This window comes from Streptomyces sp. Wb2n-11 (genome assembly GCF_001049855.1).
Classification (GTDB): domain Bacteria; phylum Actinomycetota; class Actinomycetes; order Streptomycetales; family Streptomycetaceae; genus Streptomyces; species Streptomyces altiplanensis.
Map to the genome: position 1 here is coordinate 1,496,838 of NZ_CVPB01000001.1, position 57,671 is coordinate 1,554,508.

The window sequence follows — 57,671 nt, forward strand, 5'->3', positions numbered from 1 at the left end:
TACTTCTCCATGTGCTCGCGGAGGGGGATGGCCACGTCGTCGGTCAGTTCGACCCACCGGTCCTTCGGGTCCTCGTCGTCTCCGCCCTTGGGGAGGGCGTATACGAGGAACGAGCCGTCGTGGACTACTTGCCGTTGCACGTGCACCATGGCGCCGTCCGGATGTGCCCAGTCGATATCTTCTGGTGACAGGCCGAATATCTCTCCTTGCCGAAGACCCAGGCCGCGACCACAGTCGACGAGAGCTTTATAGCGGTCGGGAAGTTCGGCACGGATCTTCTCGGTGTCCTCCCATGTCAGGGTCAGCTCTGCCCGGCCGCCACCTCCTCGCTTCGGCTTGGCGTCCTGCACCGATTTGGCGAGGCACGGATTTTTGTGTATCAGGCTGTCGTCCACGGCCAGGTCAAAGACAGCCCGAAGATTGTCGAAGACCAGGCGCAGCGTGGAACTTTCGAGCAGCCTGCGACGGTCGTGCAGCCAGTCCAGCAAAGATGAGGCGTTCACGTCCTTTACGCGCATCTTCCCCACTGCGGTAGGAACGACGTGCAGGTGAATCCGCTCCTTGTGGCGTCGGTAAGTCCGTGGATTCTTGTGTTCGTGCCCCCTAAGCCACGTAAGGGCGAGTTCGCCGACCCTGACCTCGCCGGCACGAGGGTTGATGTACGAGCCGTCGTCCACTCCGGACCGCATCTTGGTCTCGTGCCTGCGGGCTTCGACCTCGGTGCGGAACAGCTCCGTCTGCTGGACATCTTCCCGGTCGCGCCATCGGGCCTGCCACCGCTTCCCCGTCCCGTGATCCCGCGTCGGGACTTTGCCGTGTTCCTTGCAGGTCGACTCCCCGCCTTTCGGGCGCGACTTGTGCCAGCGGTCGTACGGCATCGACTCAACTCCTAGTTTCCAACGACCCTTTGAGTCTATTTGTGGACTCTTTTTAATCAGGGCCATCGTCGACGGCGAGGTCGTCTGCCCGTTCATCGCACCCTGAGTTAATTGGATGTTGATCCAGGCGAGCTGAAGATGTCAAATGCATTCTTGGGGTCTTCGCGACAAAGGGGGGTGGAGTGGTAGGGAAGATTTCACCTAGGCGAATGCTCGCTGAGGGTTCGACGAGGGCTCGCCGAACCCTCAGCTAGCATTCGCCGGTGTCCTTCGAGAGTTCGCAAGAGTCGTAGGTGTTTCGTCAAAAGTCCCTCTGTTTGGTCCGGCCGGAATTTAATGCAAACGTTCCGTCTACCACCACGGCGGAGTACCGCTCACGTGGTTTTTTTGCCCGCTTCGAACCGTTCTGGAGCGCCCATGCGTCGAACCACTGCCCGCGCGGAAGAAGCCGCTGGCGGCGCGGGGGACCGCTGTCCCTTGATGAGCGCGGAGGAGTTGGCTGACTTCCTGGGCGTACCGCTGAACACGGTCTATATATGGAATCACCGACGCCAGGGGCCGCGAGCCCACAAGGTCGGACGCTATTTGCGCTACCGCTGGCCGGAGGTAGAGGCATGGCTGCAAGCTCAAGCGGTGAATCGCGCGACCTGATCGGCCAAGATTGGCTGGCGCCCTTGTCCTTGGTCGGGCGACAGAACCCGGCGTACAGCCCGACTCGTCTGCCGCCACCTGCGTCGGAGACCCTTTCTGGTCTTTCGGGGGCTTGCCGCGTTAGGCGGTGAAAAGTCCCTCGGAAGTCCCTCGGACAACACTGAAAGTCCCTGAAAAATCCCTGGCGCGGGGGCGCGGAGGACGCCTCCGGCCTGGGGTAATCATGTTTCCTCTGGCCTCAGCGCGCGGCCTGTGGGAGCCGGGCGCAGCGGGTTGCAGCGCTCGTCATCGAGACCTACCGGAATCCCCGCGCCGCCTGAGCTCAATTGAGCACTACTGCGGGAGGGCGAAGCGGAGCCGCATCCTCGTGCTGACGAGCTCGTAACCAGCCAGGCCCGGGGCGCCGAAGGGATTAGGCAGAGGGGTGATTCGGCGGCGAGTGCGGTCCAGGACATCAGAGACGTACACGATGATGTACGTCTCGTCCGGGCCCAGGTGAGAGGCCCGTTCCACCTCGGAGTCGCCAAGGATGATCTCGCCACTGCTGCCGACCGATGCCTTGACCTCGTACAGATACGTCCGCTCCCCGTCATGGATGCGGAAGTCGTATCCCAGCCTGTCGTCCCCCTGGCCGCCGGCGATGACGTGGGAACGCAGGCCAAACTTCCAGGAGGTCTCCTCGGGAACCCCGAACCGCTCCCTCAGCCAGGCGCCCACGACCGCTTCACCGGCGAGACCGATGGCCGTGGTCTTGTCCTGATCGGTGGCTGGGGCACGGTAGCCCCCGGATTTGCCACCTGACCCCGGTGTCTTGCGGGGCCTTGGCACGACCGGGGGGAGGGCTCCTGTGGGCTGGGCGGGGGTGGCGAGTTGCTCAGCCGTCAGGTCGCCGGCGACCGCCCGGGCAAGTTCTCTCAGTTCGTCCGGACGGGTCGGCAGGGGCCTGCCGTTCAGCATGACGTGCGGCCCCGGTTCCCCCGCAGCTGAGCCGGGCCCCGAGGTCGTTCCGGGCCCGGAACGCTGCCCGGGAAGCGGCACGTGGGGCTTGTCAAGTCCCAGCTCGGCTCGCCGGTCCGTCGCCGGCATCCCCTGTGGCCAGTAGCCGTGGCCGTTCAGCCAGTCGACGAGCACCGGCGAGGTGAGGGCCTCGAAGTCGAGTAGACCCTCCTCGTCCAGTTCCTGGACGAGGTCGGCGGCACCCGGCAGGGAGGGCACCGACGCGGAGCCCTCGCGCCGCGTCCACTCGTCGATGAGGCCGCGCAGCCTCGGCAGCGACCGGTGGACTGCACCGATGGACGCCTCGCGGACCTCCGCCAGGGGGCGCAGGACGATCCGGCGGCGGGGAGGGGCCGGAAGCCGCGCCGCAGCCCAGGCGTCCGCGTGGACCTGGAGCAGCTCGGACGACAGGTTCCACAAGGTCGTGTGCCATCCGGGGTCCGGCTGGAGTCCTGATAGGGCGCGCAGGCGGAGGTACCCGGCAAGGGAGCGACCCGACCGGTACACGCCCGCGTGCGCGTCACGGACTCGCTCGGCGAGAGCCGCCCGGTTCCGTTGCAGCCATGCCTCGAACTGCTGTCGGTGGCGAGCCTGGTTGTCGAGCATGGGCAGCCCCAGCGTTCGCCATGCCTGGTTGGCGTCGGCCAGCGGGATCGAAAGCTCGCTCAGCTGTCGCTGCCGGTCGTCATCGTCGAGCAACCCCAGCAACAGCTCCGCACGGTCGGGATCGAGCCGGCCCGTCAGCCAGTCACGCAGTTCCGAACGGTCGTGGAAGCTCTCCAGGCAACGCTGCAGCTCCTCCGCGAGGTCGAGGTCGACGCAGGCGAGTAGCGGGACGAGCAGGGCGCTGCCAGAGCGCTGGGAGGCGCGGTCCGCCAAGACGAGCTCCAGCCTGCGCAGGGGCACGTCGAGCGCGGCCGCGATCCGCTCGTCATCGATCTCCTCCGTCTGCGGGCAGCTTTCCTGCAGTTCCATGAGCGCCGCGCGCAACCCCTTGGCCAGGTAGGGCGCGCCGACCAGACTGGCCAGCCCGGTCGCCGCGTTCCGCAGCAGCCGCCACTTCGTGGGCTCTCCCGTGTGCAGGACGACCAGGCAGGGCCGCTCGGGGTCCTGATGCAGCAGCGAGCCGTCCGCGGCGGACTCCTCGACGCGGTGTCCCGCGACCCAGACGACGGCCTCCCGGGCCACGGTGAACTCGCAAGCCTGCAAGCGCCGGAGCACCTCCGGCAGCGGAACGGGGTCAGGGCGCGAGGCTCGCTCCTCGTCGAGGTCCACCGCCGCCGCGACGAACGTGCGCAGCCACGGCCCGGCGTAGGCCAGCAGCGATGCGCGGGACGCCTGGTCGAGAAGCAGGGCTCCCACGCGGATGTCGGTCTCGGCCTCGCTCGCCCGGCGAACGGTGAATACCGCTCGCGCCTCCAGATACCGGTGGATCCGTAGGCCGAGAGACCTGTCCTCGATCGGAAGGAGGGGAACCGGGACACGTTCGAGGAGCTTCCCGTTCTGTGCCCCTTGTGGATCGGGTACGTAGACGGTCTCGACCTGCGGCTCACCGCGCAGGGCCTCCAGAACACCGGCCCGCGCGACGAGCAGGACGTCCAGCGGATGGGCGAGGCGAGAGGCCGAGGTTCCGTCCGGTGCGGAGAGTACCTCAGACCACGCCTGCTCGTACGCACGGCTCATGGCGTACCGGTGCACCCCTTGGCGAAGGTGACCACGCTCCTCCACGAGGGCGGGCAGGTGACGGATCCGGTCGGCCGCGGTCCGCGGATCGTCCCAGGCGCGGATGCCCAGCAGGCGCAGCCTGTCGGGCATCGCGGGGGAATGCCGTCGACGCAGCGTGGGGGGAACCACGGTGAGGTACTCCGGCGGCGTCTCCTGGGAATGCCACCACCACGCCGTCGAGGCCGGGGCGAAGGTGATCCCGTCTCCCTGAGCCGGCATCTGGGGGATCCACGGCGCTTGGGTGAGGAAGGCGGATACGGGTGTCGGCCATGGAGTGCCGTGTCCGTCCGACACGGGACGGACGAACCTCGTCTCCAGATCGCTGTCCGGCCAGGTCGCAAGGCCGTGTGTGATGATTTCCGCGTACAGGCGACGGCTCTGCTCGTCGAACTTGGCGTAGTCGTACTGGCCGGGGAGTACGGGCAGCGCCTTGCGATACGGATGGTATTGGACGGTGGCGTGGGCGACGGACCGCAGATTGGGCCAGCGTGCGGCGGTGGCGCGCCATTGCTCCAGGAAATCGACGCCCGCGTCCTTATGCCACATGCCGGCGAACCATCGGGGCGTGTTGAGCACCTCCCCCCGGACGCCGCCCGAGAACACCTCGTAGCGGGGCCGTAGCCCGTGGCGCACGCCTTGGCGTTCCAGGAACCGCAGCATGGTCTGGGGCGGCAGCTCCGTGTCCCCGCAGATCTCCTCGGGCGTCCGCACGAGCCGGCCGGCGGTCGTCGCCAACACGGGAATGCCCGTTACACCGTCGAGGAAGCGGGTCAGGGTCTCGTCGATGGAACGGTGGTCCCCGGGCCAGCCGGTCCCGAACATGGCCTGGACGGCGACCAGCCAGCCACCACGGGTCGGTACGTGCAGGTTCTGCAGGGTGGGCACCCTGCGCCCGGCCCGCTCCAGTGCGGTCGCCACCGAGCAGAGGTACCGAAGGCACTGGAGCCGTACGCCCTCGTCCTGGCCGTTCGCCCCGGTGGCCGCCGTGACCACACGGAACACGGCGTCGGAACCGTACTCCTGGACCAGACGCTCCGATTGCAGCCAACGCCGCCCCATGGCCCGGCGCTTGGCGCGCTTTCCCGACCAGTCGACCGACTCGTGCACGAAGGAGACGTGGTCCGCCAGTCCCGTCGGCAGGGCCGGGAGTCCGGACGCGACGTCGGCGCCTCGTTCCAGGAAGACACCCTCGCCGCCGGCGGCCGCGAGGGTCATCGCGGAGCTGAGAATGATCTTTTTGCCCTTCAGGGCCGAGCCGTTGGGGAAGCAGACGGACAGGTCGTAGTAGAAGTCGGCCCACCAGCCGGGGTCGAAGAGGTTCTTCAGGGTCTGCTTCGCCAGCCTTTCGGCCCACCGGGCGACCCGCGCCGGCTCCGGGGCGAGAGAGAGCCCGCGGACGTCGGCCAGCGCGGAGAGGCGGCGCAGCCGGCCGGAGTGGAGCCCGGGGTCGACGAGATGCATCACCCCGGTGGCGGCGACGGAGTCCGGGGTGAACACCCTGGCGGTGTCCTGGCACGTCCACAGGAATCCGTACCGGAAGGAGGTTCGCACGCCGACCGGGGCGAGCACGGGCATGAAATCGACGTGGTCCAGGTTCTGGCCAAGGGCGTCGAACGCCTCTTCCAGCCGGTCCAACCCCCTGCTGTTCCAGCACATCAGGTCGGCCAACGCCTCCGCCGGAAGCTGCAGGCGCCCCTCGCCGGCGAGTAGGACGGCACGGGCACAGGCCGTCGCAAGGGTGTCCAGGAGAAGGTCGTTCCAGGGCATGGCCTCGTTGAAGGACCGCCGGTTCAGTTCGGCGAAGAACGGCGCGTTGACAAAGCCGTTGAGCGGCGAGGCGATCTGATGCCCCATGGGGAGGAACGTATACAAGCGGCCTCGGTCCAGCGGATCGCCGACCGGAACGGCCACACTGACCTCGGCTTTCTTCTCCCACACCGCCCAGTCGGGGCGCAGGGCCCCCTCGTCGACGGAGGCCGCGATGGCCGTCCGGGCCAGCTGCTCATCGACCTTGGCCCGCACCAGGATCAGGCGCATCCCCCGGCGCAGGACGACCTCCTGAACGGTGATCCCCTGGTAGCGGTAGAGCTGGCGAACCGAGCGGTCGTAGCTCTTGCGCTGGGTCTTGCCTGCCGCCCTGCGGCCGAGGGTCACCCGTTCCAGACGGTCTAGGAAGAGTTCGAAGGGGGCCGCATCGTCCATCAGTTCATCGAGCTGCGCCCGGGCAGTCTTGGCCGCCTCCGGCGAACGCAGCGGAAGTCGGACGACGGTGACGAAGCCCCGCCGCCCGAAGCGCTGGGCGGCCAGCGGCACCTCGTCCAGGGGGATCGGCACCTTGAGCCGGAAGAGGTTGTCCTCCAGGTGCGCGGCCAGGTCCTCCCGGTCGGGGTCGACTTGGCGGGCCAGCCAGATGAAGTCGCCAGGCAGGGCGAAACGAAAACAGAAGCCATCGAAGGTCTTGGATCCGGTCCGGGAGACGCTGTACAGCTCGGGTGCCTCGGTGAGCTGGAGGACGCTCTTGAAGCCGACGCCCTTGTGCCCGATGCCTTCGTCGGGGCGCTTGCCGGAGAGGCCAATGCTGCACAAGGCGGTGAAGTCCCGCGTGCCAAGGGCCTGCCCCCGTTGGCCACATATAGGGTGCCGTGCTCGCCCTCGTCTTCGTCGAGGAGAATCTCGACGCGCCCGTCGAGAGTACGTGCGGGATGCGCGTCGTGGGCATTCTGCAACAACTCGATCAGTACGCGCCCCTGATACTCAGGGGCGATGATCGTCTCGGCGATGGCTTTGAGTTCCCGGGCGGACTGCCGGCCGTCCTGCCAGTCTCGCAGGCAGCCACGGGCTTCCATGAGCGCACGGTCCGTGACTGTCCTACGCCAGGTAGCCGACCTGCGAGACCGCGTGGCCGCAACCCGCATACGTTCAGCCCCCGCCATGCCGCACCCCCGATACAACAGACAAGTGATCTTATCAGCGCGTCGAAGGCCTGCATCGAGCCTCCTGGAGGGCCTGAACCGGACACTGACAGGGTGGGCGACCTACTTCCGCCACGGCGCGGCGAAGCGGACCTTCAACGCGGTCGATCACCATGCGTGGCACCGCGTCGCGATCTGGCTCCGCCGCAAACACGGCATCCCCAGCAGCCAGTTGAAGGAATTCTGTGACCTGAGTCTCCCCTCACAGTGTGGAGTCCTTGACTGCAGGGGAAGTTGAGAGTCATGGCGGAGAAGCGTCGGGTGTTCAAGCCTGAGTTTCGTGAGCGGGCTGTACGCATCGTGACCGAGACCGGGAAGCCGATCGGCGAGGTGGCCGATGACCTGGGGATCAACGAGACGACGCTGGCGAGCTGGGTCTCGCGGGCCAAGCGGGCCGAGAAGGGCAAGCCGGCCGAGGTGGATGCGGAGATGGCGCGGCTGCGGCGGGAGAACGCGCAGTTGAAGAAGGACAACAAGGAGCTGGTCATGGAGCGTGATGTCCTCAAACGCTGCATGGTCCTGTGGGTGAAGTAGCTGTGGCGGACCCGGCCGTCGTGGCCGGGGCGATCAGTCTGAGTCCCCGTGCAGAAGGAGACGCCGCCGGGGCAGGAGGCAACGTGCCGGTCGCTGCTGGTGGTGGTGGCGTCCATCATGTCCGCGAGGGTCTCAAGGTCGTCGGCGAACTTGCGGAAGTCCTTAGCCTTCGCGCGGGCCTCGGCCGCGTCCGTATCCGTTTCGCCCAGACCGATGTCCGGCTGCGAACCGGAGAAGTCCAGCAGACGCGCGTCGAGAAGTTCACGGCCGTCGTTGCCCATGACGACATGCCTGGCTCCGAGGTGTGCGTCGTGAATATCGGCCTCAGTGCACCAGTCAGGATGGGCCGTGCACGGTTGCTGGCGGTCGTCTTCACGACTGCCGCCGGGTGGGAGCGCCGAAGGGGTGCCAGCAGGATGGGAGGTCAGGGTGGTGAGGCTCTTGGTGTCGGTACTGCCTGCGGTGGTAGCTACGGTGATGCTCCTCGTCGCAGATCGAGCGGGTCGGAGGCTGCGCCTGGTGGGCGTAACAACTGCTGGTCTCGCGACCCGTGGTGCTTCGGCCCCCGTTGTTGTTCAGCCTTGCTCAGTGGGAGCAACCCGGTCGCTGTTCGAACAGCACTAGCTCAGGGCTGGCCGCTCAGCGGTATAAATCGCACTTTGCTTCCGGGTGGTGCTATTGGAGGCGCTTGAGGCGGCTTGTGCAGCCGGTGAGCAATGCCACGGACTACTTGGATGACGTCTTTTCGTGCCCGCCGAACGGTGCGACGTGTCTTGGCGTTGCGGCCCTGGTCGGTATGCCGAGCATGTACTCCATGTCGAGCTGCCCGCCGGAACGCTGCTTGGGCCCGTCTTCCCACACGATGAGGTTCCCGGGGACGATCAAGGGGGTCCAGCCTTGGATTGTCAGAGCAGGTGCAGGTTAGGGGCCTGTGCTGCGCTCGCGTACTCAGGCAGTGCGACGACCGTGACGCCGGCGTCTTCAAGAGTCTCGACGCCTTCAGCGTCGGCGACGAACGTGTCGGGCTCGTTCCATGCGGTGACGACGCGGCGGAGGCCCACGTCGCGGATGAGCTGGGCGCAGGGGCGAGGTCGGGATGCCCGTCTGGCGCAGGGCTCCAGGGAGCTGTAGATCGTCGCGGTGGCGAGCCGGGCGTCCTCGGCGGGGAGCTTGGCGAGGGCCCCTTCCTCGGCATGGTCGTGGGGGTCGCTCTCACGGGAGTAGCCGCGGGCGAGTTCGGTCCCGTCGGCCGCGACGACGACTGCCCCCACGCTGAAGGCGGTCTCCGAAGATGGGCAGAGAGCGGCCAGCTCACAGGCGAGGATGAGCCAGTTCCGGTCTGCGGTGTTGGGCTCGCGGCCGGTGCCGGGGGCGCCGGCTGAAGAGGTGGTGCTCATCGGGGCTCCGTCGAGGTGTCCTTGGGGGCGTACCTCAGGAGTACCACGTCACCGATCTGGCGGGTCTCCAGGAGCCGGAGGCGGGCGGCGGGGCCGCCAGGGTAGCTCGCGGAGCCGAGCATCCTTACCGCATCGAACTGGCCGACCAGGAGCGGGGCGATGACGAGTTGGAGTTCGTCGGCAAGAGCGGCTTCGAGGAGCTGTGTGTGAACGGTGCCACCCCCTTCGACCATGAGCCGCTTGACGGCGTACGCGTCGCCGAGGATGTCGAGCGCGGCCGGCCATACGGCCTCGGCGGGGACGCCCTGAACGGTAGCCAGGTCACCGAGGTTGGCGCGAGCTTTCGTGGTGGCCTTGTGGCCCACGGCGAGGACGAGCTTGTCTCCGCCGTGGTGCCAGAACTTCCAGCTGGGGTCGAGGTCGCCCGTTCCTGTGATGGTGACCTTCAGCGGATACTCGGGCTCACCGGCGGCGACTCGGGACGCCCTGCGTTCCGCCGAGTTGACGAGGAGGCGGGGGTTGTCGGCGCGGAGTGTGCCGGCGCCGACAAGGATCGCGTCGACACTGGCTCGTACGGAGTCGACGCGCTCGAAGTCCTGCTTGTTGGAGAGCAGGAGCCGGTCCTCGCCCGGGCGGGTGTCGAGGTGGCCGTCGATCGATACAGCTGCGGACAGCAGGACGTACGGGCGGGGCACGGTATCTCCAGGCGGTGTACGCGGGTGAGTCAGGCGGGATGCAGAACGATGCGGTCGAGTGAGGCGCGGAACTCGGCGACGCCGTCCTCACCGGTTGCGGGGGCCAGTGCCTGGTCGAGCCGGTCGAGCTGTCCGAAAATGCGGGCAGATCCGGTCTCGGCGGCGATCCCGACGGCCTGCCCACCGATTCGGGCAGCGAGGGTCACGTTGCCTGTGCCCGCATGGGCACGTGCAGCGCGAGCGAGGTAGACACCGCGGTCCCGGCGATATGCGGACGGAAGCACTGCGAGGGCGCTGTCGAAGCCTGCCGCGGCCTGCTCATACTCGCCGAGTGCGGCGAGGGAGCGAGCTCGGGCGGTGCTGATGTACGCCGCATCGAGCCAGGAACCCCAGACACCGTCGGAGCCCGCGCGCCCGAGAATAGCAAGCGCGGTGTCGTAAGCCCTGTGGGCTTCGCTGCCTTCACCGAGTACGGCACGCGCGTGGGCCTCGTGCAGAACGGCGATGACTTCGAGGCGGCTCCCGGGTCGGGCGGTGCGTCGGGCGGCTGCGGCGAGGCCGAGAGCGTCGGCAGGATGACCGGTGTCGACAGCCAACTGTGCCTTACGGCCGAGGATGTACGCGGTGAGATCGGTGTCGCCGGTGATGTGGGAAGCGTCCAGTGCCTTCGCGGTGTGGCCGTGGGCGGTGCGCTCGTCGCCGATGTCCTGGGCGAACCAGCCTGCCAGCTCTTCGTATCGCGTCTCCAAGGCGAGAAGCTCGATGGCGTCGGTGCCACGAGCGGATCGACGTCTTGTGGCAAGGGAGACGAGGTGTTGTTGCAGGGCGGGCAACACGTGCCGGGGGCCGATGAGGTTGTCGGTCTGGATCATGACCCGGCGGAGTTGCGCGAAGTGCTCGAAGGGAGACCCCATGTCGGCGAGTTCGGTGGCAGCCGCCGGCGTCGCGGCCGGCATGACTGTCGCAGCCAGGCCGGCGATCCCTGATGCGAGAACAACGCGGCGGGGCACGGGCACGAAGAGGATCCTTCCGTGGATGCGGGCGGGGACGACGACCGTGTCCGTGTCGTCTCCAAGCGAGCCTGCCCGCACGACCGCGTTCATGGCCAGGGTCTCCGGGACGCTGGCCCCATGACCCCGTGTACTGGCCCCATGAGTCGCTGTCCCGGCTCTGGACACCGGGACAGAGCAATCCTGGGGGGCCTCGCGCTCCGCGCTGTCCCAGCCACGAACCAATGCACCGGCGGCATCGAGGATGTCGTCGAGAGTGATGGCCGCATGTTTCGGGACGGGACGTTCAGCGCGCTCGAAGCGCCCGAGATGTGAACGGTCGATCAACGCCCGGCGAGCCAGAGCCTGCTGCGACAGCAGACGGGCCTCGCGGAACTGACGTAGCTCGTACCCCCAGCGGTGCCATGGGCCGGCGTCCGGAGTCAGCTCGTTCGGCTGCTGCCCCACGCTTCCTCCTCCACCGTGGACTTTCGTTCACCCGCGGTCGATGTCAGCGTTAGGGGCGGCTCTCCATGGGGCCTGCGGAGCCAGCGTGTGAGGCTCCATCGAGGGCCTGCCCACCGGGGTTCCGTACCGCTTTCATCGTCGGTACGAGCTGATCACACGGTATCCGAACGGCGCCTGGCACGGACCTGATTCACGTCAGTAGCGAACGTAGTGGTCGGTCGGACCGAACGCATTGCGCAACCGTCGGATGAGCCCTGCGCGGGCTGAGCGCGATCTAGGGAAAGGCGACCATGAAGACACATAGAAGCCTGGGCGACATGATCGCCGTCTCCAGTCCACGGATCAGCCTGATGGGATCCCGGGACCGAACGGACACCGACACTGCTCGAACCCAGGAGTGGCACCGCAAACCCGCCCCGCTGGAGCGTCCGGCGCGCAGCGGCGAGCTTGTCCGGCTCCGTCAGCAGTTCCGTCGCGAGGCGACCGAAAGGTGCGACCGCCGCTCCGGTGATCGCCGTCTCCGGGTGTTGGCGTACAGCTTGGTGCTTAGCAGGAATGCCAGGCCGGATGAGGACTGGAACACCCTCCAGACCGAGGCTGAGCAGCGTGGCTACGCAATGGGAGCGAGGTTTCACGACGTAGCCGTTCCCGTGACCACGACGTGCCTCCCCGGCTCGGGTGCCGGCTGTGGCGTCTACGCGCCGCCCTGGAAGCGCCCTGGCTGGGGGGAGGTCGAGCGACTGATCCGAGGCGGCTTCGCGGACGGCGTGATCGTCCTCGACCGGCACAACATCAGCTCCGATGACGACGAGTATCGCGCTGTGATCAAGGAGCTGGGTGAGCGGTACCAGGCATTCATTCACCTCGTGATCCCCGAGGAGCTGTCCGGTCCGACTTGAAGGCGACCGTTGCGGTGGATGGATGCGAAGGGCTGGGGCTGGAGACAGGTCAGTGCTCAGGTTCTCCTCGTCGTCACCGTGTTCGCAGTGCTCGTCACCGTCTACCAATCCGCCTGATCGGAGGGTCGTTTTGACGTTCGAGGGATATACCGACCAGGCAACACATTTCCTGCCGCTCCGTGAGGTGGGACTCGACCTTTCCATCGTGCCTGCAGGTGACCCGCAGGGCGCGGCATGACCGCGATCAAGGAGACCTGCGCGCGCAGTGGTCGTCTCACCCGGATCCCTGCTTCGTTGTCGAGTGGGGGGAGAGAGACCACTCACGCTCGAGGGCGACCGCACTGCCACCACCCTGGGGCGCTTCTACGGCTACAGCGAAGCAGCCATAGCGACCTTCATGGGGCGGTGCCACAAGTCCCCCTCTTCGGCCGTGCCCGAACCGTGTTCCCCCACGGCACCGTAGCTGGCCGAAGAGGGCCCAACTTCCCACCCGAGAGGACGAGCACCATGTGTGCGCACAACCCGCCGTGCCCCACGGCCATGGCTCCCGACAGGGAGGCCGCGCGACCCGTCGCGCACCGCCCTGAACAGGGCTGGAGCCTGCTGTGCAACGGAGTGCTTGTCTTCGAGGACACCGGAGAACTCCTCCCCGACGGCCGTATCGTCGCCCCCCACCGGCCGCTCGCGCTCACGGTCGGAAGCGCGGCATGACGATCACCGCAGCCGACCTGGTCGTTCCGTACATCACCGCTCGTGAAGGCGAAGAGGCGGACTCCCTCCTCAACCTGAACGTACGCGTCGGTCCTGACCGGCGCCCGCGGCTCGGGTACAAGGACGAGGCAGCGCCCGACCGAGATCTCCGCGGCGTGCTGTGGGCCCGGTACTCCATGGCACTCGGCTTCGCGGGACAGCCCACCGGGAGCCCGAGGTGGCGGCTGGTGCACCCGCTCCGCCAGCGCATCACGATGGCGCTCCTGCGCTGCCAGGTGTGCACGGTCCCGCTGAAGCGTAGCGACGGAATCCTCTTCGTAGAGACGGCCGACGACGGCGACGACCACACCGGGCCGGTGAAGACCGCGCAGCCGCCGGTGTGTCTGGAGCACGCCCGGATGGCGGCCCGGCGGTGCCCCCGGCTCAGGAGCAAGGGACACGTCGCCCTACTGGCCACGCGGTTCCCGCTCTACGGCGTCATCGGCACCTCGTACCAGTACACCGCCGACGGCATTCAGCTCCTCGCCGCCTCGGACGCTCCCCTGCCCTACAACCACCCCCAGATCGGCTGGTTCCTCGCCTCTCAGCTCGTACGCGAACTGCGGGAATACGAGGTCGTCAGCCTGGACGATCTTGTGCCCGCCGCATAGACGGCTGCTCGACGGTCCTGGGCAAAGGACCGGACCGTCGAGCGGCACCCCAGAGCTTCCCGGCCCGACCATCGGACCGGGATGGCCAGAACATGAACCCATGGCGTAGCCCCGTCGCTACGCCACGGTCCTCAGTGCGCTGGCAAGCACCACCTGTCCTACACACCAACGAATCACCTGGAGATGTCATGACGCGAATCGTCACCAAGAGCACCACCCAGGTCCAGGAGCCGGCGGCCGGCGGCCAGTCGGACGGGTTCGACCTGAACGTCTCCCTCCTGGAGGTGTCCGACGCGGCCGGGCTGACCGTTCTGACCGACGACGGGTGCGGCAGCTCCTGCGGTGCCTGCGTCACCTTCACTGACTGACCCTGACCGTCTGAATCCGGCCATCAGGTCATGAACCGCGGTCGGTGCTGTCGCGCTACTCGGCGCGTCGGCTCCGACCGCCCCTCCAGACGCACGAAGGGACACGTCACGTGGCTTTACCCCCAGCGTTCAAGGCGGGCACGACTGCCCTGGTGCGCGCAGCCGCTCGACCGTCGGTGACCCAGCTTCCCCTGCCGGACTTCGACGACCGGTCCTTCCGAGCCGAGGAGTTGGAGGAGGTCACCACCGGACGCCTCGCCTGGATTCGCAGCATCTGGCACGACCCGGGCATCGCGCAGGCCCTCCGCCATGCCAGCCCGGTTCTCGCCGCCGAAGTCGAGGTCCTGGAGAGTGCTAACTCCCCGTCTACCCGCGAAGTCCGCCGCGTTGGAGTGTCGGTGGCGCGCTACCTCCTGCGCGCGCTGCACCGGCCCACACCGTTCGGACTGTTCGCCGGAGTCACCACGGCCGCCTTCGACGCCGAGCCCCACGCCCGCTGGGGCCAGAACCACGTGGTCGTGGCCCACGCCGGTGCGGAGTGGGTGGGGAGGCTGATCGAGCAGTTAGAAAGGAGCGGAGAGCTGCTGCCGCTCCTGTCGGTCGTCGTGAATAACACCACCTTCGAGCGCGACGGCAGTCTCGTCGTCCCCTACCAGGACGACGGGCCGACTGGTCAGCGGCGAGCGGTCGAGGCGTCCGTCGAGCTGTCGGCGCCGGTCCGGCTTATCCTCCGCGCGGCTGACGCGCCGATCCGGATCGGGGAACTCGCCGAGAAGCTGATGGCCGAGTTCCCGGCCGTGGCCCCGGAGCGCGTCAAGCGGCTCCTCGCGGGCCTGGTGCGGCGGCGCGTGCTGATTACCAACCTCCACGCGCCGGCGACCGAGACCGACGCGCTTGGTCACCTCGTCACCCAGCTCGACGCGGTCCGTGCCGAGGACATTCGTCTCCTGGCACCCGTCGTCCGGGAGCTGCGCGCCGTCCACGCCGGGCTGGAGCAGTGCGGCACCACAGAGGGCCGGGACGCCGTAGCGACCCGGATGCGCGATCTGGTGCCGGGCCTCCGCCGTCACCCGCTCGCCCTGGACCTGTGCCTGGACGCCACCGTGGTGCTCCCCGATCTGGTCGCCCGCGAGGTCGAGCGCGCCGCCACGATCCTCACCAGACTCTGCGCCCGCCCGTACGGCACCGAGCCGTGGAACGAGTACCACCAGCGGTTCTACGAGCGGTTCGGCGTCGGCACCATGGTGCCGCTTATGGAAGTTGTCGCAGACAGCGGCGTCGGCTACCCGGACGGGTACCCGGGCAGGCCGACCGGCGAAGGCCGCCGGCGCCTGTCGCCGCGGGACGACGTGCTGCTCCGCCTCGCCCAGGCCGCCGCGCTCGACGGCCGCGACGAGGTCGTGCTGACCGACGAGACCGTGGCCGCCCTGGACCGAGGCCCGCAGGAACCGCGGATACCGCCCCACTTGGAGGTGAGCGTGCGGCTGCACGCGGCCAGCCTCGCCGAAGTCCGCCGTGGGCGGTTCACCGTGGAGTTGACCAGCGTGTCACGCGGAGCCGGGGTTACCGTCGGACGCTTCCTCAGCGTCCTCCCGGCCACACAACGCGAGTGCTTGCGCGCGGAGTTGGCTGACCTGCCCACGGCTGACGAGGGCACGGTGGCGGCGCAGCTTTCCTTCCCCGCGCTGCTGCCCGACACCACCCATGTCACCCGAACCCCGTGCGTGCTGCCGTTGGTGATCAGCCTGCAAGAGCACCGCGCCCCCGACGTCGCAGTGCTCACGCCGGCGGATCTGGCGGTGGCGTGCGACGGGCGCCGGATGTACCTGGCGGCTCCGAGCCGCGGCGTGCGCGTCGAGGCCGTGGGCATGAACGCGCTGAACCTCGCCGAGCACACCCCGCCCCTGGCGCGGCTGATCACCGAGGTGTCCCGGGCGCAGAACGCCCAGGTCACCCGGTTCGACTGGGGCGCCGCCGCAGCGATGCCGTTCCTCCCACGCCTGCGGTACGGCCGCATCGTGCTGGTCGCGGCCCGCTGGCGGCTGGAGGCCGGCGACCTCCCCGACCGCCATCGCCCCGGGGCGGACTGGGACGCGGCGCTGTCCGGCTGGCGGGAGCGCCGGCGCCTGCCGCAGCACGTGCACCTCGTCCAGGACGACCGGCGCCTGCCGCTCGACCTCGATGAGCCCGGCCACCGGAGCCTGCTGCGCCAGCACCTCGACCGCGCCGGTAGGGCGCTGCTGACGGAAGCCGCTCCTCCCGAGGCGGACGGCTGGAGCGGGGGCCGGGCCCACGAGATCGCGGTACCCCTCAAAGCGGTCCGTCCTCCGGCCTGGCCTGCGCTGCCCACGCCGACCACCGCCCGCACGCTCTCCCCAGCCCAGATCCAGACCCCGGCCACCTCCCCGGTGCTCCTCGTAGCCCTGTACGGCGCCCCGCGGCGTCAAGACGCCCTGCTGACTCGGCACGTGCCCGACCTGATGCGGCGCCTCGGCTCTCCTCACTGGTGGTACGTCCGATTCCGCGACCCCCAGCAGCACCTTCGCCTGCGGATCGCACTGCCGGACCCGGACGACTTCGCCGACACCACCCACATGGTCAGCGCCTGGGCCGACGAACTGCGGACCGCCGGGCTGCTGGCAGACCTGCGCTACCCCACCTCCTACCGCGAGACGGGCCGGTGGGGCTCCGGACCGGCATGGGACGCGGCCGAGGCCGTGTTCCGCGCGGACTCCCTGGCCACGGTGGCGCAGCTCGCCCAGCCTGTCCGGCCCGCCCAGCGCCCGCTCGTGGCCGCGCACTTCTTCGCCATCGCCTCCGCCCTTCTCGGCGGCCCGGACGCCGGCGCGCGTTGGCTGATCGACCACATCGAGCCGACCGCACCCAATCCGGTACCCCGCTCGCAGTTCACTGACGCCGTGCGGCTGGCAGACCCGCGCGGTGACTGGGCGGCCCTGCGGTCAGCGCCCGGCGGCGCCGCGATCGTGGACGCCTGGGCCGAGCGCACCGCTGCGCTCGCCACGTACAGGCCGCACCTGTCTGGCCCGCACGCCGACGGCATCGCCGTGGACGGCGTGCTGACCTCCCTGCTGCACGTCCACTTCGTGCGGCATGTCGCGGTGGACTTCCCCGAGGAAGAGGTCTGCCTGTACCTGGCCCGCGCCGCCGCCCTGGCCTTCACCGCCCGCGCTGGGAGGCGACCGTGACCCACACCGCAGCCGCGGTGGCCGCCGCCATCGCCGACCGGCTCGCCCACCCCGACCAGGCGCCGACGGCGGCCACTGACGACACCAACCGGCAGCACCTCGCCTACGGCCCGACAGGCATCGCCCTGTTGCACATCGAACGCGCCGCGGCCGGGCTTGCCCCCTGGCAGCGCGCCCACGACTGGCTGGCCGCCTCGACCCGCGAGCCCTTCACCGGCGGCCCGGACAGCCACCCCTTCTACGGCGCCCCGGCGCTCGCCCATGCCGTGGCGTGCGCCGCCGACCAGCTTCCGGACTCCTACCGGCGCGGCCTCGATGTGCTGGACCGGCAGGTGACGGCAGACGCCCGGCGGCGCCTTGACGCCGCGCACCGCCGGATCGAAGCCGGGCAGCTTCCGGCACTCGCCGAGTTCGACGCCATCCGGGGCTTGAGCGGGTACGGCGCCTACCTGCTGCGCCGCGACCCTGCGGGCGCGGTGACCCGGGCCGTTCTCGACTACTGCGTGCGCCTGACCGACCCGGTCACCGACAGCGGCGAACGCCTGCCGGGCTGGTGGGTTCCGACCGGGCCGTCCGGCAGGCCGGGCGACCGCTTCCCTGGTGGGCACGCCAACCACGGCATGGCACACGGCGTCGGCGCGGTCCTCGCGCTGCTGGCGCTTGCCGCCCGCCGCGGCACCACCGTCACCGGCCACCATCAGGCGATGCGCACCATCCTGGCCTGGCTGGAGCAGTGGAAGGCGCCCACCGGGCGCGGCACCGCTTGGCCGTACTGGATCAGCCGCGAGGAACTGCGCAGCGGCCGGCCCGCGGCCGCGGCACCACGGCGGCCGAGCTGGTGCTACGGCACCGCGGGCTTGGCCCGTGCCCAGCAGCTCGCCGCGCTCGCCCTCTGCGACAGCGACCTCCAGGTCGAGGCCGAGGCCGCCCTGCTGGACGCGCTGAGCGACCGCGTGCAGCTTCGCGTCACCACGGACAGCGGCCTGTGCCACGGCTTCGCCGGTTTGATCCACATCGCGGCGCGTGCCGCCGCCGACGCCGACCGGGCCACCGCCGGCCAGCTCCGCGCCATCATCCCCGCCCTTCTCACCATGCTGGTCCTGCCCGGCACCGCCCCGGACGACGCCGCTGCCCTGTTGCTGAAGGACGCGGCGGGCGCCGGTCTCCTCGACGGCGCCGCCGGAACCGCGCTGGGACTGCTCACCGCGGACAGCACGGACCCGCCCCGCACTGCCTGGGACGCCTGCCTACTCACCGCCTGAATCCGACCGAAGGACTTCTCGATGCGCCCCGACCGCTGGCAGCAGCACAACATCACCTTCCCCGACCGGGACACGGGACAGCGCGCCGTCACCGAACGCCTCGCCCCGGCGCTGCTCGCCGCCGAGGCCGACGGGCAGCTCAGCGGCTGGTGGTTCATGAACAAGCAGCCCTGGCGCCTGCGGTACGTCGCCGACGAGCCCGCCCCGATCGTGCTGGCCCTGCTGGACGATTGGATGGCCGACGGCACCGCGCAGTCCCACATGACCGGCATCTACGAGCCGGAGACCGAGGCGTTCGGCGGTGTGGACGCCATGACGGCCGCGCACGCCCTCTTCCACGAGGACAGCCGCCACCTGCTCACCTATCCCATCAAGGACGGGCACCTGGGGCGGCGCGAGACCGCCATCCTGCTGATGAGCAGCCTGATGCGCGCCTCGGGTCTCGACTGGTTCGAGCAGGGCGACGTGTGGGCGAAGGTCTCCGCACTGCGCCCCGGTACCGGCACGCCCGGGTCCCCGCGCCTTACCTCGGCAATGCGGACCCTGATGACCACCGAAGCCCGCAGCCTGTGCCGCGAGCGCGGGCCGCTGGACGGCCACGGCGACTGGGTCGCCGCCTTCGAGCGTGTCGGCACCACGCTCGCCTACCTTGCCGCCCAAGGCGACCTGACCCGCGGACTGCGCGCCGTCATCGCGCACCACGCCATCTTCCACGCCAACCGTGCCGGTCTGCCGTCCGCCGACCAGCACATCCTGTTCAACATCGCACGAGAGGCAATCATGGGTTCGAGTGAAAACACCGCGTCAGCAACAGAATCAGGCTTTGCGGCCCATAGCGTCAGCACGGTGAACACCGACACACTCACCGCCCCCGGGGCCAACGCCGAACAGCTCCGCAATGCCCTGGTCGACCAGATCAAGGCCGACGGCCACGCCCGCACCCCCGCGGTCGAAGCCGCCCTGCGCACCGTGCCCCGGCACCTGTTCGTCCCTGACACCTCGCTGGCCGACGCCTACGACAACAGCCCGGTCAACGTGAAGTACGACCCCGAGGGCACCTCGATCTCCTGCGCCTCCCAGCCAGCCGTCGTCGCCCTCATGCTGGACCAGCTCGAAGCCCAGCCGGGCGAGCGCATCCTCGAACTCGGCGCCGGCACCGGCTACAACGCCGCCTTGATCGGCCACCTCGTCGGCCCGAGCGGACACGTCACCACCATCGACGTCGATGACGACCTGGTCGAAGGCGCCCGAGCCCACCTCGCAGCCGCCGGAGCCACCAACGTCGAGGCCCTGACGCGCGACGGCGCCCTCGGCCACGCCGAAGGCGCCCCGTACGACCGGATCATCGCCACCGTCGGCGCGCACGGCATCCCCCACGCCTGGCTCGACCAGCTCGCCGAAGGCGGCCGACTCGTCACCCCGCAGCGGCTCACGGGCAGCGTCTCGCGCTCCATCATCTACGTGAAGCGCGACGGCCGGTGGCAGTCGGTCGGCTCGGAGATGAACACCTTCATGCCGCTGCGCCGGGGCATCGCCGACGACGACCGCCGCGCCGTGCCGCTCAGCACGGACGGCGCCGTGCGCCTCCAGGCCCCGGCCGGACTGGCGCTCGACGCCGATGCCCTCGCCGGTGTTCTTGACCAGCCGCGCGTCGAGGAGTGGACGGGGATGACGGTCCGCGCCGGGGAGTCCCCGGAGTGGATGGAGCTGTTCGTCTCTTGCGTCATGCCGTCCGGGCTGATCCGGATGCTCTTCCCCCGGACCGCCAAGGGCACGGTGCTCACCGAGGACCCCTACCCCTCGGCCACGGCCGCCGTCGAGAAGGGCGCCATCACCTACCTCGCGCGGCGTCCCTCGGAGCAGAAGACCCCGAGGGCGACAAGCTCTGGGAGTTCGGCGTCATCGGCCACGGCCCCGGGGGCGATGAGCTGGCCGCCAAGGTCGCCGACACCGTCCGTACCTGGGACCGCGAGTACCGCGGCCGGGACGCCACCTTCGAGATCCTGCCGCTCGACGCGCCCGCGGACGAGCAGCCCGGTGTCTTCGTCCTCGACACCCCGCTGAACCGCGTCCGCGTCACCTGGCAGTAGCTGATCCGCCTGCGTGGTGCCCGCCGACCGGCCGGCGGGCACCACGCGGCCCTTCCCCGCTCCTCGTCGTCTTCACCCCCGGGGGACCTCATGGACCTGAACGGACCCATAGCGCAGCGCTTCCCGCTCATCTACCGATTCCGACCCGCCTGTATGCCCCTGCCCCGGCGCGTGCACGGTCTGGTCGAACTCGCCGTCGCCGCAGCCGCAAAGGCGGACCAGGGACTCGCCTCGGCCGTCTACAACCAGGCCGCCCTCATCGCCTCCGACCTCGGGCTCCCCGACCTCGCACGGAAGATGTGCCACCAGCACGCCGCCGCCTACCTCCACGCCGCTCCCTTGCCCGGCATGACCGCGATCCGCGCCCTCGAACCCGTGGTGAACCTCGCCCGCCTCCAGATCCGCGCGGGCGCCGCCGACGACGGGCGCCACCGTCTGCTGCACCTCTTCGACGCTGTCACGAACAGCACCAGCGCTCAGTTCGAAGGGGTCCACGTTCCGGCCGACCTCACCCTCACCGACACCGACCGCCACGAGGTGCGCACCTGGCTGTGAAAGGTCGTCCTGGCCGACGGCACCCGCACCTTGAGTACGGCCGGCCGCTGGACGGAAGCTCTGGCCCACATCGAGGAACACCGGGGCATCGGGCAGCGAATGCTGGACGGCCGCCAAGTCGCCGTCCTGGCCGCCCTCAACCACACCCCCACCGACGCCGCCGCGCTCATCACCATGACCACACCCGGAGAACGCTGGGAGAACGCCGTCACCGGCTGCCTCGACGTGATGTGCAAAGAGGCCCTTCGCGGCCCGGCCGTACCCCTCCTCGACACGCTGGTCGAGGACTACGTCGAGCACCAACCCGACCAGGGCATGACCGTCTTCGACACGCGCCTCGGCCTGACGATCCTGGACCTGCTGGAGCCGCACCAGGAAGATGCAGCGCACCGGATGATTGCGGAGCTCCACCGCCGGGCCGCCGCGGCGACCGACGGCTACGCCGCCCGTGAATGTCTGGCTGACCACCGGTTCACCAGTCTCGCCGAGCCGCGCCAGGTCGAGGCGGCCCAACGGCTTGTCCGTGCATGCGCGCTGGGGAGCGGCAGCCTCCCCGAGCCCTGGCTCGCAAGGATGACAGAGGCGCTGCGGGGCAGCGACGAGGTGATCCGCGCCAGCGTCGGACACTCCCACCCTCAGCAGGAAGGGACTGGCGCACAGGGTTGAGGTGTAGCGCTTGGGCAGCCAGAGCAGCCCACCCTGCACGGCGTCGAGCACCAGGGGAGCCAGGGCGCGTGGCGACGCCTATCGTCGGTAGAGGGCTCTCTGAGCACCGAACTGAACAGGTAGGCGAGAGGCCAGACACAGCACGGCCCGGGAGTTGGCTCGCCGATCACCTCAACCTCTCTACGCTGGAGCACCATGAGGAAGGTCGCCATCGTCGGCTGCGGAGGCAGTGGCAAGTCCCACGTGGCCCGCGAGCTGGGCAGGATCCTCGACGCCCCGGTGACGCACCTGGACGCCGCGTTCTACGACGACGAGTGGAACGCGTTGCCCAGGGACAAGTTCACCGACGTGCAGCGCGAGCTGGTCTCGCAGCCGCGGTGGGTGATTGACGGCAACTACAACTCGACGCTGCAGGTACGGCTCGAAGCCTGCGACACGGTGGTCCTGATGGACGTGTCGACCGTGGCTGCCCTGTACGGGATCTTCTCCCGGCAGCTCCGGCACGGGGCCGGGCACAAGGGCAACGGAGTGCACAACCGCATCTACTGGGGCGTGATCAAGTACGTCGCCACGTACCGGCGCAATATGCGACCCCGCGTGATGGCGAAGATCGAGGAGTTCGGCGCCGGCGCCGACGTGGTGTTGCTGGCCAACCGGCGCCAGACGCTCCGCTGGCTGCGGAAGGTGGCCGCCGAGCAGTCCTGACCGGCTTGCGCCCCGACAGGGGGTGCGGGATGAACGAGCTCAATCCGTTTCTCTGTCGAGGAAGCGGCCGACCGCTGTTGCGGTCAGATGGGCCGCAGTACCTGATCAGGCTCTGCGGAAGCAGCCGCAGCGTACTCTGCGAAGTCCACGTTGCCGAGCGCCAGGTCCGCCTGGACGCCGTGTACCGCGGCGGGCACGGCTCGAAACTCACGGGGCTCCGGCGACTCGATGAGTTCCTGGTAATAGACGGGGTCGAGGCCACTCACGTCCTCCCAGAGTGTCGACAGAGCCAACAACGCCCGCGCCGGCGACTTCATCGTGTCGCGGTCAGCTAGGAAGACGACAATCAGGTCCCCATCCACCACGGCGGCAAGAACCTCGTCGGGCGTTGCTCCTGACCAAGCGGGCGCTTCGACCAACTGCACTGTTGCGGCAATCTCGCCGCCTGGCCCCCACGGGCGGCGCAACTCCCCAACCACCGCATTCCACGACTCGTCGTCGCTGAAGTCGGTCCTGATGACGAGAACGTCGAACAAGTCTCGTCCAATCTCAGGCAGCACTCGCGCAGGGCCCTCCGGCATCGTCATGCCCAGCACTCTCACACGCCGCACTGACACCCAGCCCCTGCGGGAGTGATCCAGAGAAACGTCCTAGCTAGTTCAGGACGGGAAGCGAGGTCAGACCGCGTACAAGACGGGCGTGCCGCCACTGAAGCTGGTCGGGCGGAACGGCGAGCCGGAGGCCCGGGAACCGTGCCAGTACCGCGCGCAGCGCGATTTCGGCCTCGGCCTTGGCCAGGGGAGCGCCGACGCAGCGGTGGATGCCGTGTCCGAAGGCGAGGTGGCCGGTGGCGTCCCGGTTCGCATCGAGTTGGTCCGGTGACGGGAACCGTTCCGGGTCGCGGTTGGCGGCTCCGAGGGCGACCAGGACCGGTGCGCCTGTCGGGATGTCGGTGCCGCCGAGCGTGATCGCCTCCGTGGTGTACCGGAAGGTGGCCGTGCTGACGGGGGAGTCGAATCGAAGCAACTCGTCCAGCACCATAGGGATGTCGTCCGGGTTCTGGCGCAGGCGGTCGAGTTCGGCCGGGTGCTGGAGCAGGGAGAGGGTCGCGTTGCCGAGGAAGTTGGTGGTGGTCTCGTGGCCGGCCACGAGTAGGAGCACCGCGAGGGAGACCAGTTCCTCCTCACTGAGCCGGTCGTGGCCGTCGCGGGCCGAGATCAGGCGGTCGAGGAGCGATTTGCCGGGGCGTCGGCGCTTGGCGGCGATGAGGTCTGTCATGTAGTCGGCCAGGGAGTGCGAGGCCGCGTCGATGACCTCTGGCTGTCCGGCCGCGAACAGTTCGCCGGACCAGCGCTGGATGTCGGGCCGGTCTTCGTCCGGTACTCCGAGCAGTTCGCAGATCACGATGACGGGTAGCGGGACGGCCAAGCCTGTCACGAAGTCGAAGGGCTCACCGACAGGCCACTGGTCCAGCAGGTCGTCGGTGACCCTGGCGATGAACGGGCGCAGTTCCGCGACCGCCCCGGTCGTGAACGCCTTGGTGACCAGCCTGCGCAGCCGGGTGTGCTCGGGCGGGTCGCTCGACAGCATGTTGTGCGCCAATGCGGGGTGGAGGCGCCGCTTTGATTCCTTGCCCGCGAAGAACGCGGAGGTGTCCTTCGAGAGCCGGGCGTCGGCGAGCGCTTCCCTGGCTTCGGCGTATCCGGTGACCAGGTAGCTGAGGCGCCCGCCGGACCCGCTGGGGACGGCCTGTACGGGGCATGCCGAGCGCATGGCCGCGTAAGTGGGGTAGGGGTCTTGGAGAAAGCGGGGGTCCTGAGTTGGGTCGGTCATTTCTTCAGGTTCCAATCACTCATGGCCGGCCGTCGTCGCCGACACGCTCGACGTAGGCGTCGGCCACGAGGAGGAGCCACTGTGTGTCGGCACGTAGATCCTCGCGGGCGGCGGCGTCTACCGACGGAGGTGCGACTTCGTCTGCGTACCGGCCAGCCTTCGAGTCTGCCAGTGCAGCTCGTACGACAGCCGCCTCCACGGCGGCGGCGCCCTGCTCGGTAGCGGTGTGGAAGTTCGACGCCGCGCTCTCCTGCACCCTGAGCGACCGGTACGGCCGGAGGGCGAGGATGCCGTCGCTGATCTCGATGACGCGCCGCTGCAGACGGAAGTCGGAGTCGTCGGAAATGCCTTCGACGTCCTCGGCCGACGATAGGACGATCTGCGGCATCGCGGCTGACAGGTCTTGCCAGAGGGGGCGGAGCGACTCGAAGGACCGGGTTTCCCAGCGGCGACGGCGGGCTTGGTTGATCGGGTAGAGGACAGCGGGCCACGTGAGGCCGAGGCAGATCAGCAGGACGGCGAGTGCGGGGGAGGTGACGCTGAAGGCGCACGTCGAGGTCACGAGCGATGAGCACTGCGCGTGCGTTTCGTCGCCCAGTCCCAGACCGAGGCCGACGATGCGTGTCAGCTTGTAGACGACGTAGACGAGAGCGAACACGCAGCCTGCTGCGGCTACCCGCAACCCGCCCCGGATGCTGTCGCGCCGAGTCGCCTTCGACTGGCGTACGGCCTGCATCAGGAAGTCGACCACGGAGAACCCGAGGAACGAAATGTAGGGGAGTAGATAGAGCGCGTAGACCTGCGGAGAACGAGCTGTCAGCTGCTCGTAGGCGAACAGCGCGGTCATGGTGACGACCGACGCGGTGAGCAGGGCGAGACGGACCCTGATGCGCCGCCGCGCCTCGGAGGGTTCGAGGTTGAGCTGGAAGGAAACGGCCAGAACCGCTGTGGCGGCACCCAGAGAAGCGCAGTTACTCAGCAGCCGGCCGACGTGCGGCACGATCGACTCCGCGACGTTTCTGAACAGCGGCGCATAGGAGGCGAAGGCCATGGCGAAGGAGCCGAGAAGCGCGCCCATGGCCCAGGTACCGGTCGGACGGGGCGTTCCGCGTCCGAGCACCCAGTAGCCAGCTATCGACGCGAGCAGCAACGCCATCCCGAGGAAGACAGCATTCGTCATGCGCGGAAGCGGCCTCTCCTGATGGGTTGGGCGAAGAGAGCTTCCCAGCTGTCCGGGCCCCTCTCGGGGCGGTGCGAAGGGGCCTCGCGTTCGCGGTAGATGCGTTGGCGGACGACCGTCGCCATCATCTCCGCCTCGCGTTCGTCAGCAGTCGAGTAACTCGTCCGCCCGGACATACGCATCACCAGCGTCGGGTTGACCCCCAGGGAGCGGGCCGTGTCCGCGTTGACCTCCAGGCTTCCCGGATGGTCGCAGTACACATGGCACAGCTCGTGCCTGAGGATGTGCCGCTGGTGGTGGGCGGACGTGCCCTCCTCGTAGAAGAGGAGATCGGCGTCCGGGGTCTCGATTCTCATTCCGCACGGCGCATCGACCGCGCCGAGCGTGCTCAGCGGCTGCAGGACGATGGGCTTCCCGCGAAGCTCGGCTATGGCCTCGCTCAATTGGCGGGTGGTGAATCGGTGCGGCAGACGTAGGAGGTTGATCTGCTCTTCGCATGATGCGCGCAGTCGACGCGTGTCGACTTCTGGCAAGGACACGGTGCTCCCCTTCGGCCTCGGCGGTGCGTCAACTTGTGGGTGGACGGAAGCCCCGAGGATGCCAAGAGAAGGCAGGAACTCACGCTTCCTGGAAGTGGCAGTTCCGATTACGGATGGTCACTGACGCAGGGGGCGAACCTTCCCGGTCGCCAACTCCTCGCCGTTGGCCGGAAACGTAGGAGGCCGGTGATTCGGGCGCGAGACGGTTCGCACTCTGAGTAGTTGATTACTTGATTATCCGTTATGTCTGACTACGCTGAATGACTGAACCATGATCGACCGGATGGGAGTTTGGGCGCCCTATGGCGCATGTCACCCAGTGAGCGCATCCTAGGCTCGCCCTTATGGACGTGCGGGGCGGGCGGGTCGCGGGTGGAGAAGGTGGCGGTGAGTCGCTGCCTGAGCTGCTGCAATCGTGGCGGCGGCGGGTGAATCCTGATGAGATCCCCGGGCTGACCTCTCCGGGCCGTAGGGCAAAGGGTCTGACGCAGCGTGACGTGGCTCGACTGACCGGGGTGAGTGAACGCTGGTACGGGGCGCTGGAGCGGGGCATGGAGGCCAAGTACTCCGCTGACTTTCTCGATCGACTCTCGTCGGTGCTGGGGCTGAGTCGCGCTGAGCGCGATGCCCTGTACCTGATGGCGGTGGGCCATCCGCCGGTGGTCGCCGCGGTTCCGGAGGCCGGCGCGGCGGCGGAAATGGACGAGGTGCTGCAGCGGTTTCTGGACGGCCAGGCCCCCGATCCCGCCTTCGTGACGGACCTCGCCTGGAACGTGATCGGCTACAACGAACCGCTGCTGGACTGGTTTCCGTGGGCGGCTCACCAGGCGAATCAGATGCGGTGGGCGTTCCTGAGTCCGGAGGCACGCGAGCAGCTCGTGAACTGGGAGCAGGACTGGGCCCGCTCCTACCTAGGGCAGATCCGCTACGAGCGCGCCCGCCATCCGGACCACGAAGCGCTGCAACAGCTGGAGCGCGACATCCTCACGAGTTCCCCGGCCGCACGGCAGATGTGGGAGCGCCGCGAGGTGGTCGAACACGCCGACGGAGACCTGCGCAAGCTTCGACTTCCCCACCATCGGGGTCGAGAAGTCGGCGTGCGGATCATGGCTCTGCGGCCCATGCGCAGCGACCTCATCCGGGTGATCGTGCTGATGGAAACCGACTCTGAACCTGCCGAGACGTGATCGACGGGAGCGGCACGCGCTGCTCTGTGTGCGGCCAAGCCCTTACTTGTCGTCGAGCAGTCCCGACGCTTCCGACTCGTCGGGCATTCCTTCCAGTCTTCGGGCCTGGTCGATCACGGTGTTCACCATGTTCAGGCTCGAAGCGCTGAGACCGTTCGCGCGCAGAGCGACCCGACGCACCCCCTGGTCGCGCATGGCGGCGACCAACTGGATCTCGGCACGCTGGCGCTCCGCCTCCTCCTCGTCGAAGAAATAGCCCGGGTTCACGCCGAAGAAGCCGGCCAAGGCACGGATGGTCTGCATCTTCGGGTTCGAGTTGGTGCCGGTGCGAAGCTGCTGGATGGCGCTCGCGGAGATGGTGACGCCGGAGGTGTCACGGATGCCCTGCGAGACCTCCGCGTAGGTGTAAGGGCCGCGTCCCTTCGGGTGCACCTCTCGGAACAGGTAGTCGAGCAACTCCGAGAAGGTGCGCTCGCGCGATTCGGTCATCTCCAGATCTCCGTCATGGCGGCCATCATATCCACCTCAGTGGTGATCATGGTCGGTCAGGTTCAGTACCTCGCCATTGCAGTTGACGGAAGGGCGTAACTGCAATGTACGTTGTGCGTTATCAGCATCCATTGCAGTGTTCCGCTGCTGGTGAGGGCTGGTCTATAGAAGCTGGACTTGGGCCGAGGGTCGCCATATGGTCCTGGTGCCCACAGGCGGAGATCCCTGGCTGACGTAACAGTCAGGATGGGAGGGAGATGAGCGCGCGCGGGTCATGAAGACCGCAGGGTGCACAGGGGTGGATGAGACCGGCGCCCGGGAGCTACCAACTCCCGAGCACCGGGCCGACACCCCGAGGGGTACCGATCCACATCTCGCGGGCGGCGGGGCTTTTGCACGAGAACCGCCGCACCGCGTTCCTACGAACAACGGAGTATCACATGCTCGCCACGCCGAGCGTCAACCCGGCCTGCCCGGATACCCAACGACAGCACCGTCTCGCTGCTCAGCTCGCAGAGATGATCCCGGGCGCGGCCACGATCCGAGTCAGCCTCACCGACCCGAGCCGGGCATGGCCCCACCCGCGTGCCGCTATCCGGGACGAGGGCGGGAAAGTCCTGGAGGTGAGCCGGACGACGGCGACGGTCGCTGCGCGCTGGATCCTGCGGGTCTGGCCGGAGGCGGACTGGACCCGGCCGCACACCTTCGAAATCCAACGCGCCGCCCTCACCTGCAGCGACCTGATCGCCGCCGGTCGGAGCCGCTGACATGGCCCGGATACGCACCATCAAGCCGGAGGCGTTCTTCTCCGAGTCGCTCGCCGAAGTGAGCGTCGAGGCCGAGCGGACCTTCTTCGGCCTCCTCACGCAGGCCGACGACCACGGACGGCACCGCGACAACGCCGCGATCATCGCTGGGCTCCTGTGGCCCCTGCGCGCCGAGCACACCTCGGTCCACGTCGAGGACGATCTCCAACAGCTCGCGAGCGCCGGCCTGATCTGCCGGTACACCGGCTGCGACGGTCGGCGCTACCTCCACATCGTGACCTGGTCCGAGCACCAGAAGATCGACAAACCGAGCCAGTCCCGCCTGCCATCGTGCCCGCAGCACCAGGCTGCCGGCCGGTGCGGCCCCTGCAAGGGCAACTGCACCAAGCAGACCGAGGGCGCGCCCACCACCCCCGGAGGACTCGCCGAGACCTCGCCGAACGCTCCCCGACCCCTCGATCTGCCCGCCCAGCCCACCACGACGTCTCCCGGGCACGCGATTGTGTCCCCGGCCGACCGGCAGGCAGCCACCGATCACCTGGTCGACGTCCCTGGCGGCTCCCGATCGGAAACCCCAGGTCAGCGATCCAGCGCACCTTCGGTGCGCGCCGGGGGCGTGGTAAATCCCGTGGCGCGCGCCGGAGGTGCTTCTGTCTGCCCTGACGCGGGCTGGTCTCGGTTCGGGATCGTGGTGGGGTTCGTTCCGGCCGAAACCGATGCCTCTGTGATGCCCCTGAGCTCGCAGGTCAGCGTGGTGCTGGGGGCCGTCCACGGGAACCGTGGAGTGTTGCTGCGAAGCACGTGCGTCAGAATTCCTGATTCACCCTGGCCCTCCCGGAACGGCATACGACGGGTCCGTCAGCCAGGGAGGGAGCAAGTGCCGTGGACGTGCTGCACGAACGCTGCGCCGGCCTCGACATCAGCAAGAAAGACGCCAAGGCTTGTGTCCGTACCCCGAGTACGAAGCGGCGGGGGTCTTTCACAACGGAGACCACGACGTGGGGATCGACGACCAACGCGGTCCTGGATCTGCGGGACCATCTGCTCGCCGCACGGGTGACGCTGGTGGTGATCGAGGCGACGTCGGACTACTGGAAGCCCTTCTACTACGTGCTGGCCGAGGGCTTGAACGTGATCCTGGTCAACGCCCGGCAGGTCAAGAACCTGCCCGGCCGCAAGACGGACGTCTCGGACGCGGCCTGGCTGGCCCAACTCGGCGCCCACGGCCTGGTCCGGCCCTCCTTCGTGCCGCCCGAACCGGTCCGTGAACTACGGGACCTCACTCGCGCCCGGACCACCGCCACCCGCGAACGGAGCCGTGTGGTCCAGCGGCTGGAGAAGCTGCTGGAAGACACCGGCATCAAACTCTCCGCGGTCGCCGCCGACATCATGGGCGTCTCCGGCCGGGCCATGCTCGAAGCCCTCATCCGCGGCGAAGCCGACCCGCACGTCCTCGCGGACCTGGCCAAACGCAAGCTCCGCAACAAGATCCCCGAACTCACCGAGGCCCTGACCGGACGCTTCCGCGAGCACCACGCGTTCCTGGCCCGCCTCCACCTGGACCAGTACGACCAGCTCACCGTCATGATCGACCAGCTCACCGGGCGCATCGAGGAGGCGATGGCACCCTTTCGTGGCGCCCTCGACCTGCTCGACACCGTCCCTGGCATCAATCAGCACGTCGCCGAGGTGATCATCGCGGAGACCGGCGGGGACATGACCCGGTTCGCGACGGCCAAGCACCTCGCTTCCTGGGCCGGAGTCTGCCCCGGCCACCACGAGTCCGCCGGCCGCACCAAGAACACCAAGGTCCGGCCCGGCAACCCCTACCTCAAAGGCGCCCTCGGCCTCGCCGCGTTCGGCGCGGTCAAGAACCAAGGACACCTACCTCGCCGCCCGCTACAAACGGCTCACCGCCCGCCGCGGCCCCCTGCGGGCCCTCGTCGCCGTCGAACACTCGATCATCACCGCGATCTGGCACATGCTCACCGACAACGTCGCCTATCAAGAGCTCGGCGGCGACTACTTCACCCGCCGCGACCCCGAACGCGCCACCCGCCGGGCCATCACCCAGCTCAACCAGCTCGGCTACACCGTCACTTTCAACCCAAGGGAGACCGCAGCCTGACCGGCAGACCCGGACACCCGCCAGCCCTCAACGGCCAGCGGGCACCCAGTCCTGCCCACACCCACCCTGACCTGCTGCTATTTACGCGTCAGAAGCTTTGTCCATGAGTTCCGCGACATCTGAGGCACCTCCGGAAAAGTTCCACCGCACCCCTCTTGACCTGCATAAATGCAAGGCCAGAGAGGCTGCGGTGGCATCTCTGGGACTTTTCTGGGATTTTGGCCGGGGCTCGACGCGATCAGCCTCCCGCACTCGCGCCACGACGTCGGCCGGCATCTCGGTGTCGAACGACAGGTCCGTCCACGGCAAACTCTTTCCCTGTCATTCGATCGAGTAGAGGTCAGAACGCTGTGGCCGAGCGCTGTTGTCACGATCGGCTTGATCCACCTCCTCGCCTTGCCGGCTTGCTGGCGTTCAGAACCTCTGAACTAACAGCCTGTGGTTGCCGTTTGGAGACGCCTCAGCAGTGCGCAGACCGTGGACACACCAGAGACAAGCCCCAGGCGCTTCCCCTCCGATCGGCGGGCTGACTATGAGGACGCTCATCCCCAGTGTTCCTCCTGGTAGCGCAAGAGGTCATCGCCGTGGAGTTGCTTGGTGGCGTTGCCGACCCGGACCCAGAAGTCGGTGGCGCCGTTGCCACCCTTGGCGGGCTTGGCGAAAACCGGCTTGCCTGCTGCAGCAACGCTGATCTGACAGATGACATTGCCGGAAACCTCGGGGAAGCGTACGCGGACGGTGGTCGCTGTCGGGGTCGACAGGCTGTTGTCGAGAAGTTGGCGCACGAAGAGCTCGTACCCGTCGATGCTGGCCTGCGACTCCAGAGTGGTGAGGTCGTTCTCGATGCCGAGGACGGTCCCGTCGTCAGCGACGCCGACATACAGGTTTCCGCCCTCGCCGTTCAGGAAGCCGCAGACGGCCTTGACGATGTTATGCCGTAGTGACTTGTCGGCCTCTCGGGTATGGACGTTCCAGCGGGCGCTAGCCTTGAACTCGGTGCCCTGGGACTCGCCGGCGGCGATCATGTCGGCCGGGGTGGTTGGAACATACACAGGGCGTTCCCCTGTGAGGGTTTCGAACGCTTCCCGCACGACTTTGGCGATTAGCCGGCGCCGCCGTTCCAGGAAGGTGAAATAGTCAAGCTGTTCCCAGCCGACCGGGAGCGCGTGCCACCGTACCTGCCGCTCGAGCACCTTCGGGTCCATCGCATACGTGATCCTCGGCCAGTAGTCGCGTGGTGCGTCGGTGTTGGGCAGCTCGTCCGCCGGCCACGTCACGTAGGCCATGTTGGCGATGGCATTGACTTGGCGCCGGTCCGTGATACACATTCCGGCGAGCGCCTTGCGGTGGAACAGGTTATCCCGGCCGACAGCCTTGGCGGGCTGGACTGAAGGGTCCAGCAGATCACGGATTCGTTGGTCGCCGAAGAGCATTTCGGCGTCGAGGATATTGAGCGCCGCCTGGTAGGCGAACAGCACTGGTGAACGCGATGAGGATGTGTCCAGCCGGTTCGGGAGGGAGATGTCCCAGTAGTCGCCGGTGAAGTTCGCAGCGATGATCCGGTCGAGTTCCGCGGTGAAGGCTCGGCCGTCACCTGGCAGCAGACTGCCAATCCGTCCCAGGTCAAACTCCATCTGTGACTCCGGCGAGTTGGAGTATCGGCCGGTGGTGTGCGCCATGAAGAACCACCGTGCGATCACGGGACGGAGTTCATCGACCGGCAGTCCGAAGTCGTGGCGCCCGATCAGCCAGATCGTGTAGCTGTACAGCAGGGCATTGTCGGAGGTGATCATCTTGCGACTGCGGAAGCCGGCTGCCGTGACGCACTGGAAGAACTCGTGCCAGCTGGTCAGGTCCAGGACCTTCGTGTGTGCTTGGGCGAGGCGGTTGAACTGCTCCTGCCGTCGAGTGGTGGTGACCTTGCCGGTTTCAAGATCCTTGCCTCGCAGGACGCTGTAGACGTGCTGCAGCCGGGCGCGCCTGAAGGCGACAGCGACAGCTACGCGCAACAGTTGGTCTGGGCTAGGGTCCAGAAAGGCGTTTCGAGGGCTCGGACCGGGGAGTCCTGCTACCACCGCGCCGCGACTGAAGCCTTCGAGCTGGCGGCGGCCCTTCTCCCAATGCACTGACATCAGGGTGAGAATGAAGTCGGACTGGTTGAGCTTCACGCCTTCGGAGTTGATGCGCACAAAGATGTCGGCGACCTGCTCCTCGTTGGCCGAAGCACCCAACTCCACAACCTGGAAGCGGAACTCGTGCAGGTCCCGGACCCTGTCTACGCGTTCTTCGAGCTCATCCTTGGCAGCGTCCGACAAGGGCTGGCCGATGGCCTGTTCGAGCCGCTGAAAAAACTGCCGGACGGTGGGTTTGTAACCGCCTTGGGCCCATAGCGCGGTGATGTCCGGAATGAAGTGCGCGTCACGCTCGATCGCCGCGTCCGTGACCTCGAACGTCTGGTCCTCCGGATGGAACGCGATGCGAACGTTGATCTCGTCGAAAGACTTAGTGACGATCTTGCGCCCAGTGAGGACAGCGAACAGGGCGGTGAGCCGCTGCTGCCCGTCAACAACCAACAGCTGAGGCGCCCGATCACCGGCTTCCGTTCCGATCTGTCGCGTCCCCACCTCAGCGCCGGTCTCCCAGAACATCAGGGTGCCGATCGGGTAGCCCCGATACATCGAGTCGAAGAGATCGCGGGTCTTCGCCGCGGACCAGACGAACGGGCGTTGGATGTCGGGGAGTCCGATACGGCCGCCTTCGATGTTCTCGATCAGATGCCGGAGCGTGTAACCGGTGTCGCGATACAAGGTGGGTGGCACAGCCGAGGGCTCCTAACGCCCGAAGGCAACTGGCCGGCGGAACGACCAGAGCGTGGGAACAGCATCAGACTTCTACCACGCGGGTACACCACAGCGCAGGGCCAACGGCGCTCCCCACAAGGACGAATTCACGGCAGCGGGGCCCAACTAGGCCAATCTTGAGGGGTCACGGGGATGAGCCTCGTCGTGCGTCACGCGATCTCGTCGAGAGGACATCGCACGGACGTTTCGCGGACCGCGGTACCGAATCGACGGACGCGGCAACGAGTAGCCCTCACGTCGACATTCCTGCGGGGTGTCCGGGGCTGCCTGCCCCGATCGCAGCGGGGCGTCCCATGCGCAGGGCTCGCACGTCGGTTCTCAGCCAGCATACAGTCCGATCCAGCCGCTCACCTCCCTGACCTGCTTCAGCCCCAGCAGAAGACGCGGCCGCCCGTCCTAGACTGTCCGCAACCGCGTGCGTCGTCGGCCGGACGTGGCTTCGCCGTGCGTCCGGCCCCTCCGGGACCGCCCGCACCGCCGACAACAGCACGATCAGGTTCGACAGGGGTGGGGGCACGGCCGTGTACGAGCTGAACGAGGAGACGGACCCGGCGCTGCTCGGCCCGTTCGAACTGCTCGCCGTGCTCGGCCAAGGTGGAATGGGCCGCACCTACCTCGGGCGCAGGCTCCCGCTGGAGCATCTGGGTCCCGAGCTGGAGGCCGGGTATCACCTGACGGAGCTGGACGAGTCGGCGCAGCCGGTGCTGGCGGCGGTGAAGGTCATCAAGCCGTCGAAGCTGCGGGACAGTTCCGAGCACTCCGAGGAGGAGACCAGGGCTCGGTTCGCGCAGGAGATCGAGACGATGCGTACGGTTGCCAGCGCCCGGGTCCCGGCGCTGCTCGGCGCCGATGCCGATGCCGAACAGCCCTGGCTGGCCATGGATTACGTCCACGGCCCGACCCTCCACAAGCTCGTCCACGCCTGCGGCCCGCTGGCCGTGGGACCGTACGGGGCGCTCGGACTCGCCCTGGTCGACGCGCTGCGCGCGATCCACGGCGCCAAGCTGCTGCACCGCGACCTCAAGCCGGGCAACATCGCCGTCGGCCCGGACGGTCCCGTCGTGCTCGACTTCGGTCTCGCCGTGCTCACGGAGCGGGACAGCGACGCGGCTCTCACGAAGACGGGTACCGGCTTCGGCACCCCGTCCTACATGTCTCTGGAGCAGGCGAGGGACGCCAAGCACGTCACGGAGCCGGCGGACATCTATTCGCTGGGGGCCGTGCTCTTCTTCGCTGCCACGAAACGGCCGCCGTACCCGTACGGTCCCATGCCCACCGCGCCGAAGTGGGACGGTGTGTACGGGCCGTGCCTGCCGCTGCTGGGCCGGATTCTCGTACAGACGGCGGAGCAGCGGCCGTCCCTGGACGAGATCGCGAGCGACCTCCGCCAGCTGCTCATCGATCACGGGCTGACGGAGGAGGCCGCCGCGGACCAGCTGCGGAGCCTGGTGGCGGAGTCCGGGCTGATTCCCGAGCTCCCCGCGCGGGCGCTGTCCGATCTGCCGGACCCCGGGGTCCGGCAGGCGGCCCAGCAGGCCGTGGACGACGGGGGCGCTCCGGACAGCCCATGGGCACCCGACCTGTTCGACGAGTTCCTGGAGGCCGAGGCGCAGGTCCCGGCGCCCCTCGCCCCGGCTGCCGAGCCCGCGCCCGGTCCCGCCGGATACGTGCCGACCGTGGTGGACCCTGCGGCGCAGCCGGCTCCGGAAGCCGTCGCGCCGGTGCCGGCGCAGCCCGGGGTGACCAGCTACGACCTGGCACCCCCGCAACCGCACGCGGTGCCCGAGTCCAAGGTGGTGCCGCGCCTCGCCCGGGACGCCGCCGAGCGGCTCCGCAGGGCGTACGCGCACAGTGGACGCCTCTGACCGGCCGCACGGGCGCCTCCCGGGCCTGGCGCAAGCAGCGTTCCCAGGCCGTCTAGGCTTCAAAAGGGCCCCGCAGCCCCCTCCTCACCGGTAGGAACAGAACCTCGTACGTGCCCGGGTCCGGCGCGCGTCCCGCCGGCCCGTCGAAAGGAACCACCCGCCATGCCCGACGCAGCGTCCGAACTCTCCTCGGGCCCACCCCCGCGGGCACGGTGATCGAGGTACGGGACGAGGAGTGGCTGGTCCGCAGCAGCGGCCGGACCCCCTCCGGCGAGATCGTGATCGAGGCCACCGGCGCCTCCGAGCTGGTGCGCGGGCACCGGGCGCGCTTCCTGACCTCGCTCGACGGCATGCCGCGCGTCCTGCGCCCCGAGAACACCAGGCTCGTCCACGACGGGTCAGAGAGCTTCCGCCTCAGCCGGCTGTTCCTTGAGGCCGTGCTGCGCAAGACCCCGCTCCCCCAGATCGAACGCCGCCTCGCGCTCACCGAGGGCTTCCTGCTCGATCGCATGGACTATCAGCTGCGCCCGGCCGAGAAGGCTCTCGCGAACCCGCTGCGGCCGCGCCTGCTGATCGGTGACGTGGTCGGCCTGGGCAAGACCCTGGAGATCGGCATCCTGCTGGGCGAGCTGATCCGCCGGGGGCGCGGGGAGCGCATTCTCGTGGTCACTCCGGCGCCGGTGCTGGAGCAGTTCCAGCACGAGATGTGGACCCGCTTCTCGCTGCCCCTCGTCCGCCTGGACAGTGTCGGCATCTCCCGGATCGAGCGGAAGATCCCCGTCGGCCGGAACCCGTTCACGTACTACAAGCGCGTCATCATCTCGATGGACACCCTGAAGAACGCCAAGCGTTACGGGACCTGGCTCCAGGGCATCGAGTGGGACGCCGTCGTGATCGACGAATCACACAACCTGATCAACCGGGGCAGCGACCGCCGCGTGCTGGCCGAGCTGCTCGCGAAGCAGACGGACGCGCTGGTCCTCGCGAGCGCCACCCCGCACAACGGTGTGATGCGGGACTTCACCGGTCTGGTCCGGCTGCTGGACCCGATGGCGGTCACGGACGAGCAGCACCCGAAGGCGTCGGAGCTGCACCACCTCATGCTGCGCCGTACGAAGGTGAGCACGGAGGTGGCCAAGGCGTTGCACGAATCCTGGGCGCCTCGCGGCGCGTCAGAGCCGATCCCGTGCGCGGCAGGCGAGCTGGAGGAGCGCGTCTTCGCCGAGCTGACCGCGAGCTGGCTCGGGAGCCCGGACCCGCACGGGGCCGATCATCTCTTCCCGTACGTGCTGCTGAAGTCCTTCCTGTCCTCGCACCGGGCGCTGTTCGCGACGGCCCGCAAGAAGCTGTCCGGCCTGGGTCACGCCCTCCCCGAGGGCCACAAGCACGTCACCGATCCGCCGCTGACCGGCGCCGAGGCGCACTCGCCGGTGCCGGAGGTCGCCTCGCTGGTACGGCTGACGGAGCTCGCCCGCAAGATCGAGCGGGCGTCGACGGCCGGCCCCGGTCCCGCAGCCACGGCCAAGCTCGCCGCCCTCGTCTCCTACCTCCGGAAGATCGGGGTCGGTCCGGGCGGCCGGACCCGCGCGGTCGTGTTTTCCGAGCGCCGCGAGACCCTCAACTGGCTCGGGACGGTGCTCCCCGCGCTGCTGGGCTGGCGAAAGCGTGAGGACGGCGAGGCAGCCGTCAAGGTGATGCACAGCGAGGTCTCGGACACGGTCCAGATGGATTACGTGGACGAGTTCGCGCGGGCCGGCAGCGACGTACGGCTGCTGCTGACAGGAGACGGCGCCTCCGAGGGTGTCAACCTGCACCGTCAGTGCCACCACCTCGTCCACTGGGACCTTCCCTGGAGCCTGATCCGCGTCGAGCAGCGCAACGGCCGCATCGACCGTTACGGGCAGACGGAGAACCCGGAGTTCCGGGCGCTGATCCTGCGGAGCGAGGTCGAGGGCGCCCTGGACGACCGGACCGTCGCGGAGAAGGTCCTCGCCCGCGAGGCCCGGGTCCACGAGGTGCTGGGTGCGGTGGAGGCCGCCACGCGGGAGGACGACTGGGACAAGGAGGAGCGCCGCGTGATGGAGGCGCTGCTCCGCGAGGCCTCTCCGGAGGAGGCGGTCGCAGACCTGGAGGCCGTCGATGTGGAGGCCCTCGCCCAGGGCGGGGGTCTCGGCGAGGAGTTCCCCGTCGCCCGGCGGACGATGAGCGAGTTCGGCACCGGGCCCGCACCGGCGGACGAAGACGGCGCGGGCCCGGGCACGGGCTTCGACGCCGACTTCGACTTCGACTTCGATCTGGACATGGACCTGGACGACTACGGGTCCGACGCGCAGGACGAGCCCGTCCCGGCGCAGGACGGCCGCGGACCGGCTCCGGAGGAGCCAGGCGTGCCGACCGTGGACGAACTGCGCCTCTTCGACACCGCACCGGAGCGCAACCGCCTCCTGTACGTACGCACCGGGCTGGAGGAGCTCGCCCGGCTGGAATCCCTCCGTCTCGACGCCACCTTCCACGGCACCGACCTGAGCTTCGACACCCCCGAGGACCTGGCCGACCGGCTCGACGTCCTGCCGTCCGGCTATCTGCGCGACCAGAACATCGCCCGCCGGATGAAGCTGACCTTCAGCCGTGAGGACGCGGCCGACTCCCTCAAGAGAGCACGGGAGGACTCGAACTCGACCTCCCTGTGGCCGGACGCCCACTACGTCGGCGAGCTCCACCCCGTCGTCGAGTGGATCACCGACAAGGTGCTCGTCCAGCTCGGCCGTCAGCAGGCCCAGGTCCTCCAGGTCGACCCGGCACGCGCTTCCTCGCCAGTGGTCCTCACCCAGGGCGTGTGGTCCAACGCCGAGGGCCGCCCGACCCTGGTCGCCTGGCGCGCGATCGACCGGCTCGACGGGCCGGAGCCGCGCGTCCGGGAGCTCACGCCGCAGCTGCTCGCCGAACTGGGCATCGGCCCGGACATGCCCGACCACTACACCCCGGGCCCCCTGGAGGACCTTCAGCGGCTGGTCCCGGAGGCGGTGGCCGTGACCCGCCGCGAACTCGACGGTCTGCGCGAGATCGCCGACCGGGAGGTCGACGCCCCGCTGCACGCGTACGAGAAGCAGGTCAACGACTGGCGGCAGGAGCTGCTTCCGGGCTTCACCCGCTCCACCCGCGACGAGGCGGCGGACCGCCTGGCCGGGGCGGCCGCCCGGCTGCGGACCTCGGGCGAGCCGATGATCCGGGTCCTGGCCGTGCTGGAGCCCGGCGCATGAGCCCTCGTCCCCTCGACGTCCCCACCATGAACAGCGAGCAGGAGCAGCAGGCGTGACGTTCGACTCCCTGATCAACGAGCGCGAGTACTTCCCGTCCTTCTACCTGGACGACATCCTGCCGAAGCAGCTCGCGAGCGGCCCCCTCAAGCAGTGGTCGGCGCGCGAACGCCAGGGTGAGGCCACGCCCCGGCAGAAGCTTCGCGATCTGACCCGCCCCTACATGGACGTCCGGGCCGTGCTCGCGCCGGACGCCGAGAAGTACAACGGGCTGCCGTACGCACCGGCCCTCGCCGCGCAGGCGGCGGCCGCGGCCGTGCTGAAGGCGGTCGGCCCGGACACGGAACCGCCGGCCTTCCAGCCGCGGCAGGAGCCCGAGGCCGAGGCCGACAGCACACCCGAGGGCGCGTGGCGGGGCGCGCTGGACGGCTGGCACGAACGCCTGCTGAAGGCGCTGGACTTCGTCCCGCGCCCCGGGCACTTCACCGCCCGCACCCCGACCGGTCCGATCGCCGTGCCCGTGGCCCACTCGGAGCCCGGCGTCGTCGTCCTGGCCGGTGGTTTCGCCGAGGACTTGGACGCCACACGCGGCGACGGTCCGGCGAACCTCCTCGCCGCACCGGTCCGTCTCTCGGCCTCGAAGACCCTGACGACCGTCCGCGAGCTGGCCTCCTGGGTGCTGAACACGGACAACGCCCCGCGCTACGCGCTGCTGCTGTTCGGCGGGGTGCTGATCCTCGCGGACAAGCAGCAGTTCTCCCGTGGCCGCTACCTCGCCGTGAACCTGGACACCGCCCTCCCCCGCAAGGCGGCCAAGGGGGCCAGGGCCAACGAGATCGACCTGATCGCGGCGGTCTTCGCGGCCTCGTCCCTGCGCCCGGCCGAGGACGGCTCGGACGACGAGATCGCCAAGCTGGTCGCCGAGTCCCGGGACCATTCGGTGGGCGTGACCGCGGAACTCCGCGTCGGCCTCCAGAAGTCCGTCCAGCTCATCGCGAACGAGGTGCTCGGGCGGGCGCGCACGGAGTTCGGGGTCCACCCGGATGACCTGCCGGAGTGGCTGCCCGGCGCCCTGCCGGAGCACGGCGACCTGCCGCGCCTGCTCACCGAGGAGTCGCTGCGCTACCTGTACCGCATCCTCTTCCTGCTGTACGCGGAGGCCCGGCCCGAGCTCGACATCCTGCCGGTGAAGAGCGAGGCGTACGCCTCCGGATACAGCGTGGCCCGGCTGCGTGAGCTCGTGGTCCAGGAGAAGCTGAGCAGCGCGTCCCGCGACAGGTTCCACTTCCACGAGTCCCTCTCCCTGCTCTTCGAGAAGGTGTTCAGCGGCCACCCGGTGGCGAACACGGTCACCGACCGGAGCGCGCCCGTCGAGGAGGCCCCGGAGCTGGCCGAGGACGACGGCCACGAGAGCGTACGCATCGAGGCGCTGCGCTCACGGCTCTTCGACCCCACCTCGATAAAGCTGGTCGGGCAGCGGATCGACTACCCGGAGCCGACCCGTCGCGACGGGTCACCGGCCCCGGCGACCCCCCTGGACCTGCGCCTGCGCAACAAGGTGCTGCACCAGGTCCTGCGCCATCTGACCCTGGTCGAGGGCAAGGGCAAGGGCCGGGGCGGGTTCATCAGCTACGCCAACCTCAGCATCAACCACCTCGGCGCGGTGTACGAGGGACTGATGTCGTACACCGGTTTCATCGCCGAGAAGCCGATGTACGAGGTCGCCAAGGGCGGCAACCCGGAGGGCGGGTCCTGGCTGATCACGACCGACCAGGTCCGCAGCGGGCTCTACTCGGACGCGCCGGGCGACAGCGTCTTCGTCAAGGAGGACGCCGTCAACCCTGAGACGGGCGTGCCCGACTCGGTGGTGCACGAGGTCGGTTCGTACGTGTACCGGCTGGCCGGCCGGGACCGGCAGACCAGTGCCTCGTACTACACACCGGAGTCCCTGACCCGGGCGACGGTTGAGCAGACGCTGCGCTTCCGCCTCGACGACGAGGGGCGCATCGACCCGCGGGAACCGGAGAAGTCCGGCGTCACGGCGGCGGAGGTGCTGCGCTGGCGGGTGTGCGAGCCCGCTCTCGGCTCCGGCGCGTTCCTGAACGAGGCGGTCAACCAGCTGGCCGAGCTGTATCTGAAGCTGGCACAGAAGGAGCGGGGCGAGCAGATCGACCCGGAGGAGTACCCGCGCGAGTTCCAGAAGGCCAAGGCGTACATCGCCCTCCACAACGCGTACGGCGTCGACCTCAACAGGACCGCGGTGGAGCTGGCGGAGATCTCGCTGTGGCTCAACACCATGTACCCGGGGATGCGGGCGCCCTGGTACGGGCTGCACCTCCACCGGGGCAACTCGCTGATCGGCGCGGCGCGCAAGGTGTACCCGGGGAAGTCGCTGGGTGACGGCGGCTGGCTGAAGTCCTCCGGCCGCCAGGCGCCGAAGGCGGTCCCGCTGACGGAGGCGCTGGGGGGCAGCGGCGTGCACCGGCCGGTACACCAGTTTCTGCTGCCGGCGCTCGGGTGGGGCTCGGTCGGCGACTCGGTGTCGGTGCGGAAGGCCACCGGGAAGAGCGTGGTGGCGGGGGCGGTGGCGGAGTGGCTGGACCCGTCGCTCATCGAGGCGATGCGGAAGTGGCGCTCGGCGATGCGGCGGGCGCCGAAGGGTGAGAAGAGGGCGTCGGCCTCGGTTTCGGCCTCCGCTTCGGGGAAGGCCGCGACGAGCCAGGCGACCGTCCTGAAGCGGGAGGAACGGACCGGGCAGGGGGCGCTGGACCTGGGCCTGGACATCTGGGAGCAGTCGGGCTTCGACTTCGCGGCGGCGTCGGCCGCTGACGCCGCGCCCGCGCCCGCCAAGCGGGTCGCCTCTTCGGCGGCCGGTATGAACGCGGACGACGGCTCTTACGGGCAGACGGGCCGCCTGCGGGCGCTGGCCGAGCGGGTGGAGTACCTGTGGGGCCTGGTCCGGCTGCGGCTTGAGCTGTCGGAGCAGGAGATCGCGCGTGACATCCCGGTGTGGGGTGCGGAGGGGGACGGCAAGCGGTCGGCGCCGGTGATGGACCGGGAGGCCGTGCTTGAGGCGCTGGAGGCACCGGGCAGCCCGTACTGGCGGCTGAAGCAGGTCATGGACGCGTGGTGCGCGCTGTGGTTCTGGCCGCTGGAGGAGGTCGCGCTCCTGGACGGCACGGCGCCGGACTACTTCAACGGGGCGCAGGACCTGAAGAAGCTCGGCAAGGGTGGCGTGGGCCGGAAGGTGGCGTTGCGGAACCTGGACGAGTGGATCGAGTTCGCGGAGTCGGTCGTCGGCCGGGTTGATGTGGAGCCGGGGAAGGATGCCGGTTCGCTGTTCGAGATGCCGAAGGTCAACGGGCTCAAGGGCCTGGACGAGTTCGAGCGGACCCTCGACGACAAGATGACCGAGATCTCGGGCTGGGTGGACTTCCTGAGCCTGGGAGACCTGTTCCCGTGGCACGGAACGGCGGTACGGATCGCGAAGGAGAAGGGGTTCCTGCACTGGGAGCTGGACTTCGCGCATGTGTTTGCGGGGGGTGGGTTCGACCTGATGGTGGGGAACCCGCCGTGGGTCAAGCAGGAGTGGAAGGAGAGCGGCGTCCTCGCGGAGTTCGAGCCGTGGTTCGAGCTCGCGGAGAAGCCGAGCAACGAGGCTTGGGCGGAGCGCAAGTCGGAGGTGCTGGGCGGGGAGGCGGCTCGGTCTGCGTTCCTGGGGGAACTGGCTGACTCGACAGCGATTTCCGGGTACTTGGCGTCGGTGGACACCCATCCCGAGCTGGTGGGGACACAGCCCGATCTGTATCGGGCGTTCATGTTGCTGGTGTGGCGAGCAACGGGAGAGCGTGGCGCGGCGGGGCTCATTCATCCGTCGACCCACTTGACCGGATCTAAGGAAGGGATTCTCCGAAAAGCCGCGTACCGGCACCTGCGCTTGCACGCAGACTTCGTGAACGAGCTTTATTTGTTCACCCTCCCTGTCGGTCACAGCACGCACTTCAGCGTGAACATCTACGGACACAGACAGGAATTGCGCTTCCAGCACCTCAGCTGGCTGGTGCATCCTTTGGTACTCTCCGAGTCGCTGAGGCACGACGGCAGGGGTGACGCACCCGGTGTCAAGTACAACGGCGCTTGGGACAAACGACCACACGCGAAGCGCGTGGTCACCGTGGATCGCGCGACACTGGCCACCTGGCGGAAGCTGGCTGGGGAGGAGAACCCGCCGCCCGCCGACGAGACCAAGCTGCTCTTCCCCGTCACCGACTCTGAAGAGGCTGCCATCTCCGCCCTGGCCAGGTGGCCGCACCGACTCGGTGCCCCGAAGCCCCGCATCAGCCGTGGATTCGACGAGAAGAACGATCGGACGGCCGGCTACTTCACCTGGGACTCCGGCCCTGCGGAAAGCTGGAGCGACGTCATCCTTCAGGGACCGTTCTTCGGTATCGCGACACCTTTCGCCAAGCGGCCGGTCGATGGGGCACGCACGTCTGTTGACTTGGAGCCCTGGGCCGCCAACCGCCTCGCAGACGGCGAGATTCCGCGGACGAACTACCGCCGCGCTGGTTCCTCCAGCCGTTTTATTGCGGCACAGGATCGTTGGGTGGACCAACATCGGCTCGCGCAGCTTCAGAGCGATCCGGCAGCCGTCGCGGCAGCGACTCGGGACGTCATAACTGCAAACGCCGCGCTTGACGAGAAGGCTCTCGGCCAGGCGGTCGAGGCGCTGCTGAAGGCAGCAAGCAGCCGTCCCTACTCGCATTTCTTTCGCGTTGCATGGCGAGAGATGATCGCATCGAACACGGAACGAAGTCTCTTCGCCAGTCTGGTGCCTCCGGGCACAACCCACGTCCACGCTGTCCGAAGTGCGGCGCTGGCCACAGACCCTCAGACCGTACTTCTCGCGGGTTTCTTGGCCTCCCTTCCGCTCGACTACGCCCTTAGGGCATCAGGCCGCGGGCACCTTGACGTCTCGGACGCGGCAACAATGCCAGCCCCCACCCCGGGGCACCCTCTGGAGCAGGCCCTCCTCCTCCGTACCATGCGCCTCAACGCCCAGACCAACGCCTACGCCCCCCTCTGGGAAGAGCTCTACGACTCAATCTGGCAGCAGGACACCTGGGCCGCCGCCACCCGTTGGCCCGACGACACACTTCCGCTCGCCGAAGGTGTCGGCCCCGCTTGGAACCGCGACACCCCCCTCCGCACGGAGTTCGCCCGCCGCGCCGCCCTCGCGGAGATCGACGCCCTCGTAGCCGTGTGGCTCGGAATCAGCGCCGACGAGCTCGTCGCCATGTATCGCGCCCGGTTCCCCGTACTCCAGCAGTACGAGGAGAACATGTGGTTCGACGCGACGGGACGGCGTATCGCCAAGGCGCACCAGCAGCACGGGTACGGGCAGCCGAAGGACGCCTGGAAGCAGCTCAGCTCCCACGAGGACTTCCCGCTCGATGCGAACGTGCCCGACGGGTACGAAGGACCGCTGTACCGGGCGAACCGGGTCGAGGAAATGCGGGCTGCGCACGCGGAGTTCACGCGGCGGATGCGGGCCGTCGGGTGGGAGCCCGGGGACACGGAGCCGCCGGAGTCCACCGAGCAGTAGGCCGGGCCCGAACGCAGTCCGCCCCGCCTCCCTCAGGGAGAACGGGGCGGACAAGCGGGCCGCACTACGGAACCATGGGCGGGGTCAGAACTCGGCGGGATAGTCGTCGATCCTGATCACGCGGGCGAGGTGGAACCCGCGCTCCCCCTACTCCGTAGCGGTCTCGTGGAACTCGACGAGGCCGAGGCCGCGCGGCATGGCCGACACATACCCTCCGGGGACTGCCGGGAGCGGCCGGCCACTGGGAGGAAGTACGCCCAGTTCCAGCGCCTCGCGCATCTCGACCATGACGGAGGAGACGGCCGACATCACGTCGGCGGGAGTGTCGAGGCTGAAGAGGACCTCTTCGACCTGCGGCGAGAGGGTCAGCGGGTCTTCCTCCTCGGGACCCTCGCACCAGTCATCCTCAGCACTCACCGCCCACGCTCCCGCAGCTCCCGCATGACCGTGGACGCCGAGCGCCCCGGGGCCGTGCCCGCCTTCACCGCAGCGGCTGTACGCGTGGTCTGCGGGTCGCCTGCCACCTGGACGAGCAGCCACCAGTTCGTGAGCACCTCCGCGATCGTCTCGGGGGTCGCTTCACCCATCTCGCAGTAGAACTCCATGCGCTGCGCAGCAGGCAACGCGGCTGCGACGGCGCTCTGCGTGCGCGGGATCGGCTGCGGGTCGGAGTGGATCGGCTGCGTAGTCACGGTGACCTCCAGGGTGGGCCCCGCCAGCGTATCCGGCGGAGCCGTGGACGTGTCGGGGTCGACGCGGAGTGCCTTGGCCCACCCACGGTGGAACGCGAGCACCGTCACCGCGCCGCGTGCACTCACTCGGCACCGTCCCGGTCCCCGCCGCGCCCGCTCGGGAAGAGGTCGATCACGTCCGGCACCGGCGGGAAGTGGGGGGCACACCTCGGGCACGCGTACATGTTCCATCCAGGCCCGGAATTCTGGTGCACCTCGGCCACGACCACGGGTGCGTCCGTGACGAGGTAGCAGCGCACGCAGAGGCGGACCGGTTTCCGCGCGGGCGTACGGGGAGTCGACTCGCTCACCAGGCCGCCCCCATCGCATGCACGTCGCGGGCGTCCAGGTCGATACCGAAGTCCGCCGCCATCACGAGGCTGAGCCGCCGCAGGTGCTGCCGGGCGCGCTCCTCCTGCCGCTCGTACGCGACGAGGTAGGGGCGGACGAGGGCGCTGTCCTTTCCGGCGAGCCGTTCCCCGAGCCCGTACGGGGACCTCGGCCGGGTGGCGCGTGCCCGAGCATCAAGGTCGACCGGGACCCCTTCCGGCCGCTGGACGGAAGGCAGGGCCCTCGGCAGCGGGCGAATCCGACGCCTCCCAGAATCAGGTGCACACACGCTCAACAGCCACGCGAGCAGCGCGGCGATAGGGTTTCGCATGTCCGAAGCTCCATTCTTCGGTCAGCCCCCAGGGCGGCCCTTGCCCGGCCGCCTTGGGGGCGCTTCTATGTCACCGGTCACTGTAACCGCAGTTATCCACGGTTATCTACGGATGCACAGAAAACCGCGGTCCACCACGCTGACCCTATGGACCTCGATCGCAGTCGCCCCCTGTGGAGACAAATCGCAGCGGAGATCATCCGGCGCATTCAGGACGGTGTGTATCCCCCTGGGAGCCGCGTGCCCTCCACCCTGGAGATCGCCCAGGAGTTCGGCGTAGTGAACGCGACGGCGTCGAAGGCCATGCGGCAGGTACGCGAGCAGGGATGGACGCGGGGGGAGGTCGGACTGGGAACATTCGTCGTGGACCCGCTGCCGCTCACTGACGGCACCCCCACCCGCTGACCCGCCCCACCCCGGCCGATTCCGGACCCACTGTCCGACCCCGGACGTAAAGTGGGCGGGACCGGGGGCGGATGATCACCCGCGGCCGACGTCACACGTCGCAAGGCGCGTCCGGGAGCGCCCGGAGCAGAACACAGGGGGAGGGCCGGCGGGCACCATGCGTCCCACACTCGCCGCGCAGGCGCTGCGCGACACCACGGTCGAGTATCTGACCACCACGTTCGCGCTCGCCGAGCCCGACACCCAGGGGGCCCTCACCGAGTTCCTCACGGACCCGGCCGACGGGCTCTTCCGCGGGCCGTACCACCGGCTCCGGCGGCCGTTCCGCGCGGCCGAGGACGGTTGGCAGCAGCACCTCGACTGGTACAAGGGCGGTTTCTGGCCGTACGCGCACCAGGCAGAGGCGTTCGCCCGGCTGACGACCAAGGGCGGGCGCGTCCCGCAGCCGACCCTCGTCACGACCGGCACGGGCTCCGGCAAGACGGAGGCGTTCCTCGTCCCCGTCATCGACCACTGCCGGCGGGCCAAGGCGGCCGGGAAGCACGGGATCAAGGCCGTGCTGCTCTATCCGATGAACGCGCTCGCGGGTGACCAGGCGGACCGGATCGGCGAGCTGCTGGAGGACGAGCGGCTCCGGGACGTGACCGCCGGGCTCTACATCGGTGAGGCCAGCTCCACGAAGAACGGCTCCCCGTACGGGCGGGTCGCCGTCGACCGGGCGGAGATACGGCGGAATCCGCCGGACATCCTGATCACGAACTACAAGATGCTGGACCTGCTGCTCCAGCGGCAGCAGGACGCCCCGCTGTGGGCCGACGCGGACCTCGCGTACATCGTGATCGACGAGTTCCACACGTACGACGGGGCCCAGGGCACCGACGTCGCCATGCTGCTGCGGCGGCTCGGCGTGGTCGTCGGAGCGGCCGAGGAGGGGCGGCCGCTGGGCTCGATCTGCCCGGTGGCCACCTCGGCGACGCTCGGTGAGTCGCCCGTGCGGGACCGGCAGGACCAAGGCGGTGCGGGCGGTTCCCGGGCCATGCTGAACGTGGCGTCGCAGGTGTTCGGAGTGCGCTTTCCTGACGACGCCGTGGTCGGGGAGGACCGGCGGGACCTGAACTCCTTCCTCTCCCCCGTGGACGTGTGGTTGCCGCTGCCGTCGCCTGCCCAGGTCGCGGCCCTGCCCGATCCGCCCGCGCGCGACGGCGGGCTCGACGAGGTCTCCCGGCTGGTGCTGGGCTGCGACACGTCCGACGCCCGCGAGATGGGGCGCCGCCTCCTCGCGCACCCGCTCACCCACGACCTGCTGACCGCTGACGTGGACCAGCCGCTCACGGCCGGGGAGATCCTGGCGGCCTTCCCCGCCGGCTCCGCATGGCGGGTGACGGCGGCGCAGGACCCGGAGATCGCCGCCAAGGCGCTGGCCCGGTTCATCGCGCTGATCTCCGTGGCGCGTGACCCGGGGGCACCCGCAGGCAAGGACCGGCCGCTGCTGCTCGTCGAGACGCACCTGTGGGTGCGTGCGCTCTCCCGGGTGCTGCGCTTCGTCGCGCCGCAGCCCGCCTTCTCGTGGACGGACGCCGACCGGGCCGCCTCCGCCTCCGTGACATCCGCCGCGCAGGCGGACCGGAACCGCGCCGCGCCCCGGGCCGGGCGGCTGCCGTCGGCGTACTGCCGGCACTGCGGCCGCTCCGGCTGGAGCGCCGTGTGCCCCGAGCGCAACCCGACCTCCCTCGTCTCCGCGCCCGACGACGTCTACCGGCTCAGCGCGGGCGGCGGGGCCGGCAAGGCCCGGGTGCGGGCGCTCATCGCGGCGACGCCCGCCGAGGCGGCGAACCAGGCGCGGCAGGCACTCGGCCGGAGCATGCGGCGCGGGAAGCGGGCGGCGGTCCGCGAAGCGACCGTGCTGGTCCTGGAGGGCAACGGGGAGGCGCTGCGCCGGATAGACCCCGACGAGGTGCTGCGCCCCGACGGATCGATCGCCGAGGCCCCGGAGAACGGGGTGTTCGTCAAGGCGTGGTTCGACAACGCCGACCAGGACGCGTACGCCAAGCAGGACCGCTGCCCGGCCTGCGGGCAGGCCCAGGGCATCCGGTTCCTCGGTGCTGGTGTGGCCCCGCTCGCCTCGGTGGCGGTCACCCAGCTGTTCACCGGCGGGGAGCTGCCGAAGAAGGACGCCGACGGCAACGACGCGCGCAAGACGCTGATCTTCAACGACTCCGTGCAGGACGCGGCGCACCGGGCCGGATTCGTCGCGTCGCGCGCCTGGAAGTTCTCGCTGCGTTCGCTCGTGCAGGAACAGCTGGCACAGCGCTCGGCGGAGGAACCGGACTTCGCCGACAAGGGCGTGCCGCTGAACGAGCTGATCGCCGCGCTGGTGAAGCGGGCCTCCGTGGACAAGGAGAAGCTGCTCGCGTCCGTCGTGCCGCCCGACCTGCACGACGTGGACAAGGTGAAGCGGCTCCTGGCGGGCAAGAAGCGGCTGCCCAAGGGGACGTGGGAACTGGTCGGTGAGCGGCTGGCGTTCAACACCCTGCTGGAGTTCGGACTGAACTCGCGGGCGGGCCGCACCCTGGAGCTCACCCGCACGGTGGCGGCGGAGGTGTATCTACCGGACCCGACAACCGCTGCCAAGCTCGCGGAAGGGCTGTACAGGGAGCACCTGCGCCGACAGCTGCCCGTGGACCCCGGAGAAGCGGCGGAGGACGACGGACCCGCCGGGGAATCCGCTCCTCCGGTCCTGCCCGCTTCCGGGCCGGAACGGCTGCGCCGCTTCGAGGGGTTCGTCCGCGGACTCCTGGAACACGTGCGGGCCAGCGGCGGCATCCGGCACAAGTGGCTGGACGAGTTCATCAACGCCGAGGGGCGCAACCGCTACCCCGTCTGGGGCGGACGCCCCGAAGGGATGCAGGCCTTCGGCCGGCACTCGGACGCGCCCGCCTTCGTCCTGGTGGGGTCGCGATCGGGCCGTACGGACTTCGAGCGGGTCGACACCAAGGAGAGCTGGTACGCCGACTTCGCCGCACGCTGCCTGGGCATGGACCGGGCCCTCGCCGCCGGCTACCTCGCCGAGCTGCTGCCGCGGCTGGCCGACCCGGAGATCGGCGCCCTGGCCCACCGGCGTACCGGCCAGGAGGCGGCGGGCCGGGGAAACCAGGACCACGGGACCTACGGGCTCACCCCCGGGCACATCCGGGTGCGGCCGCTGACCGACGAGCAGACGGCGCACGCGGCGCTGGCCTGCCCGGAGTGCGGCTGGACGCAGACCGTGCCGCCGGAGCGGGTGCCGGTGTGGCAGGGCCTGCCCTGCCCGCTCAAGGGCTGTGAGGGGCAGTTGGCGGTGCCCTCGACCGAGGCGCCCGGCAGGGCCGGCCGGGACTACCGGGCGGACTACTACCGGCAGCTGTACCGGGACGCGGGGCCGTACAGCGTGGTCGCCGCCGAACACACCGGGGTGCTCACCCGCAAGGAGCGCGAAGAGGTCGAGAAGGGCTTCCGGCAGGGCGTCCGGCACACCGACCCCAACGTGCTGTCCTGCACGCCCACCCTCGAACTGGGCATCGACATCGGCCAGTTGGAGGCGGTCGTTTTGGCCTCCCTGCCGCCGACCACCGCCGGATACGTCCAGCGCGTCGGCCGGGCCGGCCGCTCGACGGGCAACGCGCTCATGGTGTCGCTCGCCGACACCAGCCCGCGCGCCCTCTACCACCTGGCCGAGCCACGGCAGTTGATCGCCGGGCGGATCCTGCCTCCCGGCTGCTTCCTGTCGGCGGGCGAGCTGCTGCGCCGCCAGTACGTCGCCCATCTCGTCGACCTGGCCGCGCGCGGGCGCCTGGAGGGCGTGACCCCGCTGCCCGACCGGGTGACGGCCCTGTTCGGGCGGGTCGGCTGGCTGCGGCGGTTCTCCCAGGCCGTGACCGGGCGCAAGGATCTGGCCGACAACTTCCTGAAGCTGTTCCCGGAGATCGACGGTGTGCCCGACTCCGGGGTCTCCCGCGATGCCCGTGCGTCGCTGCACCGCTATGCGGCGGGGAAGCTGGCCGAGGCCCTGCGGTACGCCGAGGAGGACTGGGAGGCCGAGCGGGCCGAGCTCGTGGACCGGCGCGCCCGGATCAACGAGGCGGCCGAAGCCCTGCACGAGAACGTGGAGGACGAGGCACGGGAGCAGCGCAACCTCGCCCGGGAGGCCAGGGCCGTCGGGGGGCAGCTCCAGGAGTTCGCGCAGGCCGGGGCTCAGGCGTTCCTGGTCCAGCGGGGTCTGCTGCCGAACTACAGCCTGGTGGAGGGCGGTGTCCGCCTCGAAGCCGCGCTGACCCGCAAGGAGCCCGCCAGGCGTACCCGTGATGCGGCGGGTGCCGACGCGGAGAAGGCTCCCGCGTCGCAGTGGCGCACGGAGAGCCGGACCTACACCCGGCCGGCCGAGTCCGCGCTCACCGAGCTCGCCCCCGGGAACTCGTACTACGTCCTCGGCTACCACCACACCATCGACGGTTTCGATCTCGGTCCGCGCCCCAAGGACGGCGAGGACGAGGCCCGTCCGGCGGTGGCCGCCTGGCGCGTCTGCCGGGAGTGCGGGCACGTCCGCACCAAGGATGCCGAGACCGACACCTCGCCCTGCCCCCGCTGCGGCGGCCCCGGCATCGGCGGCCGGGCCGCGCTGCACCACGTGATCGTCCCGCACAAGGTGACCTCCCGGGACAAGCGGGACGACGCCCGGATCATCGACGACGTCGACACGCGCAACCAGCGCCACTACTCGACGGCCACGGCGGTGGACATCGACCCGGCCGCGATCAAGGAGAGCTGGCGTCACACGGGGGCCACGTTCGGCGTCGACCACGTGCGCGAGGCGGTCATCCGGAGGTTCAACCTCGGGCCCGCCAGGGCGAACCGCCGCCCCGACACGTACTTCGCCGGCACCGAGGTCACCGTCACCCCCTTCGTGCTCTGCCCGCTGTGCGGGGGTGCCACCGACCGCGATCCCGGCCACGCCCCCGTACAGGAGGAGCTGTCCGAATCCCTCGCCGGACGGCCGGAGCTCGCCCACCACCGCCCCTGGTGCCCCACCCGGCGCCGCGGCCGGGCCGTCCAGGCCCAGGACCGGCGGGTGATCACCGCGACCGAGCACCGCACCGAGGCACTGCGCATCCTGCTGCCCGCCGCGACCCTGCACGTGCCGGAACGCCTGGCGTCCTTCTCCGCCGCCCTGCACCTGGGGCTCGCACTGCGCTACGGCGGCGACCCCGCGCACATCCGGTCCACCCCGAGCACGGAACCGGACCGCGAGACCGGACTGACCCGCAACTACCTGGTGCTCTACGACTCGCTGCCCGGCGGCACGGGCTATCTGCAACGGCTCGTCGAGCGCGTGGGCGACGAATTCCGAGCGGTGCTGGCGGCGGCGCAGGAATACCTGCGCGCCTGCCCGTGCGAGAACGGGCCCCGGCGCGCGTGTCACCTCTGTCTGCTGGGATACGCGCCGGAGCGCGAGTACCCGCTCCTGGACCGCCTCGAAGCGCTGTGGATGCTCGACGACGTACTCGGTGCGGACGGGCACAGCCGGTGGGACGTCAAGCCGCTCCGCAAGGACCGGGCGGGGCGCGCGGAGGCCGAGGAGGAGGACCGCAGGCGCTTCGCCCGGCAGGCCCAGAGCGATCTCGAGCGGCGGTTCATCGACTGCCTCGACCGCTGGCTCGACGATCCCGCGAACAAGGCCGAAGTGGAGCACGAGGAGACCCCGACCGGACGCCGGGGCAAGCAGTTCACGCTACGCCGTCGGGACGGCTCCCCGATCCGCTGGGAGTCCGTCGCACAGAAGCCGCTGCACGCCCAGGGCACGGTGCCGGACCTGCTGCTGCGCCCCGTCGCGGGTGAGACCACGTCGGACGGGGCGCCGCCCGTGCCGGTGGCCGTCTACCTGGACGGCTACCGGTGGCACGCCTCCGCGGCGACGAACCGGATCGCGGGGGACGCCGCCAAGCGGGCCCGGCTCCGGGCCGATGGCATGCTGGTCTGGCAGATCACCTGGGACGACGTCATGGCCTGGGACAAGGAGCTGCGGACCCGGGCCGGCCGCGGTGCGGCGGCGGACGGGGACGAGGGCGCACAGGCCCTCACCCCCGCCCTGGCCGGGCCGTCGGCGCAGGCCGCGTGGCCGCCGTACGCCGTCGACGGGGACGCCACACCGGGCGGCCGGGCCCGGGCCAACTGGGCGCGGCAGCGGCAGGACCCGGCCGAGATCGACCGGCTGTTCGCCGGTGCCGTCCCCGCCCTCCTCTCCTTCCTCGCAGACCCCGACCTGCGGCGCTGGCACGCGCTGGCCCGGCTGTGCGTGGGGGGTCTGCTCCCGTTGGCGAAGCGGGAGGAGGTGGTCGACGCCTCCCCCGAGGCGGCCGTCGCGTGGATAGAGGCGACGCTGCGGGGCGACGCCCGGCCGCCGGTGAGCGGTCAGGGGCTGAAGCTCTACCCCGTACGCGACGGCTCAGGCCTGCCGCTGACGTTGATCGGTGACGGCCGGACGAAACCACAGGGGCTGAGCGCGCTGGCCGTGCTCGACGACCGTGCGGAGGCCGTCGCCGGGGACGGCGACACGCACCGGCGGCGCTGGAAGGCGTGGCTGTGCTGGGGCAACGTACTCCAGTTCCTGGATCCGGCCGGGACCGGCCGGGCCGACGGTTTGCAACTCGCCCGCAGCGAGCTGGACTCCTTCGACGCGGGACTGCTGGCGGCCACGGCCGTACGAGCCGGCGGGCTCCTGCCGGCCCTGCGCGAGGAGCTGCCGGGCACGGGGCTCGTGCTGCCGGAAGCGGAGCGGGAGGACCCGGGCGCTGCGCCGGAGGCGGCGGCCGAGGCGGCTCCCGGCACGTCGCCGCAGGCCGACGGTGCGCGTGCGGTGCCGACGGAGCTGGAACGCGCCGCGTGGGATCTCGTCCTTCGTGAACTGTCGTACGTGGGCGACCCGGCGATCGAGGCCCTCGCCACGGCACTCGCCGAGCGCGGCCAGGTGCGGGCCGCCGAGGCGGGCTGGGACGCCCCCGGTCTCTCCAGGCCGCTCGAACTCGCCTGGCCGGACCGCAGGATCGCGGTCGTCCTGGACGAGGACGCGGCCGACGACGCATACATGGAGCAGTGTCACGCGGCCGGGTGGCAGGTCCGGGCGCCGGGCGGCTGGGACGAGAAGGAGCTCACCGTCCTGCTGGACGACCGGCGGGAGAGCGCATCCGGAGAGGGAGGGGACCGGTCATGAGCCAGGGAGTCCGGACACAGGTCACGGTCACACCGCAGGCCAACGAGGACATCCGGCGCCTCGACGCGGTCACGAAGAACGCGGTGGGCGACTTCGTCCGCCGGCTGCGCACCGACCGGTCCAACAGGGCGCTGCGGCTGGTCTTCCTGCGGGAGACGGGCGGAAACGGACGTCTGTTCCTTGCTTCCCTCGACGGCAGTCGCATGGGGCTGCTCCTCGAGACCGAGGAAAACCGCTTCAGTCTGCTGGCCGTCCGGGTCGGGCCGGCGGCACGGGACGAACTCGCCCGGCTGACCGTGGAGATCAACGCGGTCTCCGGCGGTGTCGAGCTCGTCGACCAGAGCGAGGTCAGCGCCCAGGTGGTGGCGATGCCCGCACGGGCGGAGCCCGATCCGGCACCGGATGCCGTGCCGGCGGAAGCCCCGGCCGCCGAAGAGGCCGCCTCGCCTTCCGAACCCGTGCCGACCGCTCTCCCGGTCCCGCTCTTCGCCCGCTACGACGACGGGGAGCTGGTCGAGCTCGGTGTCATCGCCTCCCTGCTGCCCGCTCTGCGGCGCATCACCGACGGCCGCCAGCTGGAGGCCGTGCTCGGTCACAACCTCCCGGGGCTCACCCGGGAGGTGCTGCTGGCGCTGCACGACGGCATGGAGCCGTCCGAGGTGCGCGCGTTCGTCACCGACCAGTGGCGGGCCGACGGACGAGTCGACCCGCAGGACTGGGCGCAGGCCGCTCGGCGCCCAGTCTCCCAAGTGAGCACGGAGGACGCGGCGGTCCTGGACGCGCTCGGGGACGGTTTCGAGGCGTGGCGGCTCTTTCTCCATCCCGAGCAGCGCCGGCTCGCCACCACGTCCTTCAAGGGATCGGCGAAGGTCACGGGCGGGCCGGGTACCGGCAAGACCGTCGTGGCGCTCCACCGGGTCCGGTACCTCGTCGACCGGCTCCCCCCGGGCCAGACCCGGCCCGTGCTGCTGACCACGTACAACACGAACCTCGCCGCCGACCTGAGGGAGCGCCTGCACCGGCTCGGCGGTGACGCGCTCGTGCGCCGGGTCGACGTCAAGTCCGTGGACCAGGTCGCCCGGGAGGTGGTCGAGCAGCATCCCGGTTCGGTGCTCGGTACGCCCATGGGCGACGAGGAGGCCATGGCGCTCTGGCACCGCGCGTGCACGGAGGTGGGTGTCTTCGACTACGACGCCGACTTCCTCGACGCGGAGTTCAAGCACGTCATCCTCGCGCAGGGCTGCGGAACGGAGCGTCTGTATTTCCGCGCGGAACGCAAAGGCCGGGGAGTGCTGCAACGAGCCGACCGGAAAAAGGTGTGGGAGCTGGTGCAGACGTACCGCTCGCTGCTGGACGGTCCGCCCCGCCGCACCACGTACGCGCTGATCGCCGACGAGGCCGCGCGGATCGAGGGGCGCCACATGGCGAAGGCCGTCGAGCAAGCACGCTACAAGGAGGAGCACGGCGGCCTGGACCTCGTCCATCGTGAGGCCGGAAGCGGCATGTGGCTCAAGCCCCGCTACCGGCATGTGGTCGTCGACGAGGCCCAGGACCTGTCGGCCTCCCACTGGCGGATGCTGCGGGCGATGACGGCCCCCGGGCCGGACGACATCTTCCTGGTCGGTGACGCCCACCAGCGCATCTACTCGCACCAGGTGGTGCTGGGCCGGCTCGGCATCAACACCCCTGGACGGGCCTCCCGACGGCTGACCCTGAACTACCGCACGACGCGGGAGATCCTGGGCAGCGCCCACGGCCTGGTCCACGGTGAGAGCTTCGACGATCTCGACGACGGGGCCGACACCCTGGACGGGTACCGGTCCGTACTGACCGGGCTGGCTCCCCAGTACTGGCGTGCTCCCGACTGGGAGACCGAGATGCGGGCGATCGCCGCCCTGCTCAAGGAGCGTCACGAGCGCTACGGAACTCCGTACGCCGCCATGGCCGTCAGCGTGCCCGACAAGGACGCCGTCACACAGCTCGCCTACACGCTGGCGTGCAAACCGTTCCTGATTCCCGCGAGTGAGATCGGCCGGGTGGGCCCCCGCGATGTCGACACCGTGCACATCGGCACCATGCACCGGTTCAAGGGGCTGGAATTCCAGCGGGTGTTCCTGGCGGGTGTCAGCGAAGGCTTGATTCCCCATCAGCGCATCGAGACCTTCAGGCTGAGCAGTCCCGACCGGTATCGCCAGGAGGAGCAGCGAGCCCGCTCCCTGCTCTTCGTGGCGGCGACCCGGGCACGGGACGAGCTGATCGTCACCTGGCACGGCAGAGCAAGCCGTTACCTGCCCCAGCAGGCCGACCGCGACGCCGGCCGCGCGTCGTCCCTGTTGCGGGAGGACGGTCCGCCTTCGGGTTCAAACGCGGCCTGACGCCACATAATCTCAGGTCAGGCCCTCTTGTCCGCAGGTTACAGAATCGCCACGCACTCCGCTTGCGAGGTCATCGGAAACGCTTCGACGATTTCCACGGACTCGCGACGCCGGCCAGTCCCTTGCGGCAAGGAGGTCGTCCGCTCCACGGTGCTCACATCAAAATGGCCCGCATGTAGCCCAGAGAACGCGGTCGTGGGCTGCAGTAGCCCTTGGGACTTTGCTGGGACTTTCGACCGCACCAACGTGTACGCGCAGGAGACACCTGAAAGATGATTAATGCAGGTCAACGTTCTGCCGCCGCGTATCGTCGCAGGCCATAGAACTGCGTGGTGTCTTCCGCGACATCTAACTCAGCCGCAGGTCAGGGCGCCTTCCGTCCCCCTGGGCCGGCTGTGGGCCGTCGTCGGTGTCTCCGCTTTCGCGGAAGACGCCGCCGACGGCCCACAGCGCTCGCGCCCGGCTGCCGGGCGCGAGGTGCGCAGAGGTCCGCAGGGGCGGCGCAGAGACGGCTGCGCGGTCCGCCGGATCCCGACGGCGACGAGTTCGCCGCACGCGACCCCCGCCGTCGGCCACCGGCCGGCCGGCGCGACAGCCTGTCAGCGGCCTCGACGATGCCTGAACGCCGGACGGGGAAACAGCCAGGAGACGCGGGAGGGCCCGTCACGGGGCCGAGGGCCTCGGCTGTTCCGGCGGGACCGAACCCTCGGCGATCTCCATCCACCGGTCGAGGTCGGCCTGCGTGAACTCCGGCCACGCCGGGATCTCAGGAAGCCGGCGGAGCAGGTCGAACGCCTCCGCGATCCGTGGCCGGCGAAGCACCGGCGAGTGGCAGCCGGCGATGACCTCGGCGTCCAGCCGCTGGAAGTCGTCCACCACTGTCCGGAACTTCTGGCCGTCCAGCAACGAGACCCAGGGTGAGACCAGACGCCCGCCGAAGAATTGCCCGTCGCGGAACTCGTCCGCAGACAGGCCGGCGATTTCGGGCATGGGATCGGGCACGTTCGTCGCGAAGGTGTCCACCGCCCACATGACATGGGTCTTCGAGTCGAAGAGGGCGCGGGTGGTCGGGTTGTCGTACAGCGGCGGCCGTTTGGCGACCAGCGTTCGGTCACCCACGTCCACCGTATCGCCGTCGATCATGAAGCGGCACCGGTTGATCGGCGTCTCCCACTCCTCGGCCATGCGCCCGACCGAGAACCACGTCGTCAGCAGTGTCGCGTTCGGGCACTCAGCGAGAGCCGCCAGGAGGTTGCCGGCGTGGTCGCGGTCGTCGTGGGTGAGGAAGATCCACCGCACGTCCAACGGATCCACCACGGACCACGCAGCCTGCAGCCACTGCGACCGTACCGCCGGTGCCCCGGTGTCCACGAGCACCGGCTCGGCTCCCCGGATCACCATCGAGTTCATCGGGAAGTGGCCGACCGGCGGAGCTTCCAGGGCCCAGGGGATGACGAACGTCTCCTCCGCGATCCGGTACGGCTGCAGAAGATTGAAAGTTTCCATGGTTGTCATCGCTGCTCTCCCTAGAACGGAGTCCGGCCGCAGCTGCCCGTGGATCCAGTCCAGCCCCATGGCGCGCCGTCGTCAAGCGCGGTACAGGCGCCCTGTGCCCGTGGATCTCCGTGTGGGCCCCGGCGCGCTCGGAACGTCACGGCGCCGGTCCCGCGCCCTCGCTGCGCGGAGGGAAGCCGGCCCACCCCGTCGAGGTGTCCGCGGGCGAGGGCGGTCCAGTCCCCCGGGGACGCGGCGGGTGAGGGGAAGCAGGGTGAGTGCGGGTCGCTGCCGGGTGCCCCGGCGGGTGAGCAGTGCGACGGCGCCCTCGGCCTCTCCGAGCGGGCAGGACTGCCGTTCGGAGAGGCCGTCGCGGTGTGCCCGCGGGCCCGGCCCCCGGCCGTTCCGGGTGTGCCGCGGCCCCGGGTCGCGGCCCGGGGGCGTGTGCCGCGGGCGGCCCGGGCGTGGTACGCCGGTCAGCCCTGCGGCTCCTGCGGCTTGGCCTCGGCCTCGCGCACGGCCCGCTCCTTGAACTCGACCCGTGCCTCTGTGCGGTGGCCGCGGGCGATGTAGTCGCGTACGACCGCCTCGACGGCGTCCTGGGGCGAGCCGACCCCGGCCAGAACCATCACTT

The 57,671-nt window shown here is 69.5% G+C and carries 34 protein-coding genes and 5 pseudogenes (2 of these 39 cut by a window edge); 23 read left to right on the plus strand and 16 right to left on the minus strand.

Translation table 11 applies throughout. The features are described from left to right. Positions 1–878 carry the 5' portion of a tyrosine-type recombinase/integrase gene (locus tag BN1555_RS06630; RefSeq protein ID WP_093798510.1) on the minus strand. The gene continues 397 nt to the left of window position 1, outside the view, so 878 of the gene's 1,275 nt are visible here — the first part of the coding sequence; it begins with the start codon at positions 876–878; its stop codon lies beyond the left edge, outside the window. A 480-nt stretch (positions 879–1,358) separates the two neighbouring features. Between BN1555_RS06630 and BN1555_RS06635 the strand changes: the two genes are divergently transcribed. Next, the gene (locus BN1555_RS06635; RefSeq protein WP_329923862.1) at positions 1,359–1,529 is read left to right on the plus strand and encodes a helix-turn-helix transcriptional regulator; all 171 of its coding nucleotides are present in this window, start codon (positions 1,359–1,361) and stop codon (positions 1,527–1,529) included. Between the two features lie 333 nt (positions 1,530–1,862). Here BN1555_RS06635 and BN1555_RS06640 read toward each other — a convergent pair whose 3' ends face one another. Further along, entirely contained in the window at positions 1,863–6,836 is a 4,974-nt protein-coding gene (locus BN1555_RS06640; protein WP_093798512.1) for a protein NO VEIN domain-containing protein, read from the minus strand. A 345-nt stretch (positions 6,837–7,181) separates the two neighbouring features. On the opposite strand from BN1555_RS06640, the gene BN1555_RS41560 reads away from it, so the two are divergent. Together BN1555_RS41560 and BN1555_RS06650 are read left to right on the plus strand one after the other, a co-directional pair. Further along, a complete protein-coding gene (locus BN1555_RS41560) occupies positions 7,182–7,460 on the plus strand; it encodes a group II intron maturase-specific domain-containing protein (RefSeq protein ID WP_369688951.1) in 279 nt (92 codons plus the stop codon). 5 nt (positions 7,461–7,465) lie between these two features. Then, the gene (locus BN1555_RS06650) at positions 7,466–7,756 is read left to right on the plus strand and encodes a transposase (RefSeq protein ID WP_093798514.1); all 291 of its coding nucleotides are present in this window, start codon (positions 7,466–7,468) and stop codon (positions 7,754–7,756) included. 905 nt (positions 7,757–8,661) lie between these two features. On the opposite strand, the pseudogene BN1555_RS06655 reads toward BN1555_RS06650, so the two are convergent. Next, positions 8,662–9,848 (minus strand): annotated as a pseudogene (locus BN1555_RS06655) (dihydrofolate reductase family protein). Positions 9,849–9,877: 29 nt separating this feature from the next. After that, positions 9,878–11,305, minus strand: a complete 1,428-nt coding sequence (locus BN1555_RS06660; protein ID WP_093798515.1) for a helix-turn-helix domain-containing protein — start codon at positions 11,303–11,305, stop codon at positions 9,878–9,880. Between the two features lie 317 nt (positions 11,306–11,622). Here BN1555_RS06660 and BN1555_RS06665 point away from each other — a divergent pair, with 317 nt between their 5' ends. The 10 genes and pseudogenes from BN1555_RS06665 to BN1555_RS06705 all read left to right on the plus strand — a co-directional run bounded on the left by BN1555_RS06665 (position 11,623) and on the right by BN1555_RS06705 (position 22,417). Further along, on the plus strand, positions 11,623–12,204 hold the full coding sequence (locus BN1555_RS06665) for a hypothetical protein (RefSeq protein ID WP_093798516.1): 582 nt from the start codon (positions 11,623–11,625) through the stop codon (positions 12,202–12,204). A 301-nt stretch (positions 12,205–12,505) separates the two neighbouring features. Further along, positions 12,506–12,667, plus strand: a complete 162-nt coding sequence (locus BN1555_RS41565) for a DUF6302 family protein (protein WP_369688952.1) — start codon at positions 12,506–12,508, stop codon at positions 12,665–12,667. A 44-nt stretch (positions 12,668–12,711) separates the two neighbouring features. Beyond that, a complete protein-coding gene (locus BN1555_RS06670; protein WP_037830893.1) occupies positions 12,712–12,915 on the plus strand; it encodes a DUF5999 family protein in 204 nt (67 codons plus the stop codon). Then, positions 12,912–13,565, plus strand: a complete 654-nt coding sequence (locus tag BN1555_RS06675; RefSeq protein WP_093798517.1) for a hypothetical protein — start codon at positions 12,912–12,914, stop codon at positions 13,563–13,565. Before BN1555_RS06670 ends, BN1555_RS06675 begins: the two co-directional genes overlap by 4 nt. Before the next feature lie 188 nt (positions 13,566–13,753). Further along, entirely contained in the window at positions 13,754–13,933 is a 180-nt protein-coding gene (locus BN1555_RS06680) for an FxLD family lanthipeptide (protein WP_093798518.1), read from the plus strand. Positions 13,934–14,043: 110 nt separating this feature from the next. After that, positions 14,044–17,139: a lantibiotic dehydratase gene (locus BN1555_RS06685; RefSeq protein ID WP_255305913.1), complete on the plus strand. Its 3,096-nt coding sequence runs from the start codon at positions 14,044–14,046 to the stop codon at positions 17,137–17,139. Next, positions 17,136–18,401, plus strand: coding sequence for a lanthionine synthetase C family protein (locus BN1555_RS06690; protein ID WP_093798519.1), 1,266 nt, complete (start codon positions 17,136–17,138; stop codon positions 18,399–18,401). The genes BN1555_RS06685 and BN1555_RS06690 overlap by 4 nt, the downstream gene beginning before the upstream one ends. A 21-nt stretch (positions 18,402–18,422) precedes the next feature. Beyond that, positions 18,423–20,491 (plus strand): annotated as a pseudogene (fxlM, locus tag BN1555_RS06695) (methyltransferase, FxLD system). A gap of 90 nt (positions 20,492–20,581) precedes the next feature. Beyond that, positions 20,582–21,712 (plus strand): annotated as a pseudogene (locus tag BN1555_RS06700) (hypothetical protein). A gap of 195 nt (positions 21,713–21,907) precedes the next feature. Then, complete coding sequence (locus BN1555_RS06705) at positions 21,908–22,417, plus strand: P-loop NTPase family protein (protein ID WP_093798520.1); 510 nt, start codon at positions 21,908–21,910, stop codon at positions 22,415–22,417. An 83-nt stretch (positions 22,418–22,500) separates the two neighbouring features. Here BN1555_RS06705 and BN1555_RS06710 read toward each other — a convergent pair whose 3' ends face one another. The 4 genes from BN1555_RS06710 to BN1555_RS06725 form a co-directional block, all read right to left on the minus strand. Then, positions 22,501–23,004, minus strand: coding sequence for a DUF6924 domain-containing protein (locus BN1555_RS06710; protein WP_255305915.1), 504 nt, complete (start codon positions 23,002–23,004; stop codon positions 22,501–22,503). A 67-nt stretch (positions 23,005–23,071) separates the two neighbouring features. Beyond that, on the minus strand, positions 23,072–24,250 hold the full coding sequence (locus tag BN1555_RS06715) for a cytochrome P450 family protein (protein ID WP_093798521.1): 1,179 nt from the start codon (positions 24,248–24,250) through the stop codon (positions 23,072–23,074). A gap of 19 nt (positions 24,251–24,269) precedes the next feature. Further along, the gene (locus BN1555_RS06720) at positions 24,270–25,430 is read right to left on the minus strand and encodes an MAB_1171c family putative transporter (RefSeq protein WP_176709974.1); all 1,161 of its coding nucleotides are present in this window, start codon (positions 25,428–25,430) and stop codon (positions 24,270–24,272) included. Then, on the minus strand, positions 25,427–25,873 hold the full coding sequence (locus tag BN1555_RS06725) for a regulator component (RefSeq protein WP_255305916.1): 447 nt from the start codon (positions 25,871–25,873) through the stop codon (positions 25,427–25,429). Before BN1555_RS06725 ends, BN1555_RS06720 begins: the two co-directional genes overlap by 4 nt. Before the next feature lie 440 nt (positions 25,874–26,313). Between BN1555_RS06725 and BN1555_RS06730 the strand changes: the two genes are divergently transcribed. Next, entirely contained in the window at positions 26,314–27,156 is an 843-nt protein-coding gene (locus BN1555_RS06730) for an MmyB family transcriptional regulator (protein ID WP_093798522.1), read from the plus strand. A gap of 42 nt (positions 27,157–27,198) precedes the next feature. Here the strand turns inward: BN1555_RS06730 and BN1555_RS06735 are convergent, their stop codons facing one another. Then, positions 27,199–27,645 (minus strand): Secondary metabolite protein, encoded by a 447-nt coding sequence (locus tag BN1555_RS06735; RefSeq protein ID WP_093798523.1) that lies wholly within the window; start codon positions 27,643–27,645, stop codon positions 27,199–27,201. A gap of 440 nt (positions 27,646–28,085) precedes the next feature. Here BN1555_RS06735 and BN1555_RS06740 point away from each other — a divergent pair, with 440 nt between their 5' ends. The 3 genes and pseudogenes from BN1555_RS06740 to BN1555_RS06750 all read left to right on the plus strand — a co-directional run bounded on the left by BN1555_RS06740 (position 28,086) and on the right by BN1555_RS06750 (position 30,540). Beyond that, complete coding sequence (locus BN1555_RS06740; protein WP_093798524.1) at positions 28,086–28,412, plus strand: transcriptional regulator; 327 nt, start codon at positions 28,086–28,088, stop codon at positions 28,410–28,412. 1 nt (position 28,413) lies between these two features. Next, positions 28,414–28,755: pseudogene (locus tag BN1555_RS40185) on the plus strand (hypothetical protein); the annotation flags it as partial. 539 nt (positions 28,756–29,294) lie between these two features. Further along, positions 29,295–30,540 (plus strand): annotated as a pseudogene (locus BN1555_RS06750) (IS110 family transposase). 542 nt (positions 30,541–31,082) lie between these two features. On the opposite strand, the gene BN1555_RS06755 reads toward BN1555_RS06750, so the two are convergent. Beyond that, on the minus strand, positions 31,083–33,359 hold the full coding sequence (locus BN1555_RS06755; protein ID WP_093798525.1) for a GmrSD restriction endonuclease domain-containing protein: 2,277 nt from the start codon (positions 33,357–33,359) through the stop codon (positions 31,083–31,085). Positions 33,360–33,922: 563 nt separating this feature from the next. On the opposite strand from BN1555_RS06755, the gene BN1555_RS06760 reads away from it, so the two are divergent. From BN1555_RS06760 to BN1555_RS06770, 3 genes are all read left to right on the plus strand, one after another. Then, positions 33,923–35,266 carry a serine/threonine protein kinase gene (locus BN1555_RS06760; protein ID WP_093798526.1) on the plus strand — a complete coding sequence of 448 codons (1,344 nt, stop codon included), beginning with the start codon at positions 33,923–33,925 and terminating at the stop codon, positions 35,264–35,266. A gap of 212 nt (positions 35,267–35,478) precedes the next feature. Next, a complete protein-coding gene (locus BN1555_RS06765) occupies positions 35,479–38,526 on the plus strand; it encodes a DEAD/DEAH box helicase (protein WP_093798527.1) in 3,048 nt (1,015 codons plus the stop codon). A gap of 52 nt (positions 38,527–38,578) precedes the next feature. After that, positions 38,579–44,128, plus strand: a complete 5,550-nt coding sequence (locus BN1555_RS06770) for an Eco57I restriction-modification methylase domain-containing protein (protein ID WP_093798528.1) — start codon at positions 38,579–38,581, stop codon at positions 44,126–44,128. A 147-nt stretch (positions 44,129–44,275) separates the two neighbouring features. Here BN1555_RS06770 and BN1555_RS06775 read toward each other — a convergent pair whose 3' ends face one another. The 4 genes from BN1555_RS06775 to BN1555_RS06790 are packed head-to-tail and all read right to left on the minus strand — an operon-like array spanning position 44,276 to position 45,520. Beyond that, complete coding sequence (locus BN1555_RS06775) at positions 44,276–44,545, minus strand: hypothetical protein (RefSeq protein ID WP_093798529.1); 270 nt, start codon at positions 44,543–44,545, stop codon at positions 44,276–44,278. After that, positions 44,542–44,946, minus strand: a complete 405-nt coding sequence (locus BN1555_RS06780; RefSeq protein ID WP_141662816.1) for a hypothetical protein — start codon at positions 44,944–44,946, stop codon at positions 44,542–44,544. Before BN1555_RS06780 ends, BN1555_RS06775 begins: the two co-directional genes overlap by 4 nt. Further along, positions 44,943–45,170: a hypothetical protein gene (locus BN1555_RS06785; RefSeq protein WP_093798531.1), complete on the minus strand. Its 228-nt coding sequence runs from the start codon at positions 45,168–45,170 to the stop codon at positions 44,943–44,945. The genes BN1555_RS06780 and BN1555_RS06785 overlap by 4 nt, the downstream gene beginning before the upstream one ends. Then, positions 45,167–45,520 carry a hypothetical protein gene (locus tag BN1555_RS06790; RefSeq protein WP_093798532.1) on the minus strand — a complete coding sequence of 118 codons (354 nt, stop codon included), beginning with the start codon at positions 45,518–45,520 and terminating at the stop codon, positions 45,167–45,169. The genes BN1555_RS06785 and BN1555_RS06790 overlap by 4 nt, the downstream gene beginning before the upstream one ends. A gap of 147 nt (positions 45,521–45,667) precedes the next feature. On the opposite strand from BN1555_RS06790, the gene BN1555_RS06795 reads away from it, so the two are divergent. From BN1555_RS06795 to BN1555_RS06805, 3 genes are all read left to right on the plus strand, one after another. Further along, entirely contained in the window at positions 45,668–45,925 is a 258-nt protein-coding gene (locus tag BN1555_RS06795; RefSeq protein WP_093798533.1) for a GntR family transcriptional regulator, read from the plus strand. 157 nt (positions 45,926–46,082) lie between these two features. Next, positions 46,083–53,168 carry a DEAD/DEAH box helicase gene (locus BN1555_RS06800; protein WP_093798534.1) on the plus strand — a complete coding sequence of 2,362 codons (7,086 nt, stop codon included), beginning with the start codon at positions 46,083–46,085 and terminating at the stop codon, positions 53,166–53,168. Then, complete coding sequence (locus BN1555_RS06805; protein WP_093798535.1) at positions 53,165–55,543, plus strand: UvrD-helicase domain-containing protein; 2,379 nt, start codon at positions 53,165–53,167, stop codon at positions 55,541–55,543. The genes BN1555_RS06800 and BN1555_RS06805 overlap by 4 nt, the downstream gene beginning before the upstream one ends. Before the next feature lie 663 nt (positions 55,544–56,206). Here BN1555_RS06805 and BN1555_RS06810 read toward each other — a convergent pair. Both BN1555_RS06810 and BN1555_RS06815 read right to left on the minus strand, forming a co-directional pair. Next, complete coding sequence (locus tag BN1555_RS06810) at positions 56,207–57,058, minus strand: MBL fold metallo-hydrolase (protein ID WP_255305917.1); 852 nt, start codon at positions 57,056–57,058, stop codon at positions 56,207–56,209. A gap of 455 nt (positions 57,059–57,513) precedes the next feature. Then, a protein-coding gene (locus BN1555_RS06815; RefSeq protein ID WP_093798537.1) for a type II toxin-antitoxin system VapB family antitoxin crosses the window boundary here: on the minus strand, positions 57,514–57,671 show its 3' portion. The gene runs 43 nt beyond the window's last position; the window shows 158 of its 201 coding nt (coding positions 44–201); its start codon lies beyond the right edge, outside the window — the gene reads right to left on this strand; the stop codon is at positions 57,514–57,516.

What these genes read in the sequence shown, in the direction of transcription:
- BN1555_RS06635 (WP_329923862.1), top strand. Translation starts at nt 1,359, where the DNA reads ATGAGCGCGGAGGAGTTGGCTGACTTCCTGGGCGTACCGCTGAACACG.
- BN1555_RS41560 (WP_369688951.1), top strand. Translation starts at nt 7,182, where the DNA reads ATGCCGCACCCCCGATACAACAGACAAGTGATCTTATCAGCGCGTCGA.
- BN1555_RS06650 (WP_093798514.1), top strand. Translation starts at nt 7,466, where the DNA reads ATGGCGGAGAAGCGTCGGGTGTTCAAGCCTGAGTTTCGTGAGCGGGCT.
- BN1555_RS06665 (WP_093798516.1), top strand. Translation starts at nt 11,623, where the DNA reads ATGATCGCCGTCTCCAGTCCACGGATCAGCCTGATGGGATCCCGGGAC.
- BN1555_RS06670 (WP_037830893.1), top strand. Translation starts at nt 12,712, where the DNA reads ATGTGTGCGCACAACCCGCCGTGCCCCACGGCCATGGCTCCCGACAGG.
- BN1555_RS06675 (WP_093798517.1), top strand. Translation starts at nt 12,912, where the DNA reads ATGACGATCACCGCAGCCGACCTGGTCGTTCCGTACATCACCGCTCGT.
- BN1555_RS06680 (WP_093798518.1), top strand. Translation starts at nt 13,754, where the DNA reads ATGACGCGAATCGTCACCAAGAGCACCACCCAGGTCCAGGAGCCGGCG.
- BN1555_RS06705 (WP_093798520.1), top strand. Translation starts at nt 21,908, where the DNA reads ATGAGGAAGGTCGCCATCGTCGGCTGCGGAGGCAGTGGCAAGTCCCAC.
- BN1555_RS06710 (WP_255305915.1), bottom strand. Translation starts at nt 23,004, where the DNA reads ATGACGATGCCGGAGGGCCCTGCGCGAGTGCTGCCTGAGATTGGACGA.
- BN1555_RS06715 (WP_093798521.1), bottom strand. Translation starts at nt 24,250, where the DNA reads ATGACCGACCCAACTCAGGACCCCCGCTTTCTCCAAGACCCCTACCCC.
- BN1555_RS06720 (WP_176709974.1), bottom strand. Translation starts at nt 25,430, where the DNA reads ATGACGAATGCTGTCTTCCTCGGGATGGCGTTGCTGCTCGCGTCGATA.
- BN1555_RS06730 (WP_093798522.1), top strand. Translation starts at nt 26,314, where the DNA reads ATGGACGTGCGGGGCGGGCGGGTCGCGGGTGGAGAAGGTGGCGGTGAG.
- BN1555_RS06735 (WP_093798523.1), bottom strand. Translation starts at nt 27,645, where the DNA reads ATGACCGAATCGCGCGAGCGCACCTTCTCGGAGTTGCTCGACTACCTG.
- BN1555_RS06740 (WP_093798524.1), top strand. Translation starts at nt 28,086, where the DNA reads ATGCTCGCCACGCCGAGCGTCAACCCGGCCTGCCCGGATACCCAACGA.
- BN1555_RS06790 (WP_093798532.1), bottom strand. Translation starts at nt 45,520, where the DNA reads ATGCGAAACCCTATCGCCGCGCTGCTCGCGTGGCTGTTGAGCGTGTGT.
- BN1555_RS06795 (WP_093798533.1), top strand. Translation starts at nt 45,668, where the DNA reads ATGGACCTCGATCGCAGTCGCCCCCTGTGGAGACAAATCGCAGCGGAG.
- BN1555_RS06800 (WP_093798534.1), top strand. Translation starts at nt 46,083, where the DNA reads ATGCGTCCCACACTCGCCGCGCAGGCGCTGCGCGACACCACGGTCGAG.
- BN1555_RS06805 (WP_093798535.1), top strand. Translation starts at nt 53,165, where the DNA reads ATGAGCCAGGGAGTCCGGACACAGGTCACGGTCACACCGCAGGCCAAC.
- BN1555_RS06810 (WP_255305917.1), bottom strand. Translation starts at nt 57,058, where the DNA reads ATGACAACCATGGAAACTTTCAATCTTCTGCAGCCGTACCGGATCGCG.